This window comes from Clostridium sp. D5, from assembly GCF_000190355.1.
In the GTDB taxonomy this organism is placed as follows: domain Bacteria; phylum Bacillota; class Clostridia; order Lachnospirales; family Lachnospiraceae; genus Faecalicatena; species Faecalicatena fissicatena_A.
Window position 1 is genome coordinate 279903 of sequence record NZ_GL870814.1, and the last position, 48073, is coordinate 327975.

41 protein-coding genes are annotated in these 48073 nt (G+C 44.5%); 13 read left to right on the top strand and 28 right to left on the bottom strand.

The window, feature by feature from the left end:
* Nucleotides 1–198: 198 nt before the first annotated feature.
* The 8 genes from HMPREF0240_RS24850 to zwf all read left to right on the top strand — a co-directional run bounded on the left by HMPREF0240_RS24850 (nt 199) and on the right by zwf (nt 7192).
* Entirely contained in the window at nt 199–456 is a 258-nt protein-coding gene (locus HMPREF0240_RS24850; RefSeq protein ID WP_009004238.1) for a drug resistance transporter EmrB/QacA subfamily, read from the top strand.
* 130 nt (nt 457–586) lie between these two features.
* On the top strand, nt 587–898 hold the full coding sequence (locus tag HMPREF0240_RS14835) for a metalloregulator ArsR/SmtB family transcription factor (protein ID WP_009004239.1): 312 nt from the start codon (nt 587–589) through the stop codon (nt 896–898).
* Between the two features lie 87 nt (nt 899–985).
* Nucleotides 986–1999, top strand: a complete 1014-nt coding sequence (locus tag HMPREF0240_RS14840; protein ID WP_009004240.1) for a permease — start codon at nt 986–988, stop codon at nt 1997–1999.
* A gap of 194 nt (nt 2000–2193) precedes the next feature.
* Nucleotides 2194–2541, top strand: a complete 348-nt coding sequence (locus HMPREF0240_RS14845; protein WP_035313587.1) for a thioredoxin family protein — start codon at nt 2194–2196, stop codon at nt 2539–2541.
* A 24-nt stretch (nt 2542–2565) separates the two neighbouring features.
* Entirely contained in the window at nt 2566–3066 is a 501-nt protein-coding gene (locus HMPREF0240_RS14850) for an arsenate reductase ArsC (RefSeq protein WP_347462615.1), read from the top strand.
* A gap of 234 nt (nt 3067–3300) precedes the next feature.
* Complete coding sequence (locus HMPREF0240_RS14855; RefSeq protein WP_009004243.1) at nt 3301–4359, top strand: beta-propeller fold lactonase family protein; 1059 nt, start codon at nt 3301–3303, stop codon at nt 4357–4359.
* A 27-nt stretch (nt 4360–4386) separates the two neighbouring features.
* Nucleotides 4387–5793 carry an NADP-dependent phosphogluconate dehydrogenase gene (gene gndA, locus HMPREF0240_RS14860; protein WP_009004244.1) on the top strand — a complete coding sequence of 469 codons (1407 nt, stop codon included), beginning with the start codon at nt 4387–4389 and terminating at the stop codon, nt 5791–5793.
* 1 nt (nt 5794) lies between these two features.
* A complete protein-coding gene (zwf, locus tag HMPREF0240_RS14865; protein WP_009004245.1) occupies nt 5795–7192 on the top strand; it encodes a glucose-6-phosphate dehydrogenase in 1398 nt (465 codons plus the stop codon).
* Nucleotides 7193–7220: 28 nt separating this feature from the next.
* Here zwf and HMPREF0240_RS14870 read toward each other — a convergent pair whose 3' ends face one another.
* Nucleotides 7221–8288 (bottom strand): tyrosine-type recombinase/integrase, encoded by a 1068-nt coding sequence (locus HMPREF0240_RS14870; protein ID WP_009004246.1) that lies wholly within the window; start codon nt 8286–8288, stop codon nt 7221–7223.
* A 487-nt stretch (nt 8289–8775) separates the two neighbouring features.
* On the opposite strand from HMPREF0240_RS14870, the gene HMPREF0240_RS14875 reads away from it, so the two are divergent.
* From HMPREF0240_RS14875 to HMPREF0240_RS14885, 3 genes are all read left to right on the top strand, one after another.
* Complete coding sequence (locus tag HMPREF0240_RS14875; protein WP_157134253.1) at nt 8776–9780, top strand: GGDEF domain-containing protein; 1005 nt, start codon at nt 8776–8778, stop codon at nt 9778–9780.
* A gap of 69 nt (nt 9781–9849) precedes the next feature.
* Nucleotides 9850–12144 carry a GGDEF domain-containing protein gene (locus HMPREF0240_RS14880; protein ID WP_009004248.1) on the top strand — a complete coding sequence of 765 codons (2295 nt, stop codon included), beginning with the start codon at nt 9850–9852 and terminating at the stop codon, nt 12142–12144.
* 2 nt (nt 12145–12146) lie between these two features.
* Complete coding sequence (locus HMPREF0240_RS14885) at nt 12147–14057, top strand: ABC transporter substrate-binding protein (protein WP_009004249.1); 1911 nt, start codon at nt 12147–12149, stop codon at nt 14055–14057.
* A gap of 188 nt (nt 14058–14245) precedes the next feature.
* Here HMPREF0240_RS14885 and HMPREF0240_RS14890 read toward each other — a convergent pair whose 3' ends face one another.
* Nucleotides 14246–14623: a LysM peptidoglycan-binding domain-containing protein gene (locus HMPREF0240_RS14890; RefSeq protein WP_083806246.1), complete on the bottom strand. Its 378-nt coding sequence runs from the start codon at nt 14621–14623 to the stop codon at nt 14246–14248.
* Nucleotides 14624–14859: 236 nt separating this feature from the next.
* Between HMPREF0240_RS14890 and lexA the strand changes: the two genes are divergently transcribed.
* Nucleotides 14860–15474 carry a transcriptional repressor LexA gene (gene lexA / locus HMPREF0240_RS14895; protein ID WP_009004251.1) on the top strand — a complete coding sequence of 205 codons (615 nt, stop codon included), beginning with the start codon at nt 14860–14862 and terminating at the stop codon, nt 15472–15474.
* 147 nt (nt 15475–15621) lie between these two features.
* On the opposite strand, the gene HMPREF0240_RS14900 is transcribed toward lexA, so the two are convergent.
* The 19 genes from HMPREF0240_RS14900 to HMPREF0240_RS14990 all read right to left on the bottom strand — a co-directional run bounded on the left by HMPREF0240_RS14900 (nt 15622) and on the right by HMPREF0240_RS14990 (nt 35016).
* Nucleotides 15622–18627 carry an EAL domain-containing protein gene (locus HMPREF0240_RS14900; RefSeq protein WP_009004252.1) on the bottom strand — a complete coding sequence of 1002 codons (3006 nt, stop codon included), beginning with the start codon at nt 18625–18627 and terminating at the stop codon, nt 15622–15624.
* A gap of 54 nt (nt 18628–18681) precedes the next feature.
* Nucleotides 18682–20154, bottom strand: coding sequence for an extracellular solute-binding protein (locus HMPREF0240_RS14905; RefSeq protein ID WP_347462616.1), 1473 nt, complete (start codon nt 20152–20154; stop codon nt 18682–18684).
* Nucleotides 20155–20179: 25 nt separating this feature from the next.
* The gene (gene rsfS, locus HMPREF0240_RS14910) at nt 20180–20530 is read right to left on the bottom strand and encodes a ribosome silencing factor (protein ID WP_009004254.1); all 351 of its coding nucleotides are present in this window, start codon (nt 20528–20530) and stop codon (nt 20180–20182) included.
* 21 nt (nt 20531–20551) lie between these two features.
* Nucleotides 20552–21118: a bis(5'-nucleosyl)-tetraphosphatase (symmetrical) YqeK gene (gene yqeK, locus HMPREF0240_RS14915; RefSeq protein WP_009004255.1), complete on the bottom strand. Its 567-nt coding sequence runs from the start codon at nt 21116–21118 to the stop codon at nt 20552–20554.
* Nucleotides 21115–21729, bottom strand: a complete 615-nt coding sequence (gene nadD / locus HMPREF0240_RS14920) for a nicotinate-nucleotide adenylyltransferase (protein WP_009004256.1) — start codon at nt 21727–21729, stop codon at nt 21115–21117. The genes yqeK and nadD overlap by 4 nt, the downstream gene beginning before the upstream one ends.
* Nucleotides 21730–21738: 9 nt before the next feature.
* Nucleotides 21739–22029 (bottom strand): ribosome assembly RNA-binding protein YhbY, encoded by a 291-nt coding sequence (gene yhbY / locus HMPREF0240_RS14925; protein WP_009004257.1) that lies wholly within the window; start codon nt 22027–22029, stop codon nt 21739–21741.
* 17 nt (nt 22030–22046) lie between these two features.
* Nucleotides 22047–23330 carry a GTPase ObgE gene (gene obgE / locus HMPREF0240_RS14930; protein WP_009004258.1) on the bottom strand — a complete coding sequence of 428 codons (1284 nt, stop codon included), beginning with the start codon at nt 23328–23330 and terminating at the stop codon, nt 22047–22049.
* A gap of 329 nt (nt 23331–23659) precedes the next feature.
* Nucleotides 23660–23944, bottom strand: coding sequence for a 50S ribosomal protein L27 (rpmA, locus tag HMPREF0240_RS14935; RefSeq protein WP_009004259.1), 285 nt, complete (start codon nt 23942–23944; stop codon nt 23660–23662).
* A gap of 5 nt (nt 23945–23949) precedes the next feature.
* Nucleotides 23950–24294: a ribosomal-processing cysteine protease Prp gene (locus tag HMPREF0240_RS14940; RefSeq protein WP_009004260.1), complete on the bottom strand. Its 345-nt coding sequence runs from the start codon at nt 24292–24294 to the stop codon at nt 23950–23952.
* A gap of 12 nt (nt 24295–24306) precedes the next feature.
* Entirely contained in the window at nt 24307–24615 is a 309-nt protein-coding gene (rplU, locus tag HMPREF0240_RS14945; protein ID WP_009004261.1) for a 50S ribosomal protein L21, read from the bottom strand.
* 109 nt (nt 24616–24724) lie between these two features.
* Nucleotides 24725–25507: an amidohydrolase family protein gene (locus HMPREF0240_RS14950; RefSeq protein ID WP_009004262.1), complete on the bottom strand. Its 783-nt coding sequence runs from the start codon at nt 25505–25507 to the stop codon at nt 24725–24727.
* Between the two features lie 12 nt (nt 25508–25519).
* Nucleotides 25520–25933, bottom strand: a complete 414-nt coding sequence (locus HMPREF0240_RS14955) for a CBS domain-containing protein (RefSeq protein ID WP_009004263.1) — start codon at nt 25931–25933, stop codon at nt 25520–25522.
* A 21-nt stretch (nt 25934–25954) separates the two neighbouring features.
* Nucleotides 25955–27274, bottom strand: a complete 1320-nt coding sequence (locus HMPREF0240_RS14960; RefSeq protein WP_009004264.1) for an aspartate kinase — start codon at nt 27272–27274, stop codon at nt 25955–25957.
* 238 nt (nt 27275–27512) lie between these two features.
* Nucleotides 27513–27992 carry a Cys-tRNA(Pro) deacylase gene (gene ybaK / locus HMPREF0240_RS14965; protein WP_009004265.1) on the bottom strand — a complete coding sequence of 160 codons (480 nt, stop codon included), beginning with the start codon at nt 27990–27992 and terminating at the stop codon, nt 27513–27515.
* 25 nt (nt 27993–28017) lie between these two features.
* Nucleotides 28018–28914: a radical SAM protein gene (locus HMPREF0240_RS14970; protein WP_198137802.1), complete on the bottom strand. Its 897-nt coding sequence runs from the start codon at nt 28912–28914 to the stop codon at nt 28018–28020.
* Nucleotides 28915–29168: 254 nt separating this feature from the next.
* A complete protein-coding gene (locus HMPREF0240_RS14975) occupies nt 29169–30365 on the bottom strand; it encodes a ribonuclease E/G (RefSeq protein WP_009004267.1) in 1197 nt (398 codons plus the stop codon).
* Entirely contained in the window at nt 30362–31078 is a 717-nt protein-coding gene (locus HMPREF0240_RS14980; RefSeq protein WP_035313592.1) for a TIGR03936 family radical SAM-associated protein, read from the bottom strand. The genes HMPREF0240_RS14975 and HMPREF0240_RS14980 overlap by 4 nt, the downstream gene beginning before the upstream one ends.
* Nucleotides 31062–32927, bottom strand: coding sequence for a TIGR03960 family B12-binding radical SAM protein (locus HMPREF0240_RS14985; RefSeq protein ID WP_009004269.1), 1866 nt, complete (start codon nt 32925–32927; stop codon nt 31062–31064). Before HMPREF0240_RS14985 ends, HMPREF0240_RS14980 begins: the two co-directional genes overlap by 17 nt.
* A 169-nt stretch (nt 32928–33096) precedes the next feature.
* The gene (locus HMPREF0240_RS14990; protein WP_009004270.1) at nt 33097–35016 is read right to left on the bottom strand and encodes a diguanylate cyclase; all 1920 of its coding nucleotides are present in this window, start codon (nt 35014–35016) and stop codon (nt 33097–33099) included.
* Nucleotides 35017–35252: 236 nt separating this feature from the next.
* Here HMPREF0240_RS14990 and HMPREF0240_RS23525 point away from each other — a divergent pair, with 236 nt between their 5' ends.
* Nucleotides 35253–38753 (top strand): bifunctional UDP-sugar hydrolase/5'-nucleotidase, encoded by a 3501-nt coding sequence (locus HMPREF0240_RS23525; RefSeq protein WP_009004271.1) that lies wholly within the window; start codon nt 35253–35255, stop codon nt 38751–38753.
* Nucleotides 38754–38789: 36 nt separating this feature from the next.
* Here HMPREF0240_RS23525 and HMPREF0240_RS15000 read toward each other — a convergent pair whose 3' ends face one another.
* The 7 genes from HMPREF0240_RS15000 to HMPREF0240_RS15030 all read right to left on the bottom strand — a co-directional run bounded on the left by HMPREF0240_RS15000 (nt 38790) and on the right by HMPREF0240_RS15030 (nt 47506).
* Nucleotides 38790–39863: an FUSC family protein gene (locus HMPREF0240_RS15000; RefSeq protein ID WP_009004272.1), complete on the bottom strand. Its 1074-nt coding sequence runs from the start codon at nt 39861–39863 to the stop codon at nt 38790–38792.
* Entirely contained in the window at nt 39860–40321 is a 462-nt protein-coding gene (locus HMPREF0240_RS15005) for a MarR family transcriptional regulator (protein ID WP_009004273.1), read from the bottom strand. Before HMPREF0240_RS15005 ends, HMPREF0240_RS15000 begins: the two co-directional genes overlap by 4 nt.
* A gap of 344 nt (nt 40322–40665) precedes the next feature.
* Nucleotides 40666–41313 (bottom strand): potassium-transporting ATPase subunit KdpC, encoded by a 648-nt coding sequence (gene kdpC, locus HMPREF0240_RS15010; RefSeq protein WP_009004274.1) that lies wholly within the window; start codon nt 41311–41313, stop codon nt 40666–40668.
* A 15-nt stretch (nt 41314–41328) separates the two neighbouring features.
* Nucleotides 41329–43395: a potassium-transporting ATPase subunit KdpB gene (kdpB, locus tag HMPREF0240_RS15015; protein ID WP_009004275.1), complete on the bottom strand. Its 2067-nt coding sequence runs from the start codon at nt 43393–43395 to the stop codon at nt 41329–41331.
* A 24-nt stretch (nt 43396–43419) separates the two neighbouring features.
* A complete protein-coding gene (gene kdpA, locus HMPREF0240_RS15020; RefSeq protein ID WP_009004276.1) occupies nt 43420–45135 on the bottom strand; it encodes a potassium-transporting ATPase subunit KdpA in 1716 nt (571 codons plus the stop codon).
* 21 nt (nt 45136–45156) lie between these two features.
* A complete protein-coding gene (locus HMPREF0240_RS25055; RefSeq protein ID WP_035313594.1) occupies nt 45157–45354 on the bottom strand; it encodes a hypothetical protein in 198 nt (65 codons plus the stop codon).
* A 292-nt stretch (nt 45355–45646) separates the two neighbouring features.
* The gene (locus tag HMPREF0240_RS15030; protein ID WP_009004277.1) at nt 45647–47506 is read right to left on the bottom strand and encodes a DUF975 family protein; all 1860 of its coding nucleotides are present in this window, start codon (nt 47504–47506) and stop codon (nt 45647–45649) included.
* Nucleotides 47507–48073 lie beyond the last annotated feature (567 nt).

Consider the following 48073-nt stretch of genomic DNA (forward strand, 5'->3'; position numbering starts at 1 on the left):
CGGTTATACGTTTACCTTTCGGGCTTTGGTTTGATGTGCAACCTTACCCACCTCATCGCCTTATCAAGTTTCTGTTCGTAGGCTCGTGAACTTTGCTATGCGCTTCCTTCATCCACATCATTACTGATGCCAACTTGCGCTCCGCTACACTTGGCGGTAAATACCCGTGACTAGACTTTCACTAGCTAGATTAGTGCCATGCCTGGCACACACATAAAACAGGAGCTGACAGCACACGGGACAGCCCTTTTGACATCGCTTCGGACAATTGCAGGAGCAATTGGGTCGGCCGTGTTTGTAGGCATTATGAATACAGTAGGGAAGAACACTGTGAGCACCTATGGTGAACAGGCCCCCATGTTCGGCGTTAAGATCGCATTCCTCTGCATGGGCGGTTCTACTTTGATTTTACTAAGCCTTGCGGTATTCGGTATCAAAGGGAAGGGGAAAAAGTAAGTCCTGGAGGCATACTTTTTATGGAGTTGGTATTTAAAAGGAAATAAAATATCCACAAAACATATTGACATTTTTGAATATGAAGCATATACTATGATATATCGAAATAAATGAATGTGAGGTGGTAGAGATGAGAGAGCATACGAAAGATGCCATGGTTTTTAAAGCCTTTTGTGATGTGAACCGTTTGCAGATATTGGAGATGCTGCGTACTGGTGAGAAGTGTGCCTGCAAATTGTTGGAGGAATTGCATATCAGCCAGTCCACGTTATCCCACCACATGAAGATACTTTGTGAATCGGGTATTGTTACTGGCCGAAAGGAAGGGAAATGGACCCATTATTCCATTCAGCCACAGGGAGCGGAGTATGCAGGTGAATTGCTTAAGATACTGACATCAACGAATCATGTTGCGGAAAACACAGATTGTTGTAAAGGATAAATAAGCCATCGGAGGATGGCTTTTTATAAGATGGACACATCGAAAAAAATGAATGTATTTGTCCAACTAAAAAAGGGAGGGTTTGCTATGCAGGTGTTAGAGAATATCTGGCTGTTTTTCCAGGACCAGATTTTGGGGATGAAGTGGATGAATGTCCTGATTGGCAATGGGTTAAGTGCCGTAGGGATTGATATGGAGTCTAAAGTGAGTGGCATGCTCCAGTTTTTTATTTATGATACGATTAAGATTTTCATCCTGCTGTCTGTTTTGATCTTTCTTATTTCTTATATCCAAAGTTTCTTTCCACCGGAAAGAAGTAAGCAGATATTGGGGAGGTTTCATGGAATCTGGGCGAATATTTTAGGCGCGCTGTTGGGAACCGTCACTCCGTTCTGCTCCTGTTCTTCGATACCGATTTTTATGGGATTTACCAGTGCGGGACTGCCGCTTGGTGTTACTTTTTCCTTTTTGATTTCATCTCCTATGGTGGATCTTGGTTCACTGGTTCTGCTGATGAGCATATTTGGCGGTAAGATTGCGGTTGCTTACGTAATTGTAGGATTAGTAATTGCTGTTGTTGGCGGTACGATGATTGAAAAGTTCCATATGGAGGACCAGGTACAGGATTTTATCCGTCAGGCAGGCAATGTGGATTCGGATTCGCCGGAATTGACAGTAAGAGATCGGATGAATTTTGGGAAGGAGCAGGTGGTTTCCACAGTTAAAAAGGTTGCGCCCTATATTTTTGTAGGTGTAGGTATTGGGGCGGCTATTCATAATTTGATTCCGGAAGCATGGATTCAGAGTGTTTTAGGCGGGGATAATTTTTATTCGGTTCCTCTTGCAACAATTGTAGGTGTTCCTATGTATGCCGATATTTTTGGAACAATTCCGGTTGCGGAAAGTTTGCTGGCGAAGGGGGCAGGGCTTGGAACAATTCTGTCATTTATGATGGCCGTTACTACATTGTCCCTTCCATCTATGATTATGCTTGGTAAGGCCGTGAAGCCGAAGCTAATGGCAACTTTCGTGGGAATCGTAACGGTTGGTATCATTGTTGTTGGTTACTTGTTTAATGCATTTGCATTTCTATTTATATAAACGGAACGAAGGAGGAATGATAAATGGCAGCGGTGCAAAGCAACAGATTCTACGCTTTTAGAGGCGGTGAAGGAACTGACTCCGGTTTTGGAGACTCTGGGATTTCGGATCTCTGTTGAGATGAAATAATCAGGGTACAGGGGGAATAATTGGGAAACGATATTGCAAACAAAAAAATGTGAGGAGAATATGATATGGGATTATTTAGCAAGAAGAAAGAAAAGGCAGAAGGCTGCTGCTGCGGAGGAAACTGTGATGCGCAGAGCATGGCAAAGGCAAAGGAAGCACAGAAAGAGGGCGCGTCCGTTAAGGTTTTAGGGACCGGTTGTGCCAAATGCAATCAGCTGGAAGCCAACGTAAAAGCTGCTTTGGAGGAACTGGGAATGGATTCTACGATTGACCATGTTACGGATTTTACACAGATTGCGGCATATGGGGTGATGTCAACACCGGCCCTTGTTGTGGATGGAAAAGCCGTTGCTTATGGTAAAGTGTTGAAAAAGGATGAGATAGTTAAGCTCCTGCAGAAAGTAAGAGGATGATAGCAGAAAGATGGAGGTTTCGGTATGAGCAAAGAATGGTATCCGGTCATTGATTACGATGAATGTGCAGGGTGTATGACATGTAATGATATGTGCAGGCACGGGGTATATAAATCGAACCCTGAGATAAGAAAGCCTAAAGTTGCTTTTATCTGCGTGCATAATTCCTGCCGGAGTCAGATTGCAGAGGCTTTGGGTAAGAAGATGGCTTCGGATGTATTTGAGAGCTTTTCTGCAGGGACGGAATTGAAGGACCATATCAATCCTGATGCAGTACGGCTGGTGAAAGAAGTTTATGGAATTGATATGGAGAAGGAGCAATGTAATAAGCTGATTTCTGATATTCCGCAGCCGGATGTGGTGGTTTTTATGGGGTGTAATGTAAGCTGTCCGAATATTCCGTCTCAATATACCGAGAACTGGGGGCTTGATGATCCGTCCGGAAAAGGCGATGAGGATTTTCTGGTGACGATTCATTTGATTGAAGAAAACATCCTGAAACTAAGGCAAAAATTAATACGTTAATGGCTGGGCTTAAGGAACAATCTGGAGATAACTGCCTTAGGTATGGTGAATGAAACATAGTCGGATTATTACTTCGATTTTAGACATTATGAAGATAATGTCTAAAATCGGAGTTTTTTCTTTAAAAGGGAATAATAATAATAAAGAAGATTACAAATTGTATTTGACTTTCCTAACTGTAATTAGTATACTTACAGTTAAGAGGTAAGAATATAACAAAAAGGCGGTGGAAATGTGGACAAAAAAGTGACTCATAAACAGATGGCTGCGAAGAGGGCGGCTTCTTATAGCAAAAATCACGCAGGTCATTTTACTGACGGATATATCGGGACATATTATTCAGAGGGGAGCAGAGGAATATATCGTTTTTCTTTTGATGATGAGAGCGGGGAGATGACAGCACCGGAACTTTTTTATGAGGCAAAGAATTCCAAATGGGTATCTTTATGCGATAACTGGATGGTCATTCCTGATGAAAAGGAAGGAAGGGCCGGAACCTGTTTTCTTGAGCTGTCTCACGGAACAATAAAGAAATGCGCCGGAGAAGTGCTCATGGAAAACCAGACGCCTTGTTACATCAAACAGGATGGAAACTTTGTCTATACAGCCAATTACCATGAAGGGACGGTTATGGTCTATCATATAGCAGAAGGAAAACCTTCGGTTGTGAAAAGGATTGAGAATGGGGAAGGAGCCGGCTGCCACCAGATCCTGCTGCATGACTCCTGTGTAATGGTGCCATGCCTTACCCAGGACCGAATCCGGCTGTTCAGCAAAGAGCAGAAATTTGTTCCGGCGGGGGAGATCCATTTTCCAAAGGGCAGCGGTCCAAGACATGGTGTTTTCAATCGGGCACACACAAGACTTTATGTAGTGAGCGAATGGAGCAATGAACTTTTTATATTTAAAGTTCGCGGCAGAGAGTTTCTGCTTGAGCAGACAATCTCTGTTCTTCCAGGAGAAGAGAAGATGGGGGGCTATTCTGAAAAGGCTGCAGCAGCGGCAATCCGGCTGACGAAGGATGAACGATTTCTATATATCTCTGTGCGCGAAAGAGATCTGCTGGCTGTAATAGATGTAAGTCATGACAAAGCAGCTGTCATTCAGCTTGCATCCTGCGAAGGAAAGCATCCGCGTGACTTTATTTTAAGCAAAAATGAAAAGTTCATGGTTGTGGCAAACCGCCGGGAAGGTGGAATTGTAAGTATCGGGCGGGACAGTGAAACAGGAAAACTAAAAGAGGTGCAAAGCCGTATAAAGATGCCGGAAGCGGTAGCGCTTGTACTGGCATAACAACGATAACTTAAAGGAGGTATTTCGATGAAGAGAACAGAAATAGGGGTCATTGGACTTGCAGTTATGGGGAGAAGCCTTGCTCTGAATATGGCTGACCATGGGTTTATGGTAGGGGGATACAACCGGAGCCGGGAAGTGACGGAGGAACTTCTCAGGGAGCATCCTCATGAGAATTTTATTCCCTTTTACGATATGAAAGAGCTTGTGGAATCACAGGAACGACCGAGAAAATTTCTGATCATGGTAAAGGCTGGGAAACCTGTAGATATGGTGATCGAACAGCTTCTTCCGTTTCTTGAGGAAGGAGATATGATTCTGGATGGCGGAAACTCTTTCTTTGAAGATACAAGAGGGCGTGAAAAAAGCCTGAGGGAAAAAGGAATCTTTTATTTTGGAACAGGTGTTTCCGGAGGAGAGAAGGGAGCTCGTTTTGGTCCTGCTATCATGCCGGGAGGGGACAGGGAAGCGTACCGCCATATCGCACCGATTCTGGAAGCAATTGCAGCAAAAGCACAGGGTGAACCATGCTGTGCCTACATGGGGCCGGACGGAGCGGGACATTATGTAAAAATGGTACACAATGGGATTGAATATGCGGATATGCAGCTGATTGCGGAATCTTATCTGCTCCTTAAATACGCAGGCGGATTTACAAATGAGGAGCTGGCAGATACATTTGCAGAGTGGAACGAAGGCGAACTGAGGAGTTATCTGATTGAAATAACAGCAGGTATCTTCCGCGAAAAAGATGATCTTACAGATGGAGAACTGGTAGATTATATTCTGGACAGTGCAGGACAGAAAGGAACCGGGCGCTGGACCAGCCTGGAATCTTTGAAACAGGGAGTCAATGTTTCGATGATCACAGCAGCATGCAATGCCAGAATTATGTCCAACCACATTGATGAGAGAAAGACGGCCAAAGAGCTGTTTGAGAGTCCAGAACCAACGCTTGCTCCAGACAAAGCAGTATTTAAAGAAAATGTGAGAGAAGGACTTTACACAGCCAAAATTGCAGCATATGCACAGGGATTTGACCTGCTTTCCCATGCATCCAAAGAATATGGATGGGATCTGGATTATGGCAGGATTGCAGCGATTTTCCGCGCCGGCTGCATCATACAGGCGCAATTTCTGGATGATATTACAAGAGCATTTGAAAAAAATGGAGAGCTTAAGAATCTGATGATGGATTCTTTCTTCATGGAAGGCGTAAACCGTGGCCAGAAGAGTCTCAGAGATATCATGAGCATGGGAATTCAGAACGGAATTCCACTTCCTGCAATGAGCCAGGCGGTGTCATATATCGACGCATTCAGAGGAATGCCTGTCGGAGCCAACCTTATTCAGGCACAGAGGGACTGCTTTGGGGCACATACCTACGAGCGGACAGACAGGGGAGGAATCTTCCATCACGATTGGAGGTTTTAATATGTGTAAAGAACAGATTTTTACGATCTTTGGAGGTACTGGAGATTTGACATTCCGGAAACTGATACCGGCATTTTACAATATGGAAGCTTCCCAAAATGAAGCCTTCTGCACACGGATTATCATTATCGGAAGACGAGAGTACACGAACGGAGAATATCGGGAGATGGCCCGCGGATGGGTAGAAAAATTCGCGAGACTCGGATATAAAGAAGAGATTTACGACAGACTTGCTGAGAAAATCATTTACTACCGCATGGATTTCACCGATGAGTTGGCATATGCGGGTCTGGATGCATTTTACCGTAGTATAGGTGATATGGAGCTGGAGCATATTTTTTATTTTGCAGTAGCTCCCCGGTTCTTTGAAAATATTGTAAAGGGCCTTCAGATGGTATCCGGCGCCGAGACCGGCAAGGTCGTCATCGAGAAACCTTTTGGGGAAAATCTCGTGGCAGCGGCAAGTTTAAATGATACGATGGAGAAATTTTTCAAACCGGACCATATCTATAGAATTGACCATTACCTAGGAAAAGAGATGGTCAGAAATATTCAGACCATCCGCTTTGCAAATCCCATCTTCAGTAATGTATGGGATGCACGCCACATAGACTGCATTCAGATTTCCGCGCTGGAAGAGGTGGGTGTAGAAACAAGAGGCGGATATTATGATCACAGCGGAGCACTGAAGGATATGATGCAGAATCATCTCTTCCAGATACTCACCATTGTAGCAATGGAGCGGCCGGAGGGATCTGCCGTGGAGGATATGCACAGGGAGCAGATGAAAGTTCTGAAGGCCCTCCGCATGCCCGAAGAAGTGAGAGAAAACGTTGTTCTTGGGCAGTATGACGGGTACCGAAGTGAACCCGCTATTGACGAAAACTCAATCACCGAGACATACGCAGCAGTCCGGCTGATGGTCGAAAATGAGAGATGGAAAGGAATGCCATTCTATGTCCGCACAGGAAAAAAGCTTGGAAAACGGGAGATGCAGGTCGCAGTCGTCTTCAAAAGCCCTGTGCCGGAAGTGGAACCTGATATATTGAACATCAAAATACAGCCGACAGAAGGGGTATATCTCCAGTTTAATATAAAGAAACCCGGAGAGTCAGAAGAAGTGGTTCAGGCAAAAATGGATTTCTGTCAGAATTGTTCCTTTATCAATCAGATGAATACTCCTGAGGCATATGAGCGGCTGATTGGCGCATGTATCCGTGGTGAGCGTGCCTGGTTCTCACAGTGGGATCAGATTGAAACAAGCTGGAAGTATGTGGATACTATCAGGGACCAGTATCACCAGAATGGACTACCGGTTCATTCATACCGCCAGGGAAGCACGGGGCCGGAAGCGGCAGATCAGCTGCTTGGCGAACATGGACACGTATGGTTTGAATAAAGTGATACCTTTCCAGGCAGAAAGAAGTCTAAGGTTCCCGCAGCTTCACAGCCCCCGCAGCCTGCCTGCGCCGGTTCTCATCAATAGCCGCATAATGTTTCTTCGTGGTATTAACATCCTTATGGCCTAAAACATCTGCCACAAGATAAATATCCCCGGTTTCCTTGTAGAGGGCGGTACCATAGGTACTGCGAAGCTTATGCGGCGTAATTTTCTTGTTCGGCGTAATCTGGCGTGCATACTTTTTCACCATATTCTCAACCGCCTGCACGCCAATCCGTTTGCGCTGGGTTGAAAGAAATAATGCATTTTCATGGCCGGGCAGGGGAGCAGTAGACTTCCTTGTTGTATACAGATACATCTTTAAGGCATTCTCAACCTCTTCACCAAAGTAAACAACCATTTCATTCCCGCCTTTTCGAGTAACTTTAACTCCATTATTCTTAAAGTCCACGTCCTGAATATCCAGCCCCACACATTCAGATACTCGAATACCTGTTCCCAAAAGCAATGTTAAGATTGCCAGATCCCTGTTTTTAGTTTTTTCAAAGTATACTTTACGCTGACCGGTCAGGTCATCGCCGCCGTGTTCAACGTATTCCAGAAGACTGGCCACTTCATCCGTGTCCAGGCGTATAATCGCTTTATCATGAAGCTTGGGCATATCTACGAGTAATGTTGGATTTTTCTCAATTACCTGATGTTTAAAGAAATAGGCATAGAAGCTCCGCAGAGCAGACATCTTGCGCGCCAGGCCTTTTTCTGTATTCGTTATCTGTTTATCCTCAGAACCTTTGTAAACCTTCAGATATTCCTGATATTCCTCAATATCAACCGGCTCGATCCGTTCCAGATCCTTCACGGTAAACTGATCCACTGTATAGTTCTTATAAACCGGATTATTTTCCATTAAAAAATGAAAGAAAATCCGGATATCATAGGCATAAGAAATACGCGTTTTAGCAGAACTTTTAGGTTCAATTGCGCGGAAATAATCCTTTGCAAAAGGCGGCATCGTCTTTAGGATTTCTCTGAGGCGCAATGTATTATCAATGTAAGTCTGTTCATGATATGTTTTAGGATCCTTTGCGGACATTTAAGAATTCCCCCTTAATAAATATATGTAAAAGGCCCGAAAAGCCTTGCAGTTGAGCTAATTATAGCATATCTGAATTACTCTGTCCATATCTATTGGAAAAATCGGTATTTGTCGTATAGATCTATTTCTCTTCTATCCAGACTCATTTACTGTTTTTAACAATGACCCATGTATAGAAGGCATATAAAAATCTTTTCTTGTTGCTTTTTTACGCTCCGTCCGGTACAATATAAACAATTAATTTTGAAACCGAAGTAGTTTCTAACTCCGCCCTATTGACAACAGAACCTTTACCGAGATGCTTATCCATGGCTGCTACCATAGATTTACAAATTGGCATTATATTTGATCTCTAATTGTCAGTAATTTATTCTTTCGCAGGTAGAACTTCGTATAGGAGTACAATCACATGAAAAATAAGCAAAGAACGTGGACGGAATTTCTCTATGGGAAATCCATTGAACGGTGTTCCGCAGAGGTGTCTGTGAAAAACACGAACAATCTCAGGGCGTTTTCTGTTTTAGGCATTACAATGATGTCCATTGCCATTGCATTTGGCTGGATTATGCGTGATATTTTCACATTCAATACAGAGTTTCTTATTATGTGGGCATATTTTATAATTATGTATCTTGTAATAAGATTTTCGGGAATATATTTTAAAAATGCTACAAAAGCCTTTTACCTGTGGTTAATTCCTGTTATGGCAATGGGGATTATCATAGGTACTTTTGGAGACCCGGCGCAGCCATCAATAACGATTATGGTATTTCTGTGTGTACTGCCAATGTTTATTTTAGATAAGCCCTGGAGGATTATTCTGTTCATTCTTTCAAACGCAGCCATTTATACTGTATGCTGCTATGTATCAAAGACGATAGAGATGTTTATAGCGGATATGATCGATCTGGTGCTATTCACTGTACTTGGACTTGGTGTTAATTGCTTAATTCTGCGAGACCGGATTGATAATGTAGAATATGCGATGGAAATGAAAATCATGGCAGAGACTGATGTTTTAACGGAACTTTACAATCGTCGTGCCGGTGAGGAACGAATCAGACTTTTGATAAACCATTTCAAAATGGGGATGTTTTTATTGATTGATCTGGACAACTTTAAGGATATTAATGATATATACGGGCATGCAAATGGAGATATGGTACTTAAAACCATCGCCGCTTGCTTAAAACAGTCATTTCGGGAAAATGATGTGGTTATGCGTTTCGGCGGGGACGAATTCATGGTGTTTTCGCAAAACTTAAAAGATCAGGAGAACGCTAAAAAATGTATCGATCGTATGATGCTTAAAATTTCTGATCTTACTATTCCAGATATCCCGGATTATCGTTTTTCTGTCAGTGTCGGTGTTACATTTACTAATTCTAAAGATAGAAAAACATTTGAAACAGCGTACCAAGAAAGCGATGAAGCACTCTATGCTGCAAAGCGAAAAGGTAAAAATTCTTATTCTTTTTTTGGAGAATGAACATAAATAATAGACAAATGAATATATAAGAACATCTCTTTATTTTAAATGACCGCAAGGAGAACCAGGATGAAACGGAAAGTAAGGAATAACTCGTTATTTTTTGTTAAGATATACAGAAGGACATTTTTGATTTTCTCACTTATTTGTGCATTGATTGCCGTATTCAGTTTTCAATATTACCGCAATCTCTCATCCACGATACAGGAAGAAAGTGAACAGTATCTGCAGGAGATTTCCCGGCGTATCGGTGAAAATATAGACCGCACAGTCAGCAATACCTATTCCCTCCTGCACACTATGGCTGCTTCCCTTGAATACTCTGGCATTGATGAGATACAGCCTGCAAACGAACTTCTCCAGCAGCAGAAAAAAGGGTTAAACTACGAGCAGGTTTTTCTTATCAACGAGGATGGTACAGCGCATGATTTGAGTGATACACAGACTTTTCTGACCCTTGATAAGAATGTGCGGAATTCGCTGCTTAATGGGCTTGACGCTATGTCTACTGAACAGTATATACAAAATAAGGAGTATATCCTGTTTTCCGTGCCGCTTAACAATGTAAAAATTGACAATGAAAATGTCATTGCCCTTGCAGTGAGTTATGACCCGTCATCTTTTGACCAGGTACTTTCAATGAGCGCTTTTAACGACCAGTCCTATTCACAAATAGTAAACAAGAATGGTACAGTTATTGTGCGCTCTTCATCTCCTCATGCTTTCAAGAGCGGCTATAACATATTTTCAACATTGCAAAATGCCGATATCACGGCTCAAAAAAAATTGAGTGATGTGATTCAGGAAATCTCAACCTCAACTTCCGGACAGATCAGCTTTAATCTTGACGGAAAAGAAACATATATGATATACACTCCTGTCTCTACAAATGACTGGTACCTGCTGTCGTTTGTACCAGAGGATGTTGTAAATAAAAAGTCCAATCTTCTGCTGAAATCAACCTTGATTATTTGTGGTATGATAGCCGTTGCTTTTGCAGGATTGTCGGCATCACTGTTTTATATATTTAACAATCATAAACGCAAGCTGGAACAGATTGCATATGTTGATGAAGTAACCGGAGGCAATACAATTCAGCGGTTCTACGAGTCGGCAGCTAACCTGCTGTCTGAACACCCTAATAAACATTATGCGTTGGTGTATACCAATATCATCAAATTCAAGATATTAAATGATGAACTTGGCCGTATCAACTGCGATTCCATCCTAAGATTTATCAGTGAATTTCTTTGCAGTAAAATTTCGGAATATGAAGTTATCGGCAGGCAGTTCGCGGATAATTTCTGTATGCTGATTGAGTTTAATGACGAAGGCGACCTGCTAAGTAGATTTGGACAATGGTGCACAGAGGTGGAAGAAACCGCTGTGGAACAAAAGAAGCCCTGGAAACTGCCGCAAATGGAATTTGGTATATATGTCATTGAAAACACTACTACTTCCTTCCCGCAGATGATTGACAGGGCAAAACTTGCCCTTCGTGAAACGCCGCATACAATAGATAATAAACTGCGCTGTGCTTTCTATAACGATGCAGTACGCCGGCAGATGCTGCGTGAAAAAGAGCTGGAAGACAGAATGGAACCCGCCCTTAAAGATAACGAATTTATGGTGTTTCTGCAGCCCAAATATCGTCTTCCCGAAGAAAAGATCGGCGGTGCTGAAGCACTTGTAAGGTGGAAAAGCCCCAATGAAGGCATGATTTACCCGGATGAATTTATACCTCTGTTTGAGAAAAACGGATTTATCATCCGACTGGATCTGTTTGTATTTGAAACAGTATGTTCTACCTTAAGACGCTGGATTGATAATGGTATAGATCCTATAAGAGTTTCGATAAACTGTTCCCGCCTGCATTTTAAGGACAAGAACTTTATCTTTGAATATTGCCGGATTGCCGATAACTACAACATAGACCGCTCACTCATCGAAATCGAAGTAACCGAAGGCATGATATTTGATAATGACACCAGCTTTATTGATATTATCCGCAATATTAAGGAGACAGGATTTAAATGTTCAATGGATGATTTCGGAAGTGGCTATTCATCCCTGAATTTGATAAAAAACCTCCCTGTAGATGTGCTAAAACTGGATAAGATATTTTTCCATGGAAATGACATTGACATGAGCCGCACAGAAGCTGTTGTAACTAATATAATCAGAATGGCAAAGGCTTTGTCACTGGAGACTGTTGCGGAAGGTGTTGAGGAGCGCAGTCAGGTGGATATGCTGAAACGTGTAAATTGTGACTTTATTCAAGGTTATGTATTTGCAAAACCAATGGATATCCCCTCATTCGAAAAGCTGCTGCATGATGACAGGGAAAAAAGTCAGGAAGGCTGATTATGAAGATAGGTAAAAGGAATAAATATATACTTTGCTGTGTAATAATTGCCGCATTGATAATAGCTATAGTATTATCCCTGTCCCTGCGAAAAAAGGATATAACGGATAGCGGCGATGTTTTAACTCAAAAGCCTTCTGCCGAAGGAAAAACTACCATTAGTGTGCTGGTAAAATATGCATTTTCCATTAGCAGATTCGAGGAAGCACTTGAAGCACGCTTTCCCAACGTTAACCTGGTTCAAGTGGGTAACTACACTCGTGATATGGGAATTGATGAATACGCTGCACGTCTTGAACATGATGATATTCCAGATATTGTCATGACATGGCCTCTTAATGTGGGCGAAGAATACTGGAGTGAAACCCTGCTCGATCTTTCCGGCATGGAGTTTACAAATCGGTATAACACATCTGTGCTCAATGATATTTCAAGAGATGGAAAGCTGTATTATCTGCCGGGTCCTGCTCAGGTGCGCGGTATTGTATATAATAAGACCCTGTTTCAGGAGAACGGTTGGGAAGTTCCAACTGATTATAATGGTTTTGTTGAGTTGTGCAGGACTATTGAGCAAAGTGGTATTCGTTCAATTCAACTTGGATTTAAAAATAGTGAGGTGCTTGATACCGCATTTACTGGTTATAACTTCGGCAGCTATTTCAGCACCCCAAAGGACTTGCAGTGGATCGACAGCTATAATCAGGGAAATGGCAGCTTTGGCGAGCATTTCAGTGGCGCACTTGACGTATTTATGCAAATGGCAGATGCAGGGGTTTGGAAAAAGTCTGATTTGGACATCGACTATTCCGATCGTGAAAAGATGCTATTTACACGGCAGTGTGCTATGGTGGAAGATTCCGCATTAATGGCAAAAATGGGATACCAGCAAACAGGAACAACCGATGAATTCGCGCTGATGCCGTTTTTCAATCCCTACGATGAAGGCGATTGGGCCCGCCTGTATATGGTTTGCTATATTGGTCTGAATAAGCAGTTAGCCGAACCGGAAAACAAGGACAAATATGATATAGTCATGGAAATTATGAATTACATATCCACTCCTGATGGACAACAGGCTCTCACAGCGGATACAGACGGCATGTTCTCAAGCCTTATAGGGTTTGAACAGAACATCCCGTCCGAGATGGATGCGCTTGTTCCAGCACTTAGTAATGGGCGGTATGCAGTGTTTCCTACCCTGAAAAATTCACAGCAGGCTTTGCGTACAGGACTTGCAGGCCTTCTTGACGGCACTCTGACCAAAGAAGACGTAATTACCATGGTAGACAAGCAGAACGTCAATCCGCCTGCGCCTGCAGCAGCGTTGGTATTGGGCAGTGCAAGCGAGGATTTCACACTCACTGAGACCGGCAATTTTGTTGCAGATACAATGAAGGAATGGGGAGACAGCGAGTTTGCTCTGTTTTTAGATAATGGTAAGGACGGTAAATATAATGGCAAGGGTGTCAGCGGTCGGATCTATGGTGGTGATATAACACTTACTGATATAAACCGTATTATGCCTGATTTAAAATCCAACGATAACGGGGCGTTGTGGAAGGCCACTATCACAGGCGAAAATCTTCTTAAAACACTGGAATACTCGATCAGCGTTGAGAACAACCAAAAGGGGTGGTTTTACTATATATCCGGACTTAAAATGAAATTCGACCCAACTGCAGAGCCTGGTAACCGGGTGAAAAAGATTACTGCGTCAGATGGCACCGAAATCGACCCAGAACGCATTTATACGATTACTGTAACTGAAGGCTCAGTGCCGGAAGAATACCTTGAAACTTGTGAAAAATCCAATATTTTATCGTATGACGTTGTATCCAAAGCCGTTGAATCTGCCGCTCTCCTCTCTCCTGTCCGCGACGGGCGATTGGTTTTCGTTCATGGTATGAGATAAATAAACGAGACAGTCTGCGGGGTGTTCTGCAGACTGTCTCTGGGTGAGTTTATATATCAATACATAGGGATGTATATTGATACCTTTATCTATATAACAGTAAATAGTAAATTGATCCTTCTATAATAACTTCTGTCACTCAGCTTTGTTTATCCAGCGGCCTGTCAGACTTTCTTTCACCAGTCTGTTTATTCCTGGCTATTGAACTCCGTGTCGTTATAGGCAATCATGATATTCTGGCCCGCCTGAATATCATCTGTGCTGAGTGAGTTCATCTCTTTTAATACCATGACGTATTCTGTAACTGATTTGTAGTCTTCTGTAATATATTCTTCAGCGATATCCCATAAAGTATCTCCCGGCTGAATCTCAATACTCTTAAAATACTTAAAGTTAACAGGTTCCTCTGTACGGCTGCCGTGTGCTGAAATCAAAAGATTTCCGAACAAAGTGCATGCTCCAAATATAAAAAATACTGCTGTGATACATAATACCAGGATTCTCTTATGATCTACCGTGCGCTTCTCAGTTACACATACCATTGAACGATTTCTTTCTCTCCTCATCTGCGGCTCCCCCCGTTATAACTCTCTTTTGATTAATTTATTCCCTCTCGTTATGCTGTATCGAACATTTGTTCTTCATGCCTTAAATTATATAACACGAACAAATGTTTGTCAATACTGTTTTGCTGTTTTTCGAACATATTTTCGCAACAAGTGTTTGCTTTTTAATTTTAACTATGGTACTATGTTTATAGAATGAGTTGAGCTGTCGGGTTTAACGGATTAAGGAGGGTTATATGTCACAGGGTAAGATCAGCAAAAAGCAGCTGGAGATATTAGAATACATAAAATCACAGATATTAGAACGGGGATTCCCCCCTGCTGTACGCGAGATTTGTGAGGCTGTTAATTTAAAGTCTACTTCATCCGTACATTCTCATCTTGAGACATTGGAGAAGAACGGATATATAAGGCGTGATCCAACGAAGCCCAGAGCCATAGAGATATTAGATGATACATTCAACCTGACCAGACGCGAGGTGGTGAATGTTCCGCTTGTCGGCCGTGTAGCCGCAGGGGAGCCGCTGCTGGCCCAGGAGAACATTGAGAACTACTTCCCGATCCCCATGGAATTCATGCCGAACAAGCAGACCTTTATGCTGACTGTAAAGGGCGAAAGTATGATCAACGCAGGAATTCTGGACGGCGACATGGTACTCGTAGAACAGGAACATACCGCATCCAACGGTGATATGGTAGTTGCACTTGTAGAAGACGGGGCCACCGTCAAGACCTTCTACAAAGAAGAAGGCGTATACCGTCTCCAGCCTGAAAACGACTACATGGAGCCTATCATAGTAAAAGAAGTCTCAATTCTTGGAAAGGTTATCGGAGTCTTCCGCTTTTTCTAAAAGCATATCCTGAGCGGGGATATCTTTATAACGCCAGACTAATTAAACAAAGGCAATATCAAATAAAGACACGCAGCCTCAAGGCTGCATGTCTTTATCACTTTTCTGCTCAATTATTGCACGCTTGTGTTTCTAATGACTATAATCCTAACTGCATTCCGTCGGGATCCCTTTTCGGTCTTTTCTGATCTGTTCCAAAATATATTCGCTTATCTGAGGTGGCTCCGTATATGGACGTGCCAGATAATATCCCTGCATATAATCAACGCCCAGTTCCATCGCCTTATGCATCTCCTGTTCCATCTCTATTCCTTCTGCAATGACTTTGATATTCCGCTCTTTTGCATAGGAAATTGTATTTTCCACAATCTTCTGCTTATCGATATTAAGGTGAATGCCGGATATAATCTCTCTGTCAATTTTAATATACTTAGGGGCAAGTTCAATAAGGATTCTTTCGCCATTATACCCGCTTCCATAATCATCCAGTGCAAAATCGGTATTCCAGCGGTTCACAAGAACCCGTTTTACATCCATGGCTTCTTTATCCGTCTCTGCATACTCGGTAATTTCAAATACAAAATGATCCAGATACCCTTTGCACTCGGATTCGATAAACTCAATCATCCGGTTGCTCAGCCTGTAATCCGCCAGCGAATTAATAAATACTTTGCAATCCGGTTTGATCCGTTTATTTCTAACATGCTGAACAAATGTGGAAGTTGCCATTTTCCATGTCAGTTCTTCTACTTTGTCCAGTTTATGTTCTTCCCTTGCCAGTGCCAGGATTTCTGCCGGATTGCGTAATGTCGGCATTGTTCCCCTCATAAGGGCCTCATAGGCATATATCTCTCCGGTATGCGCATCTACGATGGGCTGGAAATAATACTCTACTTTTTCACGTTCCAGAAGCTCTGTCAGCTCCCTGCGGTTCTGTGATATATATTCTTCGCTGTGATAAGCACCCAGGTCAAAATCGCTGATTTCACCTTTAGTAGAGTGTTTCACCTGATACATGGCAAAATCAGAATACTGCAGGAGCTGCCCGTAATGGCGGGAATCTCTTGGATACCAGGAAATACCTCCGGACATTTTTAATTTCAGCCGCTGCATGGGCGGAAGCAGGATATATTCCTGATCAATCCCCTTTTTCAACCCCGAAAGAATCCGAGTGATCTCCTCCTCCGTATCGTATCCATAAAAGAAAATATAGAACTCATCCCCTGAATTACGCGATATAATCGTGTTGGAAGGTGTATATTTGCGGAAACTGTCCGCAGCAGCCTGGATATATTTATCACCGTAATCATGCCCGAACTTGTCATTGATCTGCTTCAGATTATCCAAATCCATCATAACCAGCGCCGCCTTTTTCAGACATGTCTCGCCTTTCTCAAAGAGCTGCTGCATAATCCGCTGGAATGCCCTCCTGTTTTTCAGGCCTGTAAGAAGATCATGGTCGCGTTCGTGTTCAATCAGCTGCTTCTCCTGTATGGTTTTTGTAATATCCTCCACAATCCCAATTACTCTTTTGTCTTCCAGGCTGGAATAACTGAGCCTGATATAAATTTCCTTTTCCCTGTATGGCATTTTATACAGTACATAGTCTTCGGCTTCCTCCTCTTTATAGACTTCCAGCTCTTTCATCTCTCTGATGAATGACTCCACATCCATATTCCTGGCAGAAACAATCTCTTTGCCAAATATATGAAAAAAGCCATCCGTCATAAAGAGAGTTTTACTATTCATATCAATCTCAAATCCTGCTATCCGTATACTTGCTTTGTTCAGGATCTGTGTAAACTTCGTTGCAGAATCTATCACATCACGGCTCAGCTTTTCAATAGACTCTTCCAACTGATCAAACTCATAAATATTCGTCCTTGGGAGCCTTATTTTTCTCTTCGTGTCCATCCGCTGTATATTTTTTGAAACCAGGTGGATCGGCCGGGATATCATAAAACTTACAAGCACGCTGCCAGCTATCCCCATAATGATTGTCAGAATAATTGCAACGATAATATAGGACATAATATGACTGGAAAACTCAGTCAGATCGTGTTCCTTAACTGCTCCTGCAAGTCCCCACTGGTCGGATTCGAAGGGGCCGTTGGAATCATAAAGCTGCAGATATTCCATATCCATATTATAGCGTTCATTATCAGTCCCGGTGAAATAAAGCTCTCCGTTATTTGTACTTGACACATCCAGGATTTCCATATTTGGTACAATACTATCGTCGGATGAAAAAACGGTCATATAATCTCCTGTTTTCGCATCTTTTACAATAAGCAGATAGGAAGAAGGCTTATCTTTCATTAGTTCTTCGGATGGAAGCATCGTAGCAAGATAATCCAGAGTGATTTCCATCCCCAGAGTACCATAGACTTTACCTGTTGAAGTAATCAGAGGTACAGTGTAGGATATCATTATCTTATCATCGTCCGTGAGCGTATGCGGCTTCCCCCAGTAACCCAGTTCTGTCAGCGAAGCTGCTTCAGGGTTCTTATAGCCCTGTTCCTGGGGATTCAGTAATAAGTCGTAAGTCTCCTCATTTTCCGCTTTAAATATAAACTGCGGCTTCCATGCACTGTCCGTAGCAATGTCCAGGCTATGTACAAGGTCAACGGAACCTCTCTCGATCAGCAGATCGCTGTTGCGGACAGAAGCGCTTGTATCGGGATCCAGATCCCGGAAATAGACGCCCGGCCGCGAAAATGACTTCTGCTTCCTCAGCATTTCCGGATCATCTGTATTAAAAACAACAAATGCTCCGGTCACTTTATTGGAACGAAGCATTTCGATCAGATTTCCGGAAATCTCTGAGACAAGCGGGAAACAGGCATCAGAGTTTTTCCCTATATTATCAAGGTCGATCGTACCGTCCTGGTCAAATTTTTCCGCCGTCTCATTGATAACCTGAATTGTATAAGAGACATTGGACCAGCTGTTGATCATCTCATTCTGCAGGTAACTTGTACGATTTGATACCTTTCCCTGTACAATGCCTTTGGCATTCTCATCGAGCTCCTGGATTGCTCCCCCGAATATAAAAGTTCCCGAAAGAAGCATCACTTCAGTTAAAGTAAGGAGGACCATGGGAATCAGCATTCTTCTCAGTATAGGCTGTGCCTTTCGTCTGTTAATACGCATTCCGCTATGCCCTCCTCTCTTCAATCTGCCATACGTTTTATGCAGAACCGGATTTTATTTATTGTCCACCAATTTTTCCAGAGAAGCCAGCGTCTCCTCATACCAGCTTTCAAAGTTCTCATCTGTATCAAACTTGCTGACAGCCTCTTCTCTGGACACGCCGCCTTGTATTGCGGTTTCTACCGCTTCTCTGTCCGCGCTTGCTTTGTCTGACAATGAATACTCCAGTACATTACGTGCATCAGTGCCATTTTCAAAGGCACGGGTCGTATATAATGTAGTTTCTTCAATCTGTGTCAGAGAGGCATCCAGAACCTGAATAACGCTGTCATCCGTGCTGTCAATACTTTTATTAATGAGCTCTTTGTCATTGGCCTCTTTTTTAACAGGCAGATATCCGGACGTTACCGCAAACTTTATATTGCGGTCCGTATCTGTAAACCATTTCAGGAATTCCACGGAAGCTTCTATCTCCGCCTTATCTTCCTTTTCCATGACAACCATACCGGCACCCTGCTGTACAGAATACTTTTCGCCGTCTTCAAAGCGCGGACACTCAAAAGCCTGCATCTCTATCGGATATGTATTTTCATCATCCAGGGTTACCTGATCCGGGAAAAATGTTGCTCCGGCTGAAGAGCCGACAAATGCCAGTATATTTCCAGTCTTTATATCGTCACTGCGGAACTTTCCGGAGGAAGCAAAATAACCATTGATATAGGGCACGTAATAATTATCCCAAAGCATTCGTACAATATCCTTATCAAAATTCAGGGCCGGCTTACCGTCCTTGACAGAGAAAATCTCTGTACCCAGCTGGCGTGCCCCTATGATAAAGTAATTGGCCATGGCGTCTCTGCCAAAGAAAGCAATCCCGTCATCCGGCTTATCTGTTATGCTGTCTGTCCATTCATAATACGCCTTTGATGTAGCTGTAATTCCTTCAATTGTGGAGATATCCTCAAGAGAAGCACCTGTAGCATCAGCAAACTTATCCCAGTCTGTCTTATTCAGCATAAAAACTTCTGTTGCTTTGGCAATCGGGAATATCTTCAGGGTGTCCTCTGAAGAAAATTTACCTTCATCAATATAGCTGTTCATATATTCACTGATCTCATCCTCAGTCATATATCCCATCAAATCCACAGCCATGCCTTTCTGATCTACCGCATAGGCCGTGTCTGCATAAGCCGCAAATACATTCGGGATATCCTTGGCTCCCACTTTTCCGTCGATGGAGGCCAGAACATTCTCTTCCAGGTCAGCCACATTTCCAAGACTGGATGCCTTCACCTTAATCCCCAGTTCTTTTCCCCGGCTCTCATTGAACGCTGCCACCAGCTCGTTAAATGCATCCTGCTGTGCACCATTATAATAGTGCCAGACCTCAATTGATACCGGCTTCTTCGGATCCAGCAGGCTCTCTTTTTCTTTTGTTTTTTCTTCTGCAGAAGAACACCCGGCTGTCAGGCAAAGAATGGCAGCTGTTATTAAGCAGACTGCAGCTTTATATACGCGCTTCATCATTGTATCTCCTTCATCCGCTTACCTGTTACAGCGCCTCGATATCTACATCCACCCCGTCACGCCAGATGCGTTCCAGATCATAAAACAGTCGGTTCTCCTTATCGAAAATGTGCACGATAATATCGCCGAAGTCGAGCAGCACCCAGCTTGCAGTTCCATAGCCTTCACGCTGTTTTAGTACGAAGCCCGCTTTATGGAGGCATTCTTCAACATTGTCAACCAGAGCCCTCACCTGGCTTTCATTACTGCCGTTGGCTATTATGAAATAATCCGCAAGCACGGAGACACCGGCAATGTCTATCACCTTAATGTCCTCCCCCTTCTTTTCATCCAGCGCTTTACAGGCGATACGCGCCATTTTTCTTGCCTGTTCCATACATTAATCTCCTTTACCTTCTTAATTTGTGTGATAAAATTCATAAGTTCTGACAGTCGCCGGGTCAATCTCCCTGCCCACATTCTGCAAATATGAAATAGTAGAACCGGCACTGAGCGCCACCGCCCTGTTCAGATTTGAAAATGCTGCACTTCTCACTTCACTCAGAACAGGAATCTCCTGCCTGCCCGGCTCGATATAGTCGGCGATGTAAATGATCTTCTCAAGCAGCGACATCTCCGGCTTTCCCGTGGTGTGATAAGTGATAGCGCCCAGGATATCAGAATCCTTAATATTATATTCATGTTCCGCAAGATATGCCCCCAGCTTTGCATGTATCAGGGCAGGCATCTTTCTCTCAGACTCAGTCAGCGTAATATTGAATTCCCTGCATAATCTGATCTGTTCCTTGCCGGAGCAGTACTTTCCGCAGTCATGAAGCAGCCCAGCCAGCATAGCTTTGCTTATATCCGCGTCATGACACATGGCAAGCGAAGCTGCGGTATACATGACTCCCAGCGTATGCTCATAGCGTTCGGGTTTTAATCTTTTCTCCAGTTTTTTTTGAATTCCCGTAATATCCGTCATGACTCCACTTCCCTGTATAAATGATGTTCTTTTATATATTCAGCCACTGCGTCAGGCACAAAATAATGTACCGTCAGTCCCTTCGCAGCCCTCTCCCGGATCGTCGTTGAAGAAATCTCAAGAAGTGGTGCCCGGAGCAGTTTAATATCGGCCCCATACGTCTCTTTCAGATATACAATCTGTTTCTTCATATCTCCCACATCCTTGTCGTCTCTCATGGCAGCGAGTATCGTACAGGTAGGAAATATCTCTTTGAAATACTTCCACTGTTCAATGGAAAACAGAGAATCTGCTCCCAGTATAAAATAAAATTCGTTGCCCGGATACTGTTCATGGAACTCCAGCATCGTCCGGTAAGTGTAGGAATGAACCCCTGCCCTGGCCTCGTGCAGGGACAGCTTAAAGTGCGGAGAACCGCTGATCGCTGCCCTTACCATCTCAATCCTGTGAGTGAGCAGGGTGTCCATCTCTTCTGTATCTTTGTGAGGTGGATTACCATTCGGTAAAAACCATACTTCGTCCAGCTTAAACTCTTCAAAGGCAAATTCACCCAAAAGCAAATGCCCTATATGGATCGGGTCAAATGTGCCTCCCATGATGCCGATTCTCATAAAATCCTCCTACGGAAGTACGATCTTTTTCTTGTCGTCTTTTCCTTCCCTGTATAATACAATCTTCTTGCCGATAACCTGTACAACCTGGGAACGTGTCCGTCCTGCAACCAGTTCTGCCAGTTCTCTCGGATCATCTGCGCAGTTCTGCAGGACGCTGATCTTAATCAGCTCTCTGGCTTCCAGGGCTTCTGAAATTGCTTCGGTAAGTCCCGGAGTAATACTGGACTTACCGATCTGAAAGATCGGGTCCATTGTCATGGCAAGGCTTTTTAAATAAGCTCTCTGTTTTGTTGTCATTCTATTTTATCTCCTGTTTATTTATAATAGTCAAACTGTAAACCGTACATCTTAACTGTTTCACCCTCCTGGATGCCCGCCTGTTCCAGGTCTTTCAGGATGCCGGAATCTTTTAAGAACTTCTGGAAGAACGCAAAGCCCTTCTCAGAATCCAGGTTCGTGTAACCAAGCATCTTTTCGATCTTCGGACCTTCCACGACATACAGTTCGCCTTCTTTCTCCACTGTATAAGGCAGATCTTCATAGATCAGCTCATCCTCAGGGAAATATTCCTGCTCAAACACAACAGGCTTTACATCCATATTCTGGAGCTGTCCGCTCACATAATATAAAAGCTCTGAGATTCCCTGGCCGGATACTCCTGAAATAGGGAATACTTTCATTCCTTTTGGCTCAAATTCCGCCCTCAGCCTGTCCACAGGATCTTCATCTTCGCTGTATATCAGGTCTGTCTTGTTGGCGGCAATCACCTGCGGACGCTTTGCAATCTCTGGATTATAGGCTGTCAGTTCTGCATTGATTTTATAGATATCATCCACCGGGTCACGGCCCTCCGTGCCCGCCGCATCGACCACATGGATCATCATCTTTGTCCGTTCGATATGGCGCAGGAATTCATGTCCGAGTCCGATGCCTTCGGAAGCTCCTTCAATCAGTCCTGGAATATCTGCCATAACAAATCCCTTGGCGCCTTCCAGATCTACCACTCCAAGATTCGGATTCAACGTTGTAAAGTGATAATTGGCTATCTTCGGATCGGCATTCGTAACCCGGGAAAGCAGCGTTGACTTTCCGACATTCGGAAATCCAATCAGGCCAACGTCTGCGATGACCTTCAGCTCCAGGTTTACCTCCAGTTCCATGGCCGGCTGTCCGGGCTGTGCATACTTCGGCACCTGCATGGTGGAGGTTGCAAAATGCTGATTGCCAAGTCCTCCTCTGCCGCCTTTTAAAACGATCTGGCGTCGGTTATCCCCGGACATATCTGCAATGACTTTTCCTGTTCTCGATTCTTTCAGTACGGTTCCTTCCGGTACTTTCAATACAAGATCTTTACCGTCTTTTCCGTGGCAGCGGCGCTTACCGCCTTCCTCGCCGTCGCTGGCCGCGTATTTTCTTTTATGACGGAAGTCTACCAGCGTATTCAGGCCCTCATCTATTTCAAAAATCAGGTCGCCGCCTTTTCCCCCATCGCCACCGTCCGGTCCGCCGTTTGGAACATAAAGTTCCCTCCGAAAGCTGCAGTGCCCGTCCCCGCCTTTTCCGGATCTTATGAAAATTTTCGCTCTATCTGCAAACATATTATATATCCTTTTCTATTATCTATTTTTTTCCAATTCAATATCTTTCTTATTATATCACAACATAATTCCTTTTACTATTCATAATTCCCTGATTTCACATATCCTATGTAACAGTTTAGGCAAGCCTGAACTGTTGATATTTCTCAGAATAAAATAGAGTTTCGCTTGCGAAACTCGCGCCTGCGGCGGTCGCATCGCGACATCTACATCTTACGCCGCAGTGCGCATCCCGCCGGGAGGGCTTTATTATCTTATAGGCGAACTTTCCTATAAGATAATAAACAGGCCTCAGACTGTTAGGTCTGAGGCCGTGTGTGCTAAACTAATTATTCAGCTACTGGATAGATAGAAACCTGTTTCTTATCTCTTCCTTTTCTCTCGTATCTGACAACACCATCTACTAAAGCAAACAGTGTGTCATCTCCGCCGCGTCCTACATTCACGCCTGGATGAATTCTTGTTCCACGCTGTCTGTAAAGGATATTGCCGGCTTTAACGAACTGTCCGTCAGCTCTTTTGGCACCTAATCTTTTAGACTCAGAGTCACGGCCGTTCTTGGAAGAACCAACTCCCTTTTTATGAGCAAAATACTGAAGGTTCAACTTCATCATGGTTATTACACCTCCTCGAAGATAATATCAATGTATGGTTCATATTCGCTGTCATCTTCTATTTCTCCCAACCCAAGAATCATAGTCTTTAACAGCAGATCAGCATCATGTGTAGGCTTCTCACCGGTAAATCTGAACTGAATCAGCCCCTGTGCATCTTCCGAGTCATCTGTCACAACAGAGATCTCATCAGATGTATATCTCTCAATCGCATTTATCGTATTGATAATCAGCGCTGAGGCCGCTGCACATACAATGTCCATACCCTCATCAGAGTATCCGGCATGTCCCTGTGCATCAAAACCTACATATTCATGCTTGTCAGTCTTATAAATCGTTACTTTAATCATTCTGTCACCGGGTTATGCGTTGATCTTGTCAATCTTAACTGCAGTATACTGCTGTCTGTGACCATTTTTCTTATGGTATCCAGATTTTCTCTTATACTTGTAAACGACAACTTTTTTAGCTTTGCCGTCGCCAATTACAGAAGCTGTAACTGTTACACCTTCGACTGTCGGATTTCCAACAACAAGATTGTCGTTGTTCACTGCAAGTACCTGGTCAAATGTATAAGTCTCGCCAGCCTCTACCCCAAGTTTTTCTACTTTAATGATATCGCCTTCGGCTACTTTGTACTGTTTACCACCTGTTGCTATAATTGCGTACATATGGCACCTCCTATTATCATTACTCGCCAATTACGGTGTCTGTCAGAACGACAGAACTTATAAACCTCATTGCGCGGCATACCGTTGTAGTATAGCACACGAAAATTTATTAAGTCAATAGTTTTCTGGCATTTTCGTCAAAAATCCTGTTTTTCTCCGTCTCTGTGAACGGAAGCCTGTTCATGTATTCTGCAGATTCTGCCTGCCCGGTCCATGGAGAATCTGTAGCAAATAAAATCTTGTCCGTGCCATGATTCCTGCAGATGCGCACGAACTGTCCGTCATCAATCTCACCAAATACTACAGCCGTATCCAGATAAACCTGCTTTCCCACGATACAGCGTTCAACATCATCCCAGCACTTAAACCCTCCCATATGGGCAATTACCAGCTTTTCCGGCTGCACTTCATCAATCACTTCAGCAGCCATCTGCGGCGCACAGTAAATACAGTCCGGATATCCCGGGTCATAGCCGCCGTGCACTGTAATGATAAACCCCAGCTCTGATGCATAAGAAACAATTCGTTTGTAGCGGATATCGTTAAACATGGTCTCCTGATATGCAGGATGCAGCTTAATCCCCTTAACCCCCATATCTTTCAGAGTACGCAGCTCGCTCCTGTAGTCACTGCTGTCAGGATGGAGTCCGCCGAACGAGATAATCTCCCCTTCCTGAAACTGTGCTGCAAAGCGGTTAATACTTTCGAACTGGGCCGGTTTTGTAACCACCGGGAGGGCTATGGAAATATCCATGCCAGCTTTCTGCCCGGAAGCTTTTAAACCATCGGCCGTTCCGTCTGTAAAGGGAACGGTTCTGCATCTGGCGCTCAAAAACCCCAATGTTTTGCCGGCAATTTTATCTGGGAAAATGTGTGTATGAAAATCGATCATATTATTTTGCCTCTACTTATCGCAATCATTCAACTTATCATAACAGTACTCTATAATGCTTCTGCGGGTGATAATACCGATAAATTTATTCTGGTCATCCACAACGGGCACAAAGTTCTGGTTCATAGCCGTCTTTACAAGATCTTCCATGTCCGCATCGGCAGGAACCACATCAAAGTTTGCCTTGCGCGGGAAATCACGAATAAAAATAGTCTCAGCACTTTTGATATCCAGATTTTTATAAGACTTGATCCCCCAGAGCAGATCGCCTTCTGTGACCGTCCCCACAAATTCGCCCTCCCGGTTCAGCATCGGAATGGATGCGTACTTGTGGTACTCCATTGTCTCCAGCACTTGACGCAGCGTACAGTCATTATAGATATAAGCAACTTCATTTTTCGGTTTTAAAAAGAACAGAATGTTCATAACTAAATCCGTTACCTTTCCTTAGATTTGTGTTAATACAAAAATTTCATACAGGGCTCTGATGGCATTTTTAAAATCATCATGTCTGACACCTACGATAATATTCAGCTCACTGGACCCCTGGTCAATCATTTTAACATTAATATGCGCATGGGCAAGGGCTGAGAAAATCCTGCCCGCTGTTCCGCGGGTAGCACGCATTCCCCGGCCTACAATAGCAATCAGTGCAAGATCTGATTCCAGTTCGATATGGTCAGGATCCACCTCCTTGTGGATTCCCGCAAGTACCTGCTGCTCTTTCTCCTCGAATTCATCCTTATGGACAAATATCGTCATCGTATCAATTCCGGACGGCATATGCTCAATAGAAATATCGTTTGCCTCAAATACCTGAAGCACTTTACGGCAGAAGCCAATCTCGGAGTTCATCATCGCCTTTTCAACTGTGATGGAAGCGAAACCATCTGTACCAGCAATACCGGTAATGGTATACTTTGGCTGTCTGCAAGTTCCTTCTACAATTAATGTTCCTTTATCCTGCGGCGCATTGGTATTGCGGATGTTAATCGGTATTCCGGCTTTTCTTACCGGAAAGATGGCATCCTCGTGAAGCACGCTTGCCCCCATGTAGGAAAGCTCCCGCAGTTCTTTATATGTAATCGTCTCTATAGATTTTGGGTTTTTGACAATCCGGGGGTCTGCAATCAGAAAGCCTGAAACATCTGTCCAGTTTTCATATAAATCCGCTGAAACGGCCAGTGCAACAAGTGAACCTGTGACGTCAGAACCGCCTCTTGAGAATGTTGCAACCGTTCCATCCTCTTTTGCACCGTAAAATCCCGGAATTACGGCGTGCGTAACATCCTTGAGACGGGCAGCGAGCAGATCGTTTGTCACCTTATCATTGAAAGTTCCGTCTTCATTAAAACGGATCACCTCTGCCGCATCTACAAACTCGAATCCAAGATATGCTGCAGCCACCTTGCCGTTCAGGTATTCGCCTCTGGATGCAGCATAATCTCTTCCGGCCTTCTTGCCGAAATTTTCGCGGATCATCTCAAAATCTTCATCCAGGGAAAGAGTCAGATTCAATCCTTCTATAATTTCATTATATCTGTCTTGAATTTCAGATAGCAAATCTGTAAAGTTCTTTTCCTTGATTGCTGTTCCGTAACAGCTGTAGAGCATATCAGTCACCTTCGTGTCGCCTGAAAACCGCTTTCCGGGTGCAGACGGTACAACATATCGTCTGGATTCATCAGAACGTATGATATCCCCAACCTTTTTAAACTGCTCGGCACTGGCCAAAGAACTTCCGCCAAATTTTACTACTTTTTTCATTCCTCATTTCCTCCAATATACATAGAAAGGTATCCCTTATCCTGCATCATTCCTCCGTGTAAAGCCAGATGCTGCATGACAGTAAAAACCTTTTCAAAATTTCTGCGCTCTCGGTAAACTATTATAACGCAGTCATTCCCGCTTGTAAATCTATTATTTCTTATTTTTTTGCATTTTCAGACAAAAAATCCTGCATTTTTATTCATAAATCTAATCCCAAACTCCATTTTCTGCAAATTCAGTAAATAACATCTGCATACTCTGCACCTGCGGCCCTTTTCAGATCACCGGGGGCCAGCTTCAGCTGCATGCCCAGTTTTCCTCCGCTGACATATAGATAATCCAGCCCCTGTGCAGTTTCATTTATTATAGTAGGAAAAGACTTTTTCATCCCGATTGCGGTACATCCGCCCCTAACATATCCTGTCACAGGAGTGATCTCTTTTACAGGCAGCATTTCCAGTGATTTTTCTCCTGCTGACCGGGCTGCTTTTTTCATGTCCAGTTCTGCCTCAATGGGAATCACGAACACATAGTGCATTCCGCTTTTTCCGGTTGTTACAAGCGTCTTATATACTCTGTCATGAGGCAGGCCCGCCTTGTCGGCAGTTGTAATTCCATCCACGAATTCATCGCATTCGTAAGTCTGATATTCATAAGATATCTTATATCTGTCCAATATGCGCATGGCATTTGTCTTCAATTCCTTTTTACTCATGGTCTCCTCCTGGTTCGTATTCTTTTCATAAATCAAACAGGCTGAGCTGTTCTAACTGATATGGCCGTTTATAACTCGATATGATATCCTGCATCTGGTACAGAATTCCCGCGTCCTGGCACTCTTTTGTAAAAACCTTCCACAACTGCCGTGACCGCGGGCTTCTGCATTCATAGGAATACCCAAATTTCTTCTGATATTTTTCTGCAATCTGCTCTCCCGGAAACAGATGATTCAGCCTGTCAAAGTACCATTCCCTCTGGTTTTCACGCAGCGTCACTCCAAAAGCAGGATAAATAAACTTTGCCCCCGCTTCACCTGCCATGTGTACAATTCTTCGGATATTTTCATCGGAATCTTCAAGAAAAGGAAGGACGGGCATCAAAAGAACACCCGCGTATATTCCATGTTCTGTCAGTTCACGGATTAATGCAAAGCGTTCCGAAGACGGCGGTACACCTGGTTCTATCTTTTTTGCCAGGGCATCGTCAGAAGTCGTGATTGTAACTTTGCACAGTACCGGTGAATGCTCTTTAATATCTTCAAGAACATCAATATCTCTTGCCAGCAGCCTGCTCTTCGTGGCAACCGCGATCCCGAACTCAAATGCATTGCATAGCTCCAATGCATGCCGCGTAAGTTCCAGTTCCTTTTCAAATGGATTGTAAGGATCGCTCATGGCCCCGGTAGAAATTACGCCCCGTTTTGTTTTTCTGCGCAGTTCATCACGTATAATTGTCAGGGCGTTTTCTTTTGCCCTGACCGTATCAAATGAAGTGATGCCATAACAATCCGAACGACTGTCACAGTATATACATCCATGACAGCACCCTTTATAAATATTCATATTATACTCTGTTCCAAACCAATATTCCGGTTTTTTAGAGCGTGTGATTATCGTTTTAGCTGGAATGTACTCCATAATTAACAGCCCTTTTCCTGATCTCCTGACTTTACAGGTCCTTATTAGTGCGCTTTCGGCATGATTTCAGATTGTATTTTTGTATACAATTACTTTTCCTGTTTATATTTTATGCGGTATTCATTCATCAAACTCATTTTAGAATTGTATACATGAATACTATGTTTTTTTACTTACATTTCTTCTTGCTTATTACCCTTGTTTTACTTTTTAAAAGTTGTATACAATTATACAATTCTAAAAACGTAAAAAAATTATTCTGCAATGCTCTCATAAAGAGGCCTGCGGACTTTTTTTCGGGTCAATTCAACAAGCTGTAATTCAGTTACATCCACCAGCGTTGCCTGAATCGGATCTTTGGAGAGATGCTGGCGGAAGGTTTTTAAAAGTTCTCTGGTAGCATCTGCATCATCCAGGTTAATAAAATCCACGATAATAATTCCGGAAAGATTCCGCAGGCGCATCTGCTTTGCAACTTCTCTTGCAGCCTCCAGATTGATTTTCAGGTAAGTTTCCAGAGGGTTCTTTTTTGCATTGCATTTTCCCGAGTTTACATCAATCACGGTCAGTGCTTCTGTATACTGGATTACCAAATATGCACCAGTTTTAAGCCATACCCGTTCACTCAGTGCCCGTTCCAGGACAGTATGGGTATTGTACAGTTTTGCAAGAGAAAGCTGCCCGTCATGGTACAATCTGAGCTTGTCCAGTTCGAAGGGCTGTTCCTTTTTATAATATTCCCTGACCTGTCCGTAAAGCTCTTCATCCTCAATTATAATTTCAGTCAGACCTTCGGTATACACATTTTTCAGGTCGGATATATAAGCCGGGGGAGCCTGCTGCAGACATGTAAAGCAAGTCCTTGTACCGGCCGTTTTCTTCAGAACACTGTAGTTTTGTTCCAGACTTTTAATTTCTTCTAGAATCTGGTCAAATTCAGCATCGCCGGCATTGGTGCGGATAATAAGTCCATATTCTTCATTTTTATACGGCAGAAGCCGTTCTTTTAATTCTTCGCGCTGTGCTTTCGGCAGTTTGCCGGAAGTTCCGATTCTTGTATTTCCAGTTGTAAGGATTGCATATCTGCCGGTAAAGCTCAGATTGCTGCTGACAGTCGGTGCTTTTGTTTTCACCGCCTCCTTGCTGATCTGGACAACCAGTTCGTCCCCGATACACAGAGGTTTCCTGCCAGCTTTATGCGTAAACAGGGCATTCGCGGCCTGGCTCATGTCATAATAACATTCCACGCCGCTTTCTATCTCTATAAAAGCCGCTCCGATATTCGGGACAATATTTTTTACTCTGCCGACATAGATATTGCCGAGCACATGCCTTTCTGCTCCGGCGGCATCTGCTTTGTCACAGTGTATCTCCACAATTTCATCGTCCTCCAGAAGAAATATCCAGGCCTTTTCATCCTCTTTCATCATAAGAACTTTTCTTGAAGTCATGCTGTCTCCATCTCCATTTCACATCCCAGTTCTTCCAGTGTTATAAGATCTCTTACACCGCCTTGTCCCATATCCGCATACATTTCAAGTCTGTGATGTAAGAAATTGCCTTCCTCAAACTCCACTCCCAGAAAACGGCAGAACGCCTCCATGACAAGTCCCGGCTTCAGATTCTGGACACTTCCGGCAGCCACCTGCATACTGACAGCATCGCCGCCCGCTTCCAGCCGATAGATCATGGGCTTAATATCCACTTCGTTTTCACTGCGTTTTGTCTGCTTCACAATCCGTATTTCAGGCTGTGCCATAAATTCGGTCAGCTTTTCCTGCCAGTTTTCAGGAAAAACCTCGTTTTTCACTGTAGTGCGGTAGTCAGCTGCCGCAACAATTGCCATACCTGTCATTTTCTTTTCTTCCGCAATCTGCCGGAAGCTGACAACTTCGATTCCTTCCACCATAGCCGCATTCAGCCGGCTGACAGCATCTTTGCTGGAGATATACTCTCTCAGCTCAATATCAAAATATTCCCCGTCACTGGAAAGACCGATTCCCAGCGGGTTAGCAAACGACATAATCATATGGGGACTGTACCCGCCGGTAAAAGCGATCGGGATATCCGCCCGTCTCATAGCTTTTTGAAAAAAACGCATTACATCCAGGTGTCCGATAAATCTCAGAGCACCATACTTTCTGAACTTAATTCTTACCTTCATAGCAGACACCTCCTCCAAATTGTGCCGCACCGCATCCGGAGCACTGCATCTTACAATTCGGTGTGACAACGCCTTCCAGCGCTCTCTCCCATTCTTTTTTCATAAAACTCTTGCTGACCCCGATATCAATAAAATCCCAGGGCAGCAATTCATCCAGATCTCTTTCCCGGGTCGTATAAAATGCAATATCAATCCCTGTATTTTGAAATGCCTGTATCCATTTTTCATTGCAGAATGTCTCTGTCCATGCATCAAAGAGGCAGCCAAGTCTGTATGCCTCCTCAATCACCTTTCCTACTCTTCTGTCGCCACGTGCAAATACACCCTCCAGAACAGTTACCTCCGCATCATGCCAGTTATATTTCATGCTCTTTCTGTTCAACTGTTCCTGAAATTCATGTTTCACAACAGAAGCTCTGTGCATATACTCCTCGCTGGTGCACATTGGCGACCATTGGAACGGTGTAAACGGCTTCGGTACAAAGAAGGATGTACTCGCTGTAATCTGGCATTTCCCGTGACGCTCTTCCTTTGGAATCTCATAGTATCTCCTGGCAATCCGGTCGGAAAGCCTTGCGATCTCCTTCATATCCTCCTCTGTCTCAGTAGGAAGTCCCAGCATAAAGTACAGCTTCACCTTGGACCAGCCCCCCTCGAAGGCCTGTCCGGCCCCTTCCAGAATCATTTCTTCCGTGAGACCTTTATTAATTACATTCCTCATCCTTTGTGAACCCGCCTCGGGTGCAAATGTCAGGCTGCTTTTACGGATATCCTGCACCTGCTGCATCACATCCAGTGAAAAGGCATCGATCCGCAGGGACGGCAGGGAAATGTTTATACTTTTATCCTTAAATTCTTCTATTAAAAAGTTCACCAGTTCCTTCAGTTCAGAATAGTCACTGGAACTCAGAGAGCTCAGAGATATTTCTTCGTGTCCTGTATTCTTCAGCATGACACGGGCATATTCCTTCAGCGTCTCCACATCGCGCTCCCGTGTTGGACGGTACAGCATCCCGGCCTGGCAGAATCTGCAGCCGCGGATACAGCCACGCTGAATCTCCAGCACAACCCGGTCCTGGGTTGCCTTGATAAAAGGTACAACAGGCTTCATCGGATAGAGCGCTTTTGTCACATCCATTACAATCTGTTTTTTTACTGTGACAGGAATTCCCGGCTCTGTCGGTGAAAAAGATTTCAACGTACCGTCTTCGTGATATTCTGCTTCGTAGAAAATCGGGACATAGATACCCTCAATCCCCGCCGCCTTCCTCAGAAACTCCATGCGGCTGCAATTACTGCTCCGGCAGGACTTATACAGATCCAGCAGTTCATCATAGACCGTCTCCCCTTCTCCTATATAAAACAGATCAAAGAACTCCGCCAGGGGCTCGGGATTATAGGTACAGGGGCCGCCTCCTATTACAATCGGATCCTCCCAGGTGCGGTCTGCACTGTGAAGCGGAATCTGGCTCAGATCCAATATCTGCAGTATGTTGGTATAACACATCTCATACTGGATCGTAATGCCCAGGAAGTCAAAGTTCTTAACCGGATCCTGAGATTCCAGAGCAAACAGCGGTATGCTCTGCTCACGCAACACTTTATCCAGATCGATCCATGGAGAATATACCCTTTCACACCATACATCCCCGCGCCGGTTAAAAAGATCGTACAAAATCTGGATCCCCAGATGGGACATTCCGATCTCCAGAACGTCCGGAAAAGATAAGGCAAATCGAATGTCTACCTTTTCCGGGTCTTTCATTACCGAATTCACCTCATTGCCGATATACCGGGCAGGTTTTTCAATATTTAATAATATTTCGTCACTTAACGCTAATTTTCTCATTATTTCTCCTTGTTATTATGTGAATGAAGCAAGAAAATTCCTGCTTGTACACTGTTTAATCCTTATGCAGACATCGTGCATGCCTGCTTAATTATACGCATTCTCAGAAAGAACTTCAAGTAGATATTTTATTATCGTTTTCTAACCCGTAAGAACGTCCAATACGCACTTATTCCTTCTCTTTCTGAATATCCTTATAAAAACAAATTTGCTGTTTCCCCTTTGCTTTTGCCGCATACATAGCCTGGTCAGCGGCATGGAACAGTTCTGCAAAATTCTTTCCATCAGCCGGAAACTGTGCGGCTCCGATACTGACTGTAAAAGAAGGCATTCCCGATTCTGAACGGGACTCCAGATACTTTTCCAGCTGTTCAGCCTTTTTTCTGGCACTTTCGCTGTTTTCTATCCCTTCCATATAAATAAGCAGTTCATCGCCGCCGATCCTGGCCAGAACATCATCCCCCCGATAGGTCTGTCTGATACATTCCCCTAAAAATCGAAGTGCCCTGTCTCCCACTGCATGTCCGTAAACGTCATTAATCTGCTTGAATCCATCTGCGTCAATGATAAATAAGGTACCTTTTCTGCCTTCCGCCAGCCGTCTTTCCACCTCTTTTTCAGCGGCTCCTTTGTTCATCAGCCCGGTCAGCCCGTCTGTCTCAGATATCCGGCGCAGATAATCTTCATGCTCCATATGCTCATTAATATCTGTAATCTTGCCAATCGTAGAAATGGGGGTTTTCTTTTCATATAAGTACTGGTACTGCACCAGACTCCAGAAGTAATCGTCCGTCTCCGGGCGCATCAGCCTGACCCTGATTTTACCCGAATCTCCGCCGCGCTCTCCGCTCAGTATCTGTCGCACCTGAGCCTGGTCATCCGCATGGACATAAATCTCATTCAGGTGCTGTAAAAAATCTTTCTGCGTTAGCTTATGTATCCTCAGGAACTTCGATGCATTGGAGGTAAAACGGATTGTATCCAGCCGGCAGTCATAATCAAACAGCACAGTATCCGAAAACCGCTCAAGCAGTAAATAGCGCTGTTCATCCAGAGAAAACTTTTTCTGCATTCTTCTTACTACAAGCAACATGATAATCGAGGCCAAAATAACTGCGATAATCAGGCCGATAATACTGTACGTTGTGTTATTTAAAATATGCTGAAAATGCTCGGATGCAGTTTCAGCCTTCAGACATACAACCAGATGCCAGTTATTGTATTTCAGCCCGGTCAGTGAGAGGTAATACGGGCTGCCTTCAAAGATTCCAAGACGCACGCTGCATGCCTGGGAATTCCCCGGAACGTATACAGCGCGGAGCTCTTCAATGACATCTTCTTCTATACCATTTCTTTCCAGATGTTCCAGCAGACTTTCCCCTACGCCTCTCTCATACGCGTCCCGGATCGGCAGGATGACGCTGTCCCCGTCAGTGAGAAAAGCCGCACTTATTTCCCCCTGGGCAGGATCATAGACATCGGTTGAGACCAGGGATTCTGCATTGATAATTCCGCGGACTGCCCCTATGAATTTCCCGTCCCTTACAACCGGTACCCCAACACCAATACAATATATATTCCCCATACGTTCTGAAAAGGTGAGATCAGTCACCACCGTTTCCCCTTGTTTTAAGCGTTCAATGACTTTCATATCTTTTTCCAATACTGTTCTCTGTTTTAGGGCATCCCGATACTCCTCTTCAGAAAGGTACATGTATTTTACTTCAGGGCTGTCTTCATTAAGCGCAGCCAGATAAGGATCAATAAAATCGAAATCGTCCTGGCTCTCAATCAGCACCGCAAGCGACTGCAGGGTTTTAGCGGTACCGTCTATTTCTGTAAGCGTATTCTCTCTCTGCCCGGTCGTGTAGGCATTCAGAGTCTCCAGTACCATTCGTGTATACTCCTCATGGGTCTTATTTCGGTTCAAAGTGAGGACAATGGTAATACAGATGCCTAAAAACAGGGCGCAGCAGATAATAGCATATAGATAATACCTGCGGTTCCCCCTGTTTACATTGTGGATCTCCGCTTCACTTTCCTGCTCTGCATCAGCATGTACAGATATTTCACTATTATTTGGATCCATATGTTTCCCCCCTTTTAGAGGCCGTTTACCACTGCCGGGCCAATCCCTTTATCTTAGATAGATTATTTTTATCATTTTATCACTAAATAGCCGGACTTTCTATAGCTTTGCTGCATGCTTCCTTCTTTTTTCTTATGTTTTCCCCTTTTTCTGCCCCAAATAATACTGCGGAGTCTTACTCTATTCATCCATAATATGGTATACTTATCTTAAATTGTAAAAAGGGGGAAGCTACATTGAAAAAACAAAAATATGCACTCCGGATATCCGCCTGTATATTCACCATACTGCTTTTGTTCGGAAGTCTGACAGTCAGCGCTACGGAACCCGGTACAAAACCGGCAGCAGCCAGCAGTACCGTCACTATTTATCACACAAACGATATGCACGGCGCACTTACCGCCATTGATAATAACGGTACGGACTCCGGGAATAATACAATCGGTATCGCCAGAGCGGCTGCGCTAAAAAAGAACACTCCCAACTCTCTCCTTGTAGATGCGGGGGATGCCACTCAGGGACTGCCTCTTGCATCTTTGACCCAAGGCGCGGATATTATAAAGTTAATGAATCTGGCCGGATATGATCTTATGGCCGCCGGAAATCACGAATTTGACTACGGAAGCGAACAGGCACTGACAAATGCTGACAATGCTGCGTTTCCTCTGCTTGCCGCGAATGTTGAAAAAGACGGCCGCCCTCTGTTTGAAGGCCATAACGCAGAGAACAATGGCTGTCACAAAGTCATTACCGTCAATGGAATTACGATTGGATTTTTCGGGCTGACAACATGTGAAACCAAATCCGCCACCAATCCCGAAGGAATTGCCGGCATTGAATTTCAGGATGAGGTTAAAACCGCCAAAAGAGAAATCAAGGAATTAGAAGAAGCGGATGCAGATGTTATTATCGCAGTCTCCCATCTTGGGGAATATGAGAATGTTCCTGTACCGGCCAGGGCACTTGCAGGCGCCATGACTGGTGAATACCAGGGACGGCTTGACGCTATTATCGACGGCCACAGCCATACCGAGGAAAATTTTACTGAGAATGGGGTCCTGATCGCCCAGACCGGAACCGGACTTAAGAAGCTCGGAAAGATGGAGATCACCCCTGAGGCAGACGGAAGCTATGCTCTGACCGAAACACTGCTTACCTGGTCAGATACTGCAGATGTTACTCCGGATCCTGACGTGGCCGACGCCCTTGAAACGATCACCTCAGGCCAGGAAGAACAACTGGCCAACAGAGTCTGTGAGACCACCAATACACTGTGGGGCGGTTATATAAACAATATATCTGTTGCAAGGATTACGGAAACGAATCTGGGGGATCTGGTGACAGACGCTTTCCGGGATGCTGCTACAGATTTCATTGCAGGATCACAGTCACAGGATCTGATTCCCTATAAAGATGTGCCTGTAGCTGCTGTAGAAAACGGCGGTGGAATCCGTTCCTCTATACCAAACGGCACCACCACAAAAAAAGAACTGGTAACCGCCTTTCCCTTTTCCAATACGTTAATGCTGAAGGCTGTTACCCCGCAGATTCTTTTTCAGGTAATGGAACACTCCTTATCAAATGTAACCGCTCAGGATGAAGAAACCGGAATGCTCTCAGGTGTATACGGCGGAGGATTTCTTCAGGTCAGCGGAATTCAGGTACGGTACAATCCAAATGCACCAGAGGATGCCAAAATTCTGGAAATGAAACTGGACGATGGTACCGTCTTATCCCGCGATGACACGGATACGCCAATGATACTGGTATCCAACAATTACATCATGAGCGGCGGAAATGACTATGACATGCTAAAAGATCTGGATCTGCTTGGTGAAATCGGCGGGGAACTGGAAACCATTGAAAGCTATATTAACGGCCTTACCAATCATGGTGCAGATCCGCTTTCGCTGCCCTGTACATATGACAGAATTATTCCCCAGAGCAGTTATTCCGGAAACGAATATACGGCCTCTGTCAGAATGCTCCTGCCAACCGGTGATGCAGCGCCAAATAAAGCAGTGTCCGTCTGTATCGACAATAAGACCACGAAGACACTTTATACCGACAAATCCGGGATTCTTAAGATTACTGTTCCCGCCGGGCCTCACGGAGTCCAGATCGACAACAGCCAGGAACAGCTATATATTAATAATTATACTGGTTCCGGAATCATAGAGGATGGACAATCTTCCTATCCTTCTGCGTTTTGTGACGGGCAGACCGATGATACGATCCAGATTACTGCTCCGTCAGCTGCAGAGACTACTATTTCTTCCGGGCGCAGTTTTTACGTAAAAGGTACTTTCGAGAATATCGGACGGATACCAGAAAACAGCACTGTTTCCGTCAGGCTTACCGATACTGCCGGAGATACTGTGCGGGAAACCTCCACTCAGATAAAAGATAATAAAACATTAAAAGAAGATCTGATTACTTTTAAGACCGATGAAACTATCATATGTGACACTGGTATGCCGGATCTGATCTGGGACGGAGCAGACGAAGCTTCCGTCAGGAACGGAGACAGCAAATGCTATTACAATGACAGCGGCTTTACGGCATTGATACCCGGCGGCAAAACGGCTGATTCCATTGACGATAAACTTGGACTTACAGATAAAAATGGCAATGCCTATAAGCCTTTATCTAATGGCGGCTATCTTCTGGAAGTCAGCGTTCTTTCCCCCGGTGGGGAAACGCTTGGTTACCGTTCCGCGGATCTCAGCATTGGGAGCACAGCAGACAAAATACTGACCCGTTTTTCAGGCGATGACCATATCCGTAAATTCCAGGCTTTTGCAGCTGCAAATGGCTACCGGATATACAACGATGCATTTCCGGGGTACTGGTCCATATCCGATGGCCGCTTCTGCGAAAATGCACCCCAATGGCGGGCAGCAGACGCAACTGAATATACCACCGGAACCGTACATTTCATAATATATAATGTCAAAAAATCCAGTACCACCTACAGTGTGGAACTGGGGCTTCTGCAGAGCATGGGTGATATCGACAGACGGCTTGTAAGCTATTACTATTCCACCGGGGAACCCGGAATGATCGCTGGAATAGACAGTCAGATTACACCATTCTCAAATGGAGACAAGCTGCAGCTTGTACGCGCCGAACTGAGCACCGAGAAGCAGAAAGATGGCATTTATGTAGAACAGCAGGCAAAAAAGCCGCAGTATGATATGGATATATCCGATGGCATTACAGCAAAGGCCGGGCAGAACCTGTCTCTTTACGGGGTAACTGCCCCAATACAGGCTGACAGCTCTGACATCCGGCTAAACAATGATAATACATATACGGTAAACAATAAAATTCAGACTTTAAAATATAAGATAGCAGGAAACGGCAAAGAGCAGACCTTTGAAAAAGAAGTTATTCTGGAGCGGCAGAACGGCAGCCAGACAAACTCATCTGAACTGGAGTTTAAACACGTATTTCCAATCAGCGATGATATGGCCGGCAAGGACTACACCGTCAGCCTGGAGGGCTATGACGCACACGGCCGGGCAGTCGCAGGATCCAAAGAAAGCTTCCGCCTGACCGTTGCCAAAGGCAGCGCTTTGAACCCGCCAGCCAGTCATCCGGCAGATAACGCAGGCAGTGCATCTTCCAACGTGAAAACAGGAGATAACAGCCGAATCATAGTACTTTTCTGGCTCATGGGCATGTCCTTTGCCGCCGGAATCATCGTTATCAAAAGAAAACATAAATCTCTTTAAAAAATAAGGGAGACACACCTTACCGGTGTATCTCCCTTATGAAGCCTCTGATATCCTTCTGGTCCTTAACCATTCACTGAGCTGTGAACCTGCAGACTGCAGCAGCCTGTCAATAACAAAACAGTACAGAGAACCAAATACATTTGCGGCAATCCTGAGAAACAATGCTGCTTCCAGGCCAAACATATTCGCAGCAATCGCCAGGGCGCCAAACGTATTAAATACAGTCTGCCACGCATATCCTGCAGAATATCCCACACCGATGCCTCCAATCAGCCCAATATACGGATACATACTCTCCGGCAGGATCAGATAAAGCACGAGAAATATTGCACATCCCAGTATATTAAAAGGAGCCCGTCTCCTCACACGGTATTCTGAATCTTTTGCAAAAGGCAGCATAACGGACATACAGGCAATTCCGACCCACATCACCCTCGGCATATGTACAGCAGACGCCAGGAACATGGCAGACGACACTCCCAGAGAAAGCCTGATATACCACTGCGTTCTTGAAGTGTAGATATCGAATTCACGGAACAAATCGGTAAATGTCCGTTTGTAAATCCTGTCTTTGTGGTTAATATAAAATACTGCCGCACAGATAACCATTCCCGCAGCCAGTCCGATGCACCTTAATATGTAGGTGTGTCCTGTCACATCGTATCCCTGCAGAAGCAGATAGCCCAGTACAAAGGTGGACTGGTTGGACATAACAATATTGTGGCAGCCTAACACCATGATACCCAGAATACAGACTGCATTAATCAGAAAGGCATACCCGGGGCTTACCATATTGGAAACTCTCGGCCCTACGGCCAGAATACAGAAAATCATACAGACAACGCCGATGCCATGGGATGTCTTGATTCCAAAATCCACCTGCCTCAAGACCAAAAGTGCCAGCAGGACCACCACTCCTGCAACACTGTTATCTGCCCCAAATATCACACTGTAAACAGTAACGCTCAAGAAACAGAATATCAATACCAGATACACCTTGATATTATAAATAAGTATATGCCTGCGTTTTTCCCTTTTGTCTGAAGTTTTTTGAATCAATTCCTTGGATCCCCCAGAACTTAATTGTAATTCCTGATAAAATGTCAAATAAATTCCCCCTTATTCTTACTCTGCTTTTTTGCCATATAAAGATTCACTTTCCGCACAAGTCCAATAAACTGCTGAAACTCTGCCTCATCCAGCGCCTCCCGCATTCCGTAAACCGGCTCCAGATAATAATGGTACATACTGTCTAATTCATCTTTTCCCTCACTGGTAATTCTAAGGGAATAGCTTCGTTTATCCTGACGGTCATACAGTTTCTCAATCAGTCCGTTTTCCGTCAGTCCGTCAATCAGTCTGCTGACAGTGGTCTTGCTGATCCCCATGTCATGGCTTAATTCTCCGGGTACAATTGGATCTTTGGCCAGTGCAACACGAAATAGCATATCCACTTCCTGAGCTGTTGCTGCTGCACCCTTGCGGGCTTTTTTTAGTATGAGGCTGCTCAGCAGCCGTATTTCACTCAAGTCTTCCATTAAAAGCATCCAGTTTTTTTCTTCCATAACGGTTCTTTTATAGTGCAGGTGCACTATTCCTCTCACCTTCTTAGTTTATAATTTTATTTACATGCCAAATTAGTTTACATTGTAAACCTTTTATGAATCATACACCTTTTTCTATTTTCTGTCAAGACATCGTAATCGAGATAGAGAGCCTGATACCGTCAGCAGAAAACTATACCCAAATAGCCTGCAGATAGGCCAGCAGGCAGGGATTGCCGGAATCGGTGTAAACGCTGTCCTTTTCATCACCATATGAAGTGTTTCTGCCCTGCAGCTAGGAATATACTCCTGTTCCAGTAAAAAAATAAAAGGACTGCGCACTGTCAGTCCCTTTTATTTTTATACTATAGATTCCCTGATATTTTTGCAATCTCAAGGTTGCACCTGAGTACATTCACTCTCTCATGCCCGTAAACTCCAAGTACTTTCCCTTCTGTATTATCTTCAACAATACCTCTCAATTCCTCCTCGCTTAATCCGGTTGCCTCAGCAATAGCAGGTATCTGGATCTCTGCAGATTCCGGCGTGATATGCGGATCCATTCCCGAGCCGGAAGCTGTCAGTAAATCTGCGGGAATGTCTCCTTTTTTAACCTCCGGATTTTCTTTTAAGAACTGTTCCACAGACTCTTCTACTCTCTGCTTAAGTTCTTCATTTGAAGGCGCCAGATTGGAACCGCCTGAGGATACGCCCCCGTAGGTACCATCCGCCTTTTCTTCTGCTGTATAAGTATTATAATTTACCCCTGATACACGGCACTGAAAGTAGCCCTGATCTCCAGAGAAATCCTGTCCTACGATAGCAGATCCCACTGCCTTTTCCGGATCTGCAGTCTTCTCACCTTCAGCTGTAATCATGCTCCCGTTTGCCTGATGCGGGAAGATCAGCTGTCCAAGTCCTGTCATTGCCGCAGGATAAGCAAAACCACAGATTACCAGCATGAAAACAGTAAGGACCGCTGCACTTCTCAAATATTTCAAAAATGATTTCATAATAATCACTCCTCCCTACATACCCAGCACTGCCAAAAGCGGTGCAACCAGGCAGTCAATAATTTTAATTCCGGCAAACGGTACGATAATACCGCCCACCCCGTAGATGCCCATATTCTTCAGCAGCATACGCTCTGCACTCATCGGTTTATATTTAACACCACGCATTGCAATTGGAATCAGGCACGGTATAATAATTGCATTAAATATTAAAGCCGACAGAATGGCCGACATCGGTGTGGCTAATTTCATAATATTCAGCATCTGCATCTGCGGAATCACCAGCGTGAACATGGCAGGTATGATTGCAAAATATTTGGCCACATCATTTGCAATACTGAAGGTAGTCAGCGAACCTCTTGTTATCAGAAGCTGCTTGCCAATCTCAACCACCTCAAGTATTTTGGTCGGGTCAGAATCCAGATCCACCATATTGGCCGCCTCCTTGGCGGCCGCTGTACCTGAATTCATTGCCAGCCCCACATCCGCCTGGGCAAGCGCAGGTGCATCGTTCGTTCCATCACCGGTCATAGCTACCAGCTTGCCTTCCGCCTGCTCCTTTTTGATCGCCGATATCTTATCTTCCGGTCTGCACTCCGCGATAAATCCGTCCACGCCTGCCTCTTTGGCGATTGTGGCTGCGGTCAGCGGGTTGTCGCCGGTACACATGATCGTTTTGATCCCGATTTCCCTCAGGCGCTGGAAACGTTCAACCAGTCCGGGCTTAACTGTATCTTTCAGATATATAACCCCGCAGATCACCTCTTCTGCTGTAACTACCAGTGGTGTACCGCCAAGTCCGGCGATTTTCTCAACAATACCGTCCAGATCTGCGGGAATGCTGCCTCCCTTTTCTTTTACCATCTTTTTGATGGCATCAGCCGCCCCTTTCCTTAGGGTCGTTCCATCCGGCAGATTGACGCCTGACATCTTGGACTGTGCCGTAAATTCAACGAACTCCATCTGGTCAGCCACCTCACTGTTCATCCGGCTTCCCATCTTCCGTGCCAATTCCAGCGTTGACTTTCCTTCCGGCGTCGGATCACATAGCGAAGTGAGTGCCGCGTAGTCGATTAACTCTTCTTTGCTCTTTCCTTTTACAGGATAGAACTCCGCTGCAAGGCGGTTTCCGAAGGTAATGGTCCCGGTCTTGTCGAGAATCATCGTATCCACATCTCCGCAGGCCTCCACCGCTTTTCCCGACATGGCAATGACATTAAATCTGGTCACCCGGTCCATCCCGGCAATCCCAATGGCAGACAACAGTCCGCCAATGGTTGTAGGAATCAGGCATACAAGCAGTGCGATCATCGTAGATATCGGTATCTGCACACCTGAATATGTTGAAAACGGATACAGACATACAACCACAATCATAAAAATAATCGTCAAACCAACAAGGAGCGTATTCAGTGCGATCTCATTCGGGGTTTTCTGACGTGACGCACCTTCTACCAGCGCAATCATTTTATCCAGAAAGGACTCTCCCGGCTGCGATGTGATCTGAACCTTCAGCCAGTCACTGACAACCGTTGTTCCTCCGGTTACAGAAGAAAAATCTGTTCCTGCCTCACGTGTAACGGGTGCGGATTCTCCGGTAATTGCCGATTCGTCCACCGAAGCAATCCCTTCAATGACTTCCCCGTCATTTGGAATCACTTCTCCCGCTTCTACAAGAACAATATCCCCCTTTTTTAATTCGGATGCATTTACCATCCGATCTGTCCCATCCTCACAGATCAGATGAGCCTTTGTATCCTGCTTTGTTTTTTTCAGAGAAGCCGCCTGTGCTTTTCCGCGTCCCTCGGCAACAGATTCTGCAAAATTTGCAAATAATATAGTAATAAATAATATGACGCAGACAATTCCATTATAGGTTCTTAAGTACCCAACGGAAGCATCATCCCCAAATATAGACGGAAAAAACGTCATGATCAGCGTCAGCACACAGCCGGCCTCCACTACGAACATAACCGGATTTTTAATCATATATTTCGGGTTCAGCTTCTGGAGGGCTCCGATAACGGAGCTCTTCAGAATGTCCTTTGTCACGAACTTCGTTGTTTGTTGTTTCTTAGACATTGCTTTACATCCCTTTCTTAAATTTTATGAAAACCACAGGGTCAGATGTTCCGCGATCGGCCCCAGTGCCAACGCAGGGAAAAATGTTAATGCGGCAAATATATATACGATAAATATAAGTAATATTGCAAATACTGCGTTATCCGTTCGCAGTGTACCAATGGACGCTTTCACCCGTTTTTTAGCAAGCAGCGAACCTGCGATTGCCAACTGTGCGATAATGGCTATATAACGCCCAAAGAACATCGCAAGTCCTGTAGTAATATTCCAGAAATAGGTATTGTCTGACAGCCCTTCAAAACCGGAACCGTTGTTAGCCGCAGAAGAAGAATACTCATACAATACCTGTGACAGTCCGTGGAAGCCAGGATTCGTAATTCCGTCCAGCCCTGCCTGTGTGGAAACCGCCAGCGCTGAGAACCCAAGGATGAGAAGCGGATGTACAATCAGTACCAGTGCGACCAGCTTCATTTCCTTTCCTTCTATTTTTTTGCCCAGATATTCCGGGGTACGTCCCACCATCAGGCCGCATATAAATACGGTCAGAATTGCATACATGAGCATATTCATCAACCCCACACCCTTACCTCCGAATACGCAGTTCAGCATCATATGTAAGAGCGGCACCATTCCGCCCAGAGGCGTCAGTGTATCGTGCATGTTATTAACGGTACCTGTGGTAAAAGAAGTTGTAACCGTGGTAAACAGAGCCGACTGATCGACGCCAAAACGGACCTCTTTTCCTTCCATACTTCCCATTGCCTGACTTACCCCTGCATCTGCAAGAACCGGGCTGCCGGCCTTTTCGGAGAAGAAACAGAGCGTCAGACCGATCAGGAATATCACCGACATGGCTGCAAATATAGTTCTGCCCTGTTTTCCGAATATGGGCTCTTTTACCTGAGCCTCTTCCTTTTTCCTGTCCCTGCACATCTTTCCGAATGTCAGTACACAGGCGCCCGGAAGAATCATCATGGAGATCAGCTCTACTATATTCGTTATAATAGTTGGATTCTCGAAAGGTGTGGACGAGTTAGCCCCAAGGAATCCTCCGCCGTTTGTTCCCAGATGTTTGATGATTTCCAGCGCTGCGACCGGACCTGTTGCAAAATCCTGCAGCTTGCCCTGAATTGTCTCAACAGTAATATTTGCACCGAAAGTCTGAGGGCATCCCTGCCAGATCAGTACCAGGCCGAAAATCAAAGACCATGGAATCAGAATCCGGGTCGTAATGCGAACCATATCTTCATAAAAGTTCCCCAGATCTTTGCTTCTGCCTGCAAATCCCCGGCAGAACGCCATACATGCCGCATACCCGGATGCTGCAGATGTGAACATCATAAATATAATAACCAGCATCTGGCTTAAATAAGATAAACCTGACTCGCCTGAGTAATGCTGCAGGTTTGTATTTGTCATAAAACTGATAATTGTATTAAATGACAGGGTTGGCTCCATCCCGGCGATCCCATTGGGATTCAGAAACAAAACACTCTGCAGCCTCAGAACCAGATATCCCGCCAGTACCATGACCGCATTGGTCATCAGAAGGCTTAACGCATAAGTCTTCCAGTTCATTCCCTTTCTGTCGATCCGGCAGATTTTATATATCCCATTATCCACCCGGTCAAATAAGGGATCCGCGAAAGTTTTCTTATTTACTGCAATATGATACATATATCTCCCCATCGGGATCACAGCAAGCACGAAAATCGCTAAAGTCAGTACGATCTGTAACATAACTTTCTTTTCCTCCTCTTTTTACTCAATAAGTTTATTTATAACTTTTCCGGATGCACCAGGGCGTAAAACAAATATGCCGCCAGCAGCAAAATAATAATTCCAAGCAGTATCATTTTCCTTTTCCTTCTTTCCATTTGTTGTGCTTAACTCTTTGTTAATCTTCTTTCCTTTGATGTTCCTGGCCCTTTTACTAATCTTCTCTCCCGATATCCGCATCGATCTGCCGGCTGCACCAATCGGCAAAAAGCTTCATTAGACCAAAGCAGGCCAGCAGAACAGCTGCCATAACTATATCCATCATGATGGCTTCCTCCTTCTTTCAAAGAATGATTAGATGATAGCACGGGTCATCTTAAAACTGCGCAAAAAAGCAGGAGGCTGTATTAAAGCCGTATTAAAATACAGAAGATTGAATTTGTGCATCCCGGTTCACCCCCAAAAAGAGAATCTAAAAAACAAAGAACGCGATGCAGCTTTTCAATTGCATCGCGTTCTTTATTTTCGTTTTTTATAAATACTTGTTCTCCATCGCGGCCATCGTTTTCCAAAAAACGGCCGGGTCTGCAGCACTGCTGTAATCAGTAATTCCGGCCCCTTCGTTGGGATATTTTACGGAATACACCTGATCAGCCGTAAATATACAGATCAGCACCACACAAGCAATCATCAGCGTCCGAACCGGAACCCGCCGGATCAGATCATCCAGGACAGGCGCCAGAATATATACAATCAACATTCCTCCCACCCCGAAAGTGAGGAGACCTTCCGCACAGATTCTTCCTTGCAGGTTCAGAAAGTACCCGCTGTAATCCCACCACTTTTTACCGTTATGAGCTATTTCCAGATAATACGCGGTGAAATATTCCACGATTCCGCATACAACGATCGTCATCAGAAACTCAGCTGCCGGCCTTTTTCGGAACTTATTAAGCAGAAGAAGAATCAGCAAGCTGCCGCTCCCGTAAATCGGCAGCCAAGGCCCATGTAAAACCCCTCTGTTAACAAATACTCCATCTGAAAGCAAATGCAGTCCGACCTCCCATAACCATCCGATGAAGGACATAACAAAAAACAACATAATCATAGACCAGACCGAGTAATTACGGATATAGCTGATATTGCCTGTCCACCGCTTCTTCATTCTTTCAGGTTCCGGAGAAAGCCTTGTCGGATATACACTGCCCTCCAGTGCGTCTTTATCATAACCCAGATAAACCATCGACGCCTGGCTCTCTTCAAAAGCCCTTGATTTCTCATCATTCCTGATAGTCAGTCCAAATACATCCGAAAGGAACTTGCGGATTCCCGTCAGGCTTGTCAGTCCTGCCCGCTGCTTCTCGCTCTCTTTCGCCACATCTCTATAAACATCAGCAAGTTCTTCTTTCCCGGCATTTTCGAACAGATACTTATCATTCAGCAGGTCTGCATACGGGAGATTCTTTTCTTTCCCCGTCATGCGAAGCCCCGCATAATATTCACTAAATGCCGCAATCTTGTAAGGATTTGTATAGAAGATATCCAAAATCCCCATTGTCAGCAGCCCCAGCAGTTCCCACCCTATAAAGGATAATTCAAAAACAAAGCACTCCCACTTATGTCCCTTCATCATATGACGGGACAGCGTGACCGCTTCCTTCGAATTCAGCCCGGGATTCTCTGCCACTATATAAGGCACCAGATAATAAGAATAATACTTGATAATTCCACCCACAATGGTAACCGACCACAGCAGCTGATACACCGACGCCACAAAAAGCGTAATACTGGCTCTGCACCACTTATGTATTTTTAAAAGAAACAGCGCCCTGGACATATGAATCTTATCATACCGCCTGCCCTCCAAAAACATCCGCCTCATAATAACCTGATACACATTGGTTACAAATATCAGGACCAGAAACCACAAAAGCAGAACCGCAGCAATCAAAATCATAACAGCCATACTGTCTGACCCAATAATAGACTTCAGGCCAACCGCCAGATAAGCAAAAAACTTTCCGGAAGTAATACCGTTCACGACCATAGAGAACACGCCCCTGCTTCTCCCCATTACAGCCCCGGGGTCCGCTTCTGATCGTTCACTTTCTTCCCGGTCCACATCATCCGCAATCCTCAGCCCCGTCTCATCATCTCCCGAAGCAATATGGTAAACAATCTCACTAAACTTCTCATCCACTTCCAGCGACCCTTTCCTGGACCCGCCAGTTTCAGCCTCCGCTGCCTCATCTCCGCCGCTTTTCGCCACAGACAGCGAAGAACTAAACTCCGTCCCCAAAACCGCCGCCAGCAGACAAAGCATCACAAAAATCCAATAATGCCTCTTAAGTACCTTTCGCGCTTCCCGCTTCATCTCTCTTCTCGTTAGCATACAACTCTCTCACTTCATCATTTTTTCAGTTATTCAGTCCCTATTATAAAATGCCCTGAAAACAAATACAAGCAAAACTATCCGCCTCCCCGTCCAAAACCCCACCGTAAAATCTCCCGCCCGGATGAACCAAGCCTGCCGAGGAACGGGACAGGGTGCAGACGTAAGCATATATCTGTCTGGAAAGCATAAAACGAGCTTAGCAGCAGTTAGAGGAAACACGCAAAATCAGCCGGACAAAAGTTGATCTCCAAATCAACTTTTGAGTACGCCTGAGCCGTCTAAGCATCAGCTTAGGCGGTGAATGCGTATGATTCCGGCTGATTTTGCGTGTTTTCTCTTACTGCTGCTTAGCGCAGTGTCCGCATTCCAGACAGATATATGCTTACGTCCGCACCCTGTCCCGTTCCTCGGCAGGCGCCCCTCCCCCCATTCTACAATTTCTTCCACACAGCCTGCAGGTCTTTTAAATCCATCTGTTTTTCAATCTGATTCACGATTTTATCGCTGCTTACGTTTGCCACATTCCACCTTCCCGTAATCAATCCAGACATAGCACACAAAGCA

Excerpts from the sequence above, each read along its gene's own strand:
- HMPREF0240_RS24850 (WP_009004238.1), top strand. The coding sequence starts at position 199 with ATGCCTGGCACACACATAAAACAGGAGCTGACAGCACACGGGACAGCC.
- HMPREF0240_RS14835 (WP_009004239.1), top strand. The coding sequence starts at position 587 with ATGAGAGAGCATACGAAAGATGCCATGGTTTTTAAAGCCTTTTGTGAT.
- HMPREF0240_RS14840 (WP_009004240.1), top strand. The coding sequence starts at position 986 with ATGCAGGTGTTAGAGAATATCTGGCTGTTTTTCCAGGACCAGATTTTG.
- HMPREF0240_RS14845 (WP_035313587.1), top strand. The coding sequence starts at position 2,194 with ATGGGATTATTTAGCAAGAAGAAAGAAAAGGCAGAAGGCTGCTGCTGC.
- HMPREF0240_RS14850 (WP_347462615.1), top strand. The coding sequence starts at position 2,566 with ATGAGCAAAGAATGGTATCCGGTCATTGATTACGATGAATGTGCAGGG.
- gndA (WP_009004244.1), top strand. The coding sequence starts at position 4,387 with ATGAAGAGAACAGAAATAGGGGTCATTGGACTTGCAGTTATGGGGAGA.
- zwf (WP_009004245.1), top strand. The coding sequence starts at position 5,795 with ATGTGTAAAGAACAGATTTTTACGATCTTTGGAGGTACTGGAGATTTG.
- HMPREF0240_RS14870 (WP_009004246.1), bottom strand. The coding sequence starts at position 8,288 with ATGTCCGCAAAGGATCCTAAAACATATCATGAACAGACTTACATTGAT.
- HMPREF0240_RS14880 (WP_009004248.1), top strand. The coding sequence starts at position 9,850 with ATGAAACGGAAAGTAAGGAATAACTCGTTATTTTTTGTTAAGATATAC.
- HMPREF0240_RS14885 (WP_009004249.1), top strand. The coding sequence starts at position 12,147 with ATGAAGATAGGTAAAAGGAATAAATATATACTTTGCTGTGTAATAATT.
- HMPREF0240_RS14890 (WP_083806246.1), bottom strand. The coding sequence starts at position 14,623 with ATGAGGAGAGAAAGAAATCGTTCAATGGTATGTGTAACTGAGAAGCGC.
- lexA (WP_009004251.1), top strand. The coding sequence starts at position 14,860 with ATGTCACAGGGTAAGATCAGCAAAAAGCAGCTGGAGATATTAGAATAC.
- HMPREF0240_RS14900 (WP_009004252.1), bottom strand. The coding sequence starts at position 18,627 with ATGCGTATTAACAGACGAAAGGCACAGCCTATACTGAGAAGAATGCTG.
- HMPREF0240_RS14905 (WP_347462616.1), bottom strand. The coding sequence starts at position 20,154 with ATGATGAAGCGCGTATATAAAGCTGCAGTCTGCTTAATAACAGCTGCC.
- rsfS (WP_009004254.1), bottom strand. The coding sequence starts at position 20,530 with ATGGAACAGGCAAGAAAAATGGCGCGTATCGCCTGTAAAGCGCTGGAT.
- yqeK (WP_009004255.1), bottom strand. The coding sequence starts at position 21,118 with ATGACGGATATTACGGGAATTCAAAAAAAACTGGAGAAAAGATTAAAA.
- nadD (WP_009004256.1), bottom strand. The coding sequence starts at position 21,729 with ATGAGAATCGGCATCATGGGAGGCACATTTGACCCGATCCATATAGGG.
- yhbY (WP_009004257.1), bottom strand. The coding sequence starts at position 22,029 with ATGACAACAAAACAGAGAGCTTATTTAAAAAGCCTTGCCATGACAATG.
- obgE (WP_009004258.1), bottom strand. The coding sequence starts at position 23,330 with ATGTTTGCAGATAGAGCGAAAATTTTCATAAGATCCGGAAAAGGCGGG.
- rpmA (WP_009004259.1), bottom strand. The coding sequence starts at position 23,944 with ATGATGAAGTTGAACCTTCAGTATTTTGCTCATAAAAAGGGAGTTGGT.
- HMPREF0240_RS14940 (WP_009004260.1), bottom strand. The coding sequence starts at position 24,294 with ATGATTAAAGTAACGATTTATAAGACTGACAAGCATGAATATGTAGGT.
- rplU (WP_009004261.1), bottom strand. The coding sequence starts at position 24,615 with ATGTACGCAATTATAGCAACAGGTGGTAAACAGTACAAAGTAGCCGAA.
- HMPREF0240_RS14950 (WP_009004262.1), bottom strand. The coding sequence starts at position 25,507 with ATGATCGATTTTCATACACACATTTTCCCAGATAAAATTGCCGGCAAA.
- HMPREF0240_RS14955 (WP_009004263.1), bottom strand. The coding sequence starts at position 25,933 with ATGAACATTCTGTTCTTTTTAAAACCGAAAAATGAAGTTGCTTATATC.
- HMPREF0240_RS14960 (WP_009004264.1), bottom strand. The coding sequence starts at position 27,274 with ATGAAAAAAGTAGTAAAATTTGGCGGAAGTTCTTTGGCCAGTGCCGAG.
- ybaK (WP_009004265.1), bottom strand. The coding sequence starts at position 27,992 with ATGAGTAAAAAGGAATTGAAGACAAATGCCATGCGCATATTGGACAGA.
- HMPREF0240_RS14970 (WP_198137802.1), bottom strand. The coding sequence starts at position 28,914 with ATGGAGTACATTCCAGCTAAAACGATAATCACACGCTCTAAAAAACCG.
- HMPREF0240_RS14975 (WP_009004267.1), bottom strand. The coding sequence starts at position 30,365 with ATGACTTCAAGAAAAGTTCTTATGATGAAAGAGGATGAAAAGGCCTGG.
- HMPREF0240_RS14980 (WP_035313592.1), bottom strand. The coding sequence starts at position 31,078 with ATGAAGGTAAGAATTAAGTTCAGAAAGTATGGTGCTCTGAGATTTATC.
- HMPREF0240_RS14985 (WP_009004269.1), bottom strand. The coding sequence starts at position 32,927 with ATGAGAAAATTAGCGTTAAGTGACGAAATATTATTAAATATTGAAAAA.
- HMPREF0240_RS14990 (WP_009004270.1), bottom strand. The coding sequence starts at position 35,016 with ATGGATCCAAATAATAGTGAAATATCTGTACATGCTGATGCAGAGCAG.
- HMPREF0240_RS15005 (WP_009004273.1), bottom strand. The coding sequence starts at position 40,321 with ATGGAAGAAAAAAACTGGATGCTTTTAATGGAAGACTTGAGTGAAATA.
- kdpC (WP_009004274.1), bottom strand. The coding sequence starts at position 41,313 with ATGAAATCATTTTTGAAATATTTGAGAAGTGCAGCGGTCCTTACTGTT.
- kdpB (WP_009004275.1), bottom strand. The coding sequence starts at position 43,395 with ATGTCTAAGAAACAACAAACAACGAAGTTCGTGACAAAGGACATTCTG.
- kdpA (WP_009004276.1), bottom strand. The coding sequence starts at position 45,135 with ATGTTACAGATCGTACTGACTTTAGCGATTTTCGTGCTTGCTGTGATC.
- HMPREF0240_RS25055 (WP_035313594.1), bottom strand. The coding sequence starts at position 45,354 with ATGCGGATATCGGGAGAGAAGATTAGTAAAAGGGCCAGGAACATCAAA.
- HMPREF0240_RS15030 (WP_009004277.1), bottom strand. The coding sequence starts at position 47,506 with ATGCTAACGAGAAGAGAGATGAAGCGGGAAGCGCGAAAGGTACTTAAG.